The 53,789-nt window shown below is 73.8% G+C and carries 59 protein-coding genes (1 of these 59 running past the window's edge); 21 read left to right on the forward strand and 38 right to left on the reverse strand.

Going from position 1 to position 53,789, the window contains the following annotated elements:
- The 3 genes from AB0M46_RS29135 to AB0M46_RS29145 all read right to left on the reverse strand — a co-directional run.
- Positions 1-562: hypothetical protein (locus tag AB0M46_RS29135; RefSeq protein ID WP_363341024.1), on the reverse strand; the 562-nt coding region annotated here is incomplete at its 3' end.
- Positions 563-573: 11 nt separating this feature from the next.
- On the reverse strand, positions 574-1,080 hold the full coding sequence (locus tag AB0M46_RS29140; protein ID WP_363341025.1) for a MauE/DoxX family redox-associated membrane protein: 507 nt from the start codon (positions 1,078-1,080) through the stop codon (positions 574-576).
- Between the two features lie 42 nt (positions 1,081-1,122).
- Positions 1,123-2,925 carry an AfsR/SARP family transcriptional regulator gene (locus tag AB0M46_RS29145; RefSeq protein WP_363341026.1) on the reverse strand — a complete coding sequence of 601 codons (1,803 nt, stop codon included), beginning with the start codon at positions 2,923-2,925 and terminating at the stop codon, positions 1,123-1,125.
- A 335-nt stretch (positions 2,926-3,260) separates the two neighbouring features.
- On the opposite strand from AB0M46_RS29145, the gene AB0M46_RS29150 reads away from it, so the two are divergent.
- Complete coding sequence (locus AB0M46_RS29150; protein WP_363341027.1) at positions 3,261-4,034, forward strand: hypothetical protein; 774 nt, start codon at positions 3,261-3,263, stop codon at positions 4,032-4,034.
- A gap of 53 nt (positions 4,035-4,087) precedes the next feature.
- Here AB0M46_RS29150 and argG read toward each other — a convergent pair whose 3' ends face one another.
- Together argG and AB0M46_RS29160 are read right to left on the reverse strand one after the other, a co-directional pair.
- Positions 4,088-5,536, reverse strand: a complete 1,449-nt coding sequence (gene argG / locus AB0M46_RS29155; protein WP_363341031.1) for an argininosuccinate synthase — start codon at positions 5,534-5,536, stop codon at positions 4,088-4,090.
- 80 nt (positions 5,537-5,616) lie between these two features.
- On the reverse strand, positions 5,617-6,993 hold the full coding sequence (locus AB0M46_RS29160) for an FAD-dependent monooxygenase (protein ID WP_363341033.1): 1,377 nt from the start codon (positions 6,991-6,993) through the stop codon (positions 5,617-5,619).
- Positions 6,994-7,058: 65 nt separating this feature from the next.
- Between AB0M46_RS29160 and AB0M46_RS29165 the strand changes: the two genes are divergently transcribed.
- The 3 genes from AB0M46_RS29165 (at position 7,059) to AB0M46_RS29175 (ending at position 9,412) form a co-directional block, all read left to right on the forward strand.
- Positions 7,059-7,934 (forward strand): LLM class flavin-dependent oxidoreductase, encoded by an 876-nt coding sequence (locus AB0M46_RS29165; RefSeq protein WP_363341035.1) that lies wholly within the window; start codon positions 7,059-7,061, stop codon positions 7,932-7,934.
- Between the two features lies 1 nt (position 7,935).
- Positions 7,936-8,418 carry a YbaK/EbsC family protein gene (locus tag AB0M46_RS29170; RefSeq protein WP_363341037.1) on the forward strand — a complete coding sequence of 161 codons (483 nt, stop codon included), beginning with the start codon at positions 7,936-7,938 and terminating at the stop codon, positions 8,416-8,418.
- 205 nt (positions 8,419-8,623) lie between these two features.
- On the forward strand, positions 8,624-9,412 hold the full coding sequence (locus AB0M46_RS29175; RefSeq protein ID WP_363341039.1) for a C40 family peptidase: 789 nt from the start codon (positions 8,624-8,626) through the stop codon (positions 9,410-9,412).
- Between the two features lie 48 nt (positions 9,413-9,460).
- On the opposite strand, the gene AB0M46_RS29180 is transcribed toward AB0M46_RS29175, so the two are convergent.
- Positions 9,461-9,901, reverse strand: a complete 441-nt coding sequence (locus AB0M46_RS29180) for a cupin domain-containing protein (RefSeq protein WP_363341041.1) — start codon at positions 9,899-9,901, stop codon at positions 9,461-9,463.
- 119 nt (positions 9,902-10,020) lie between these two features.
- Between AB0M46_RS29180 and AB0M46_RS29185 the strand changes: the two genes are divergently transcribed.
- Positions 10,021-11,202 carry a hypothetical protein gene (locus tag AB0M46_RS29185; protein ID WP_363341042.1) on the forward strand — a complete coding sequence of 394 codons (1,182 nt, stop codon included), beginning with the start codon at positions 10,021-10,023 and terminating at the stop codon, positions 11,200-11,202.
- 72 nt (positions 11,203-11,274) lie between these two features.
- Here the strand turns inward: AB0M46_RS29185 and AB0M46_RS29190 are convergent, their stop codons facing one another.
- The 3 genes from AB0M46_RS29190 to AB0M46_RS29200 form a co-directional block, all read right to left on the reverse strand.
- Positions 11,275-11,640 carry a VOC family protein gene (locus tag AB0M46_RS29190; protein WP_363341044.1) on the reverse strand — a complete coding sequence of 122 codons (366 nt, stop codon included), beginning with the start codon at positions 11,638-11,640 and terminating at the stop codon, positions 11,275-11,277.
- A 57-nt stretch (positions 11,641-11,697) separates the two neighbouring features.
- Positions 11,698-12,306 carry a trimeric intracellular cation channel family protein gene (locus tag AB0M46_RS29195; protein WP_363341046.1) on the reverse strand — a complete coding sequence of 203 codons (609 nt, stop codon included), beginning with the start codon at positions 12,304-12,306 and terminating at the stop codon, positions 11,698-11,700.
- 65 nt (positions 12,307-12,371) lie between these two features.
- Positions 12,372-12,776, reverse strand: a complete 405-nt coding sequence (locus AB0M46_RS29200) for a hypothetical protein (protein ID WP_363341048.1) — start codon at positions 12,774-12,776, stop codon at positions 12,372-12,374.
- A 184-nt stretch (positions 12,777-12,960) separates the two neighbouring features.
- Here AB0M46_RS29200 and AB0M46_RS29205 point away from each other — a divergent pair, with 184 nt between their 5' ends.
- Together AB0M46_RS29205 and AB0M46_RS29210 are read left to right on the forward strand one after the other, a co-directional pair.
- Complete coding sequence (locus AB0M46_RS29205; RefSeq protein WP_363341050.1) at positions 12,961-13,335, forward strand: hypothetical protein; 375 nt, start codon at positions 12,961-12,963, stop codon at positions 13,333-13,335.
- Positions 13,336-13,445: 110 nt separating this feature from the next.
- A complete protein-coding gene (locus AB0M46_RS29210) occupies positions 13,446-13,778 on the forward strand; it encodes a hypothetical protein (protein WP_363341052.1) in 333 nt (110 codons plus the stop codon).
- 26 nt (positions 13,779-13,804) lie between these two features.
- Here AB0M46_RS29210 and AB0M46_RS29215 read toward each other — a convergent pair whose 3' ends face one another.
- From AB0M46_RS29215 to mug, 3 genes are read right to left on the reverse strand one after another with little or no spacing between them, the layout of a single operon-like run.
- Positions 13,805-14,149 (reverse strand): hypothetical protein, encoded by a 345-nt coding sequence (locus AB0M46_RS29215; RefSeq protein ID WP_363341054.1) that lies wholly within the window; start codon positions 14,147-14,149, stop codon positions 13,805-13,807.
- Entirely contained in the window at positions 14,146-14,427 is a 282-nt protein-coding gene (locus AB0M46_RS29220) for a hypothetical protein (RefSeq protein ID WP_363341056.1), read from the reverse strand. Before AB0M46_RS29220 ends, AB0M46_RS29215 begins: the two co-directional genes overlap by 4 nt.
- A 22-nt stretch (positions 14,428-14,449) precedes the next feature.
- Complete coding sequence (gene mug, locus AB0M46_RS29225; RefSeq protein ID WP_363341058.1) at positions 14,450-15,028, reverse strand: G/U mismatch-specific DNA glycosylase; 579 nt, start codon at positions 15,026-15,028, stop codon at positions 14,450-14,452.
- A 99-nt stretch (positions 15,029-15,127) separates the two neighbouring features.
- Between mug and AB0M46_RS29230 the strand changes: the two genes are divergently transcribed.
- Positions 15,128-15,547 (forward strand): RidA family protein, encoded by a 420-nt coding sequence (locus tag AB0M46_RS29230; protein ID WP_363341060.1) that lies wholly within the window; start codon positions 15,128-15,130, stop codon positions 15,545-15,547.
- Positions 15,548-15,560: 13 nt separating this feature from the next.
- Here the strand turns inward: AB0M46_RS29230 and AB0M46_RS29235 are convergent, their stop codons facing one another.
- Positions 15,561-16,229 (reverse strand): pentapeptide repeat-containing protein, encoded by a 669-nt coding sequence (locus AB0M46_RS29235; protein WP_363341062.1) that lies wholly within the window; start codon positions 16,227-16,229, stop codon positions 15,561-15,563.
- A 108-nt stretch (positions 16,230-16,337) separates the two neighbouring features.
- Here AB0M46_RS29235 and hrpA point away from each other — a divergent pair, with 108 nt between their 5' ends.
- Positions 16,338-20,207: an ATP-dependent RNA helicase HrpA gene (gene hrpA / locus AB0M46_RS29240; RefSeq protein WP_363341064.1), complete on the forward strand. Its 3,870-nt coding sequence runs from the start codon at positions 16,338-16,340 to the stop codon at positions 20,205-20,207.
- Between the two features lie 94 nt (positions 20,208-20,301).
- On the opposite strand, the gene AB0M46_RS29245 is transcribed toward hrpA, so the two are convergent.
- From AB0M46_RS29245 to AB0M46_RS29260, 4 genes are all read right to left on the reverse strand, one after another.
- A complete protein-coding gene (locus AB0M46_RS29245; protein ID WP_363341066.1) occupies positions 20,302-21,228 on the reverse strand; it encodes a hypothetical protein in 927 nt (308 codons plus the stop codon).
- Positions 21,229-21,272: 44 nt separating this feature from the next.
- Positions 21,273-22,304, reverse strand: coding sequence for a cytochrome d ubiquinol oxidase subunit II (locus AB0M46_RS29250; protein ID WP_363341068.1), 1,032 nt, complete (start codon positions 22,302-22,304; stop codon positions 21,273-21,275).
- Positions 22,304-23,677, reverse strand: coding sequence for a cytochrome ubiquinol oxidase subunit I (locus AB0M46_RS29255; RefSeq protein ID WP_363341070.1), 1,374 nt, complete (start codon positions 23,675-23,677; stop codon positions 22,304-22,306). The genes AB0M46_RS29250 and AB0M46_RS29255 overlap by 1 nt, the downstream gene beginning before the upstream one ends.
- A gap of 118 nt (positions 23,678-23,795) precedes the next feature.
- Positions 23,796-24,344, reverse strand: coding sequence for a hypothetical protein (locus AB0M46_RS29260; RefSeq protein WP_363341072.1), 549 nt, complete (start codon positions 24,342-24,344; stop codon positions 23,796-23,798).
- 93 nt (positions 24,345-24,437) lie between these two features.
- Here AB0M46_RS29260 and AB0M46_RS29265 point away from each other — a divergent pair, with 93 nt between their 5' ends.
- Complete coding sequence (locus tag AB0M46_RS29265) at positions 24,438-25,913, forward strand: hypothetical protein (RefSeq protein WP_363341074.1); 1,476 nt, start codon at positions 24,438-24,440, stop codon at positions 25,911-25,913.
- On the opposite strand, the gene AB0M46_RS29270 is transcribed toward AB0M46_RS29265, so the two are convergent.
- Genes AB0M46_RS29270 through AB0M46_RS29280 form a run of 3 tightly spaced genes read right to left on the reverse strand, consistent with a single transcriptional unit; the run spans position 25,897 to position 27,780 of the window.
- Positions 25,897-26,910, reverse strand: a complete 1,014-nt coding sequence (locus AB0M46_RS29270; protein WP_363341076.1) for an NADP-dependent oxidoreductase — start codon at positions 26,908-26,910, stop codon at positions 25,897-25,899. The two genes, AB0M46_RS29265 and AB0M46_RS29270, sit on opposite strands and share 17 nt — an antisense overlap.
- Positions 26,907-27,326: an organic hydroperoxide resistance protein gene (locus AB0M46_RS29275; protein WP_363341078.1), complete on the reverse strand. Its 420-nt coding sequence runs from the start codon at positions 27,324-27,326 to the stop codon at positions 26,907-26,909. The genes AB0M46_RS29270 and AB0M46_RS29275 overlap by 4 nt, the downstream gene beginning before the upstream one ends.
- Positions 27,304-27,780 (reverse strand): MarR family transcriptional regulator, encoded by a 477-nt coding sequence (locus AB0M46_RS29280; RefSeq protein WP_363341080.1) that lies wholly within the window; start codon positions 27,778-27,780, stop codon positions 27,304-27,306. Before AB0M46_RS29280 ends, AB0M46_RS29275 begins: the two co-directional genes overlap by 23 nt.
- Before the next feature lie 74 nt (positions 27,781-27,854).
- On the opposite strand from AB0M46_RS29280, the gene AB0M46_RS29285 reads away from it, so the two are divergent.
- A complete protein-coding gene (locus AB0M46_RS29285; protein WP_363341082.1) occupies positions 27,855-28,322 on the forward strand; it encodes a hypothetical protein in 468 nt (155 codons plus the stop codon).
- 160 nt (positions 28,323-28,482) lie between these two features.
- Here the strand turns inward: AB0M46_RS29285 and AB0M46_RS29290 are convergent, their stop codons facing one another.
- The gene (locus AB0M46_RS29290; RefSeq protein WP_363341084.1) at positions 28,483-29,484 is read right to left on the reverse strand and encodes an S-adenosylmethionine:tRNA ribosyltransferase-isomerase; all 1,002 of its coding nucleotides are present in this window, start codon (positions 29,482-29,484) and stop codon (positions 28,483-28,485) included.
- Complete coding sequence (locus AB0M46_RS29295) at positions 29,481-30,137, reverse strand: SDR family oxidoreductase (protein WP_363341086.1); 657 nt, start codon at positions 30,135-30,137, stop codon at positions 29,481-29,483. The genes AB0M46_RS29290 and AB0M46_RS29295 overlap by 4 nt, the downstream gene beginning before the upstream one ends.
- Before the next feature lie 117 nt (positions 30,138-30,254).
- Between AB0M46_RS29295 and AB0M46_RS29300 the strand changes: the two genes are divergently transcribed.
- Both AB0M46_RS29300 and AB0M46_RS29305 read left to right on the forward strand, forming a co-directional pair.
- Positions 30,255-31,385, forward strand: coding sequence for a GAF domain-containing sensor histidine kinase (locus tag AB0M46_RS29300; RefSeq protein WP_363341088.1), 1,131 nt, complete (start codon positions 30,255-30,257; stop codon positions 31,383-31,385).
- Positions 31,378-32,007: a response regulator transcription factor gene (locus AB0M46_RS29305; protein ID WP_363341090.1), complete on the forward strand. Its 630-nt coding sequence runs from the start codon at positions 31,378-31,380 to the stop codon at positions 32,005-32,007. The genes AB0M46_RS29300 and AB0M46_RS29305 overlap by 8 nt, the downstream gene beginning before the upstream one ends.
- On the opposite strand, the gene AB0M46_RS29310 is transcribed toward AB0M46_RS29305, so the two are convergent.
- On the reverse strand, positions 32,004-33,314 hold the full coding sequence (locus AB0M46_RS29310) for an aspartate aminotransferase family protein (protein ID WP_363341092.1): 1,311 nt from the start codon (positions 33,312-33,314) through the stop codon (positions 32,004-32,006). The genes AB0M46_RS29305 and AB0M46_RS29310 overlap by 4 nt on opposite strands.
- Before the next feature lie 83 nt (positions 33,315-33,397).
- On the opposite strand from AB0M46_RS29310, the gene AB0M46_RS29315 reads away from it, so the two are divergent.
- Positions 33,398-34,303, forward strand: coding sequence for a LysR substrate-binding domain-containing protein (locus tag AB0M46_RS29315; RefSeq protein WP_363341094.1), 906 nt, complete (start codon positions 33,398-33,400; stop codon positions 34,301-34,303).
- Between the two features lie 212 nt (positions 34,304-34,515).
- Here the strand turns inward: AB0M46_RS29315 and AB0M46_RS29320 are convergent, their stop codons facing one another.
- Genes AB0M46_RS29320 through AB0M46_RS29330 form a run of 3 tightly spaced genes read right to left on the reverse strand, consistent with a single transcriptional unit; the run spans position 34,516 to position 36,625 of the window.
- Positions 34,516-35,331, reverse strand: a complete 816-nt coding sequence (locus AB0M46_RS29320; RefSeq protein WP_363341096.1) for a DUF1028 domain-containing protein — start codon at positions 35,329-35,331, stop codon at positions 34,516-34,518.
- Entirely contained in the window at positions 35,328-35,882 is a 555-nt protein-coding gene (locus AB0M46_RS29325) for a hypothetical protein (RefSeq protein WP_363341098.1), read from the reverse strand. The genes AB0M46_RS29320 and AB0M46_RS29325 overlap by 4 nt, the downstream gene beginning before the upstream one ends.
- Positions 35,879-36,625, reverse strand: coding sequence for a TetR/AcrR family transcriptional regulator (locus tag AB0M46_RS29330; RefSeq protein ID WP_363341100.1), 747 nt, complete (start codon positions 36,623-36,625; stop codon positions 35,879-35,881). The genes AB0M46_RS29325 and AB0M46_RS29330 overlap by 4 nt, the downstream gene beginning before the upstream one ends.
- A 49-nt stretch (positions 36,626-36,674) precedes the next feature.
- Between AB0M46_RS29330 and AB0M46_RS29335 the strand changes: the two genes are divergently transcribed.
- Genes AB0M46_RS29335 through AB0M46_RS29350 form a run of 4 tightly spaced genes read left to right on the forward strand, consistent with a single transcriptional unit; the run spans position 36,675 to position 39,435 of the window.
- A complete protein-coding gene (locus tag AB0M46_RS29335) occupies positions 36,675-38,195 on the forward strand; it encodes an MFS transporter (RefSeq protein WP_363341102.1) in 1,521 nt (506 codons plus the stop codon).
- 47 nt (positions 38,196-38,242) lie between these two features.
- Positions 38,243-38,716: a phage holin family protein gene (locus tag AB0M46_RS29340; protein WP_363341104.1), complete on the forward strand. Its 474-nt coding sequence runs from the start codon at positions 38,243-38,245 to the stop codon at positions 38,714-38,716.
- A 44-nt stretch (positions 38,717-38,760) separates the two neighbouring features.
- Positions 38,761-39,150, forward strand: coding sequence for a DUF3618 domain-containing protein (locus AB0M46_RS29345; RefSeq protein WP_363341106.1), 390 nt, complete (start codon positions 38,761-38,763; stop codon positions 39,148-39,150).
- Between the two features lie 36 nt (positions 39,151-39,186).
- The gene (locus AB0M46_RS29350) at positions 39,187-39,435 is read left to right on the forward strand and encodes a DUF4235 domain-containing protein (protein WP_363341152.1); all 249 of its coding nucleotides are present in this window, start codon (positions 39,187-39,189) and stop codon (positions 39,433-39,435) included.
- Between the two features lie 200 nt (positions 39,436-39,635).
- Here AB0M46_RS29350 and xylB read toward each other — a convergent pair whose 3' ends face one another.
- From xylB to AB0M46_RS29365, 3 genes are all read right to left on the reverse strand, one after another.
- The gene (xylB, locus tag AB0M46_RS29355) at positions 39,636-41,030 is read right to left on the reverse strand and encodes a xylulokinase (protein ID WP_363341108.1); all 1,395 of its coding nucleotides are present in this window, start codon (positions 41,028-41,030) and stop codon (positions 39,636-39,638) included.
- Positions 41,027-42,187, reverse strand: coding sequence for a xylose isomerase (gene xylA, locus AB0M46_RS29360; protein ID WP_363341110.1), 1,161 nt, complete (start codon positions 42,185-42,187; stop codon positions 41,027-41,029). The genes xylB and xylA overlap by 4 nt, the downstream gene beginning before the upstream one ends.
- 128 nt (positions 42,188-42,315) lie before the next feature.
- Complete coding sequence (locus AB0M46_RS29365) at positions 42,316-43,545, reverse strand: ROK family transcriptional regulator (RefSeq protein ID WP_363341112.1); 1,230 nt, start codon at positions 43,543-43,545, stop codon at positions 42,316-42,318.
- Between the two features lie 99 nt (positions 43,546-43,644).
- On the opposite strand from AB0M46_RS29365, the gene AB0M46_RS29370 reads away from it, so the two are divergent.
- Both AB0M46_RS29370 and AB0M46_RS29375 read left to right on the forward strand, forming a co-directional pair.
- Positions 43,645-44,100, forward strand: a complete 456-nt coding sequence (locus AB0M46_RS29370; protein ID WP_344614331.1) for an Rrf2 family transcriptional regulator — start codon at positions 43,645-43,647, stop codon at positions 44,098-44,100.
- A 56-nt stretch (positions 44,101-44,156) separates the two neighbouring features.
- Positions 44,157-44,366 (forward strand): hypothetical protein, encoded by a 210-nt coding sequence (locus AB0M46_RS29375; RefSeq protein ID WP_363341114.1) that lies wholly within the window; start codon positions 44,157-44,159, stop codon positions 44,364-44,366.
- Positions 44,367-44,571: 205 nt separating this feature from the next.
- On the opposite strand, the gene AB0M46_RS29380 is transcribed toward AB0M46_RS29375, so the two are convergent.
- The 4 genes from AB0M46_RS29380 to pyk all read right to left on the reverse strand — a co-directional run bounded on the left by AB0M46_RS29380 (position 44,572) and on the right by pyk (position 48,058).
- The gene (locus tag AB0M46_RS29380; RefSeq protein WP_363341116.1) at positions 44,572-45,072 is read right to left on the reverse strand and encodes an NAD(P)H-dependent oxidoreductase; all 501 of its coding nucleotides are present in this window, start codon (positions 45,070-45,072) and stop codon (positions 44,572-44,574) included.
- Between the two features lie 186 nt (positions 45,073-45,258).
- Positions 45,259-45,714, reverse strand: coding sequence for an Rrf2 family transcriptional regulator (locus AB0M46_RS29385; protein WP_344614328.1), 456 nt, complete (start codon positions 45,712-45,714; stop codon positions 45,259-45,261).
- A 4-nt stretch (positions 45,715-45,718) separates the two neighbouring features.
- A complete protein-coding gene (locus AB0M46_RS29390; protein ID WP_363341154.1) occupies positions 45,719-46,588 on the reverse strand; it encodes an acyl-CoA thioesterase II in 870 nt (289 codons plus the stop codon).
- A 48-nt stretch (positions 46,589-46,636) separates the two neighbouring features.
- The gene (gene pyk, locus AB0M46_RS29395) at positions 46,637-48,058 is read right to left on the reverse strand and encodes a pyruvate kinase (RefSeq protein ID WP_363341118.1); all 1,422 of its coding nucleotides are present in this window, start codon (positions 48,056-48,058) and stop codon (positions 46,637-46,639) included.
- A 101-nt stretch (positions 48,059-48,159) separates the two neighbouring features.
- Here pyk and AB0M46_RS29400 point away from each other — a divergent pair, with 101 nt between their 5' ends.
- Positions 48,160-49,251, forward strand: coding sequence for a low temperature requirement protein A (locus tag AB0M46_RS29400; protein ID WP_363341119.1), 1,092 nt, complete (start codon positions 48,160-48,162; stop codon positions 49,249-49,251).
- Here the strand turns inward: AB0M46_RS29400 and AB0M46_RS29405 are convergent.
- The 5 genes from AB0M46_RS29405 to AB0M46_RS29425 form a co-directional block, all read right to left on the reverse strand.
- A complete protein-coding gene (locus tag AB0M46_RS29405; protein ID WP_363341121.1) occupies positions 49,232-50,386 on the reverse strand; it encodes a mechanosensitive ion channel domain-containing protein in 1,155 nt (384 codons plus the stop codon). The genes AB0M46_RS29400 and AB0M46_RS29405 overlap by 20 nt on opposite strands.
- 51 nt (positions 50,387-50,437) lie before the next feature.
- Positions 50,438-51,547, reverse strand: coding sequence for a S8 family serine peptidase (locus tag AB0M46_RS29410; protein ID WP_363341123.1), 1,110 nt, complete (start codon positions 51,545-51,547; stop codon positions 50,438-50,440).
- Positions 51,544-51,723, reverse strand: a complete 180-nt coding sequence (locus AB0M46_RS29415) for a hypothetical protein (RefSeq protein ID WP_363341125.1) — start codon at positions 51,721-51,723, stop codon at positions 51,544-51,546. The genes AB0M46_RS29410 and AB0M46_RS29415 overlap by 4 nt, the downstream gene beginning before the upstream one ends.
- A 304-nt stretch (positions 51,724-52,027) precedes the next feature.
- Positions 52,028-53,134 carry a S8 family serine peptidase gene (locus AB0M46_RS29420; RefSeq protein WP_363341127.1) on the reverse strand — a complete coding sequence of 369 codons (1,107 nt, stop codon included), beginning with the start codon at positions 53,132-53,134 and terminating at the stop codon, positions 52,028-52,030.
- Positions 53,131-53,789: the 3' portion of a hypothetical protein gene (locus AB0M46_RS29425; RefSeq protein WP_363341129.1), read on the reverse strand. Its footprint extends 442 nt past the window's final position; 659 of the gene's 1,101 nt are visible here — the last part of the coding sequence; its start codon lies beyond the right edge, outside the window; it ends in the stop codon at positions 53,131-53,133. The genes AB0M46_RS29420 and AB0M46_RS29425 overlap by 4 nt, the downstream gene beginning before the upstream one ends.

Consider the following 53,789-nt stretch of genomic DNA (forward strand, 5'->3'; position numbering starts at 1 on the left):
CTGCACGGCGGGGTCGGCGGCCTGGTGGTCGGCGGTACAGACGGCGGCGCGGACCGGGTTCGGTTCGACGGCCACGACCCGCACAGCGGGGTTGGGGGCCGACCAGCACCAGCGTCGGGAAGGCGGTCACCTCGAAGGCCTTGATCACGTCGGAGTCACGCCCGGTGAGCACGACCTGGGCCACCGGCGCCAGCCGGGCGATCTCCCCGGCCAGCTCCTGCGGGTCGCCGGCCAGCACGGCCAGGAACCGCTCCGGGTCGCCGGCCGCCTCCGCACGCGCGGCGAACTGCGGCATCCGCTCCTGGCACGGCGCGCAGCCGGTGCGGAAGAAGCCGACCTGCAGGCCGTCGGCCAGGTCCGCGGTGCGCAGGTCCCGCCCCGCGGTCGTGGTCGCCGCGAACGCGCCGATCTCCGTGCCGGGCGCCGGCCAGGGCGCCTCGGCCGCGCCGCCGGACAGCAGCTCGGTGTGCTCGCGCAGGCGGCGGATGACGCCGTACGTCAGGACGAGGTTGAGCAGGCCGACCACGCCGACCAGCACCACGACCGCGATCAGGTAGGACATTGTTGTTCCCCTCACTCGAACAGGTCGGCAACGTCGTCGAAGGTGATCAGCAGCAGCCCGCAGAGCAGGCCGGCCGCGAGCGCGATCCCCGCTCCGGCCGGGCGGATCGGGCCGCCGCCCGCGGTGACCAGGCCGGCCAGCCCGACCGCCGCGAGGATGCCGTTGCGCACCACGTGCCGGGGTCCGACCGGGCGGCCCGAGCCGAAGCAGGCGCACGGGACGCGGCGCTCGCGGCGGTACGCCCGGACGATCGCGGCCGTGAAGGCGGCCAGCAGCCCGATCGCCATCGCGAAGCCCACGGGCGCGACCGGCCCGGCGGCGAGGGCGAGCACGATCGCCCCCTCGGCGGCGACGACCGCCGCGGCGAGCGGCCGGGTGGCGGTCCGCGGCGCCGGGGCGAGGGCCGCAACCGATGCCGTGAACCGGCTCCAGGCCGCGCGGCCGCGCACCTTGCTCAGCGCCGAGACCGCGAAGACGATCCCCAGCACGCAGCGGCAGGCGGTCTCGACGTAGCTCACGGCAGGACCGTATCCAGCGCCGATACATCGACCCGGGTGATCTCATACATCGGCATCGATCACGTCCGCCGCGAACAGCCGCACGAGCGGCGCGGCGTGGTGGCCGCCGGCGCCGTCCCCGGTGACCAGCTGCGCGTCGAGCAGCTCGTCGAGCGCGTCGCGGGCCCGGGCGGCGCCGAGCGCGGAGGCGACGGCCAGCTGCGGCAGCGTCACCGGCCCCGGCAGCCGCACGAGGGTCCGCAGGGCCCCCATCGCGGTCGTACTGACCGTGGCGCAGCGCGTGGCGAGGCTTTCCCGGATCGACAGGTCGTGCACGTGCAGCTCGTCGAGGCGCCCGCAGGGCTCGCGCAGCCGCTCCGCGCAGGCGCCGATCGAGCGGTCCGGGCGCCCCTGCAGCCGGGCCACGACGATCCGCAACGCCATGGGGAGGCCTTCGCAGCGCTCGGCGAGCTCCCGCAGTACCGCCGGATCCTCGCACTCCGCCCGCTCGTGCCCCAGCGCACGGCGCAGCAGCTCGACCGCGTCGCGCGGCGGCAGGGGCGGCAGCGGCACCAGGACCGCCCCGTCGAGCGTCGGCAGCGGCCGGCTCGCCGCGATCACCGCGAGGCACCCCTGCCCGGCCGGCAGCAGCGGGCGCACCTGCGTCACGTCGTCGACCCCGTCGGCGAGCAGCAGCACCCGGCGGCTGGCGAACGCGGTGCGCAGCCGGGCGGTGCGGGCGGCCAGCCCCCGCGGCACCGCCTCGTCGGCCACCCCGAGCGAGTGCAGCAGGTGCGCCGCCGCGGCCCCCGTGTCCGTGGCCGGGCCGAGCTGCACGAACAGCTGCCCGTCCGGGTACCGCGGGGCGAGCAGGTGCGCGGCGTGCGCGGCGAACGCCGAGGTGCCCGCGCCCGGCGGCCCGTAGACGCAGACGATCCGGGCCCCGGCGTCCACCGCGGCCAGCACGCCGCCCGCCGCCTGGTCGCGCCCGACCAGCACGGCCGGCCCGGGCGGCAGCTGCCGCGGCGGCTCGGGCCGGGGCCGGTGCATGACCAGCGGAGGGGCCGGCGCGGCGTCGGCCGCCACGACCGGCGAGGTCTCGTTGAGGGCGGGGTCGCGGGCCAGCATCGCCGCGTGCAGGCGCAGCAGTTCCGGCCCCGGCTCGACGCCCATCTCCCGGCACAGCGCCGCCCGCGCCTCCAGGAAGCAGTGCAGGGCGCCGGCGACGTCGCCGGCGCGGTACAGGGCGAGCATGAGCTGCCCCCAGGAGCGCTCCCGCAGCGGGTGCTCGACGACCGTGCGGCGCAACTCCCCGATGAGCACGTCGTGGTGGTTCAGCGCCAGCCGGGCGTCGACGAGGTCCTCGGCGGTGCGCAGCCGCTCGCCGTCGAGCGCGGCGAGCCGCTGCCCGAGCGCCCCGGCCCGGACCAGCCCCGCCCCCGCGTGATCGTCCCGCCAGCAGGCCAGCGCGGCGATGAGCCGCTCCGTGGCCCGGGCCGCGTCCCCGGCCCGCAGCGCGGCCCGCCCCTGGGCCGCCAGCTCGGTGAACTCGGCCAGGTCGAGCTCGCCCGGCTGCACCGCGATCCGGTACGCCCGCTCCCGCCCGAGCAGCCGCGACCCGGCCGCGGTCTCGGGGTCCGCGAGCAGCCTGCGCACCCGCACCGCATACGTCCTGACATTGGCCACCGCCGAGCGCGGCGGCGCCTCGTCCCACAGCGCATCGACGAGGCTCTCGACCGGCACCAGCCGGTTGGCGTTGAGCAACAGGGCGGCGAGCAGCGACTGCGGCTTACCGACGGGCAGCTCGACGGCCACCGCGCCGTACCGCACGCCGATCTGCCCCAGCAACGTGAAGGCGAACGACATCGGCATCCCCAAGGCTCGCAACGCGGGCCGGCCTCGGCCGAGGCCGGCCCGCGTTCCCCCGAAACCCACCGCGACCAGTGGGCACCGCAGATGCTGCTGCCGGGGACCTGCCGGAACCCTGCGAAAACCTCAACGCCCGCGCGCGGGGATCTCAGCTCGCGGCCTCGCCGCGCGTCGGACTCGCGCCCGATCTGGCGGTCGGCCAGATAGGAGTTGCACCGGGACCCGCGCACCGCGCACCGCGGCGCCACCAGGATCGGGGCGCAGCAGGGTCGGCACCGCGAGCTGGTTGAGGGCGAGCAGCGGGGTGCGGGCGAGGGTGGCCTCGCAGTCCCGTGCTGCCGGTGCGCGCCCGGCGGCATCGGGGCCGCAGGAATCAGCGGCCGAAGATCCGGGCGAAGAGGCCGGCCGCGCTTGTGCGGGGCGCGCTGGCGGGGCACCTCCGCCTTGTCCACGGTGTGCCGGCGCTCGACGTGCTCCTCCACCGTGTGGTGGCCCGCGACGACCTTGACCTTGGTCTTCTCGTCGGAGATCTTGTCCACCTCGACCTCGCCGTCCTTGGCCGGGTGGGTCCTGACCCTGGTCTTGCGGGTGGTCTTGACGATCGTCTCGGTGTCCTCGACCTCGTCGGCCGGGACGAACTCGGCGGCCGGCTTCACGGCGGCGGCCCGGTAGCGCAGCGGTTCCCACAGCGGGCCGGGGATCACATGTACGCCGAAATGCGTCCGGTGGTGCACGGCGCACAACGGCTCGAGGTTGCCCGGCGACTCGATCCACTCCTGGAAGTCGTCGTCGCCGTCGAGGTGCAGGCCGAGCTGCTCGTTGATCTTCTTCAGGTCGACCCCGCCGGCCTGAGAGAACTCGATGTGCGAGTGGTGCAGCTCGACGCTGCCGCCGCAGTAGTTGTCGCCGATCGCGCAGCGCCACAGGCCCTGGCGCTTCATGCGGGCCTTGACCTGCTCGAACAGGTGGTAGTGCGGATCTTCCTCGCGCGGCTCGTGGGCCGGCACGTGGGTGATCAGGTGCAGGGTGAGCCCTTGGTCGTGCGCCTCCGTCATGGCGTTGCATTCCACCGTCGAGTGACGGCCAGGGCAAACGACACGCCGTGAGATTTTGACAATCTTGCAACAACCGGGGGCTCAACCCCGCTTCAGTACCCGTCTCAGTCGGTGCCCGCCTCCAGCGCGGCCAGGTCGAGCAGCTCGTCGTCGTCCTGCCCGTTGCCGCGGGCGGCGATGGCCGCGGCCCCGCCGGCCGGCATGGCGCCCAGCAGGTCGGCCGAGGGCGTCTGGTTCGCCCCGATGAGCATCGGGTGCGGGCTGCCGATGACGTTCAGGGAGACGTACTGCTCCAGCTTCGCCCGCGAGTCGGCGATGTCGAGGTTGCGCATGGTGAGCTGCCCGATGCGGTCGACCGGCCCGAAGGCGGCGTCCTCGGTGCGCTCCATCGACAGCTTGTCCGGGTGGTAGGACAGGGCCGGGCCAGCGGTGTCGAGGACCGAGTAGTCCTCGCCCCGGCGCAGCCGCAGCGTGACCTCGCCGGTGACCGCGCTGCCGACCCAGCGCTGCAGCGCCTCGCGCAGCATGAGGGCCTGCGGGTCGAGCCAGCGCCCCTCGTACAGCAGCCGGCCGAGCTTGCGCCCCTCGTTGTGGTACGCCGCGACGGTGTCCTCGTTGTGGATCGCGTTGATCAGCCGCTCGTAGGCGGCGTGCAGCAGCGCCATGCCCGGCGCCTCGTAGATGCCGCGGCTCTTGGCCTCGATGATCCGGTTCTCGATCTGGTCGGACATGCCCAGCCCGTGCCGGCCGCCGATCGCGTTGGCCTCCAGCACCAGGTCGACGGCGGACGCGAACTGCTTGCCGTTGATGCTCACCGGCCGCCCCTGGGCGAAGCCGATGGTCACGTCCTCGGGCTGGATGTCGACGTCCGCGTCCCAGAACCGCACGCCCATGATCGGGTCGACGATCTCGATGCCGGTGTCGAGGTGCTCCAGCAGCTTGGCCTCGTGCGTGGCCCCCCAGATGTTGGCGTCGGTCGAGTACGCCTTCTCGGTGCTGTCGCGGTAGGGCAGGTCGTGCGCCAGCAGCCACTCCGACATCTCCTTGCGCCCGCCGAGCTCGCCGACGAAGTCGGCGTCGAGCCACGGCTTGTAGATGCGCAGCGAGGGGTTGGCCAGCAGCCCGTACCGGTAGAACCGCTCGATGTCGTTGCCCTTGAACGTCGAGCCGTCGCCCCAGATCTGCACGTCGTCCTCGAGCATGGCCCGCACCAGCAGCGTGCCGGCCACCGCCCGCCCGAGCGGCGTGGTGTTGAAGTAGGCCCGCCCGCCGGAGCGGATGTGGAACGCGCCGCAGGCCAGGGCCGCGAGCCCCTCCTCGACGAGGCTGGCCCGGCAGTCGACCAGCCGCGCGATCTCGGCCCCGTAGGCGGTCGCCCGCCCGGGCACGGACGCGATGTCGGGCTCGTCGTACTGGCCGAGGTCGGCGGTGTAGGTGCACGGGGTGGCGCCCTTGGCGCGCATCCACGCGACGGCCACCGAGGTGTCGAGACCGCCGGAGAAGGCAATCCCGACGCGTTCACCGACAGGCAGGGAGTTCAGCACCTTGGACACGGTTGAAGCATATACGACGCATTGCATAACCATGCAAGCCGGTGGTGGAAGACACCTCCCACCGCGCCGGAGCGCGGATCTCAGGAGGCCGCCAAGCGTCGCCCGGCCAGTACCCGCGCCGCGATCCCGGGGCGCAGCAGGGCGGTGGGCGGGTCGAGCAGGTTCGTCACCCGGCTGAACGCGAGGGAGACGACCTCGTCGCGGGCGGCGATGGCGTAGAGGCGCTCGAGGTACCGGTTGACCATGCGCGTGGGCAGGTCGCGCGGCCCGTCGACGCCGGGCAGCGCCGCGTCGCCGCCGGTGGCGATCCGCCACGGGATGTCGATCACAGGGCGTACCGACCGGAAGAACCGCAGGGCGTCGAAGCCCGCGACGCCGTCCAGAGCGAGCTGGTCGCGCAGCCGCAGCGCCTCCACGCCGGCGACCGACATGCCCTGGCCGTACATCGGGTTGAAGGAGCACATCGCGTCGCCGAGCACCACGAAGCCCTTCGGGAACCGCCGCAGCCGGTCGTAGCGGTGCCGGGTGCTGCCCGGGTACCGGAACTTCACCGCGTCGTCGAGCGGCACCGAGGCCTCGATGACGTCGGCGACGTACGGCAGCGGCAGCCGCCGCGAGTAGGCCCGCCACCCGGCGTCGTCCAGCGGCGCGTGGTCGCCGAGGATGCCGAACAGCGTGATCACCGCCCGGCCGGCCTCCTGCAGCATGACCGCGCCCCCGCGCGGCGCGGCCGCCGACGGCCCGATGATGATCGCGATGTCCCCGTCCAGCAGCGCCGGGTCGACCTCGAAGTGCCGCGACACGTAGGCGAGGTCGACGTGCAGCCGCTCCTCCTCCGGCCGCTCGTAGCCGAGCTCCTCCAGCCAGCGCGGGGGCCGCGAGCCGCGGCCGGTGGCGTCGAGCACCAGGTCGGCGGGCAGCACCTCGGTCCGCCCCGCGCCGCGGCCCTGCACGAGCGCCCCGGTCACCCGCGCCCGGCCCGCGTCGGCCTCCACCCCGACGACGTCGGTGCCGCCGCGCACCCGCACCCCGGGCAGCGCGAACACCTTCGAGCGGAGGTAGTTCTCGAGGTACGGCCGGCTGCACGACAGCGCGGTCATGCCGATCGGCACCTGGCGCAGCCGGTGCCCGCCGGCGCAGAAGCGCACGTTGCGCAGCACGTCGCCGCTGGGCACGCCGGCCGCGGCCAGTTCCCCGGCCGCGCCCGGGAAGAGCTCCTCGACGACGTTGAGCCCGGCGGCCAGCAGGCCGTGGGCGTGACGGCCCTGGGGCACGCCGCGGCGGAACTCGCGCTCCCGCGGATCGGCCTGCGGATCGCCGGCCCACTCGCCGGTGAGCTCGTCGCGCTCGACGATCGTGACCTGCGCGAAGTGCCCCGTGAGGACCCGCGCGGCGAGCAGGCCGGCCATGCTGCCGCCGAGGACGACGGCGTGCCCGCCGTAGGTTTCATGTGTCATAGCCCTCGAGGCGTTCCAAGCCGTGCCACGGCCGGGAACCGACGGCTTGCTGACAGACTGCACGCATGACCACGCTGGGTACCGTGTTCCTGCCGCAGCTGCCGCCGGAGCGGCTGCGCGACGTCGTGCGGGCCGCCGACGCGGCCGGGCTCGAGGAGCTGTGGCTCTGGGAGGACTGCTTCCTGGAGGGCGGCCTGACCACCGCCGCGGCGGCCCTGGCCTACACCGAGCGGCTGCGGGTCGGGGTCGGGCTGCTGCCGGTCCCGCTGCGCAACGTGGCGCTGAGCGCGATGGAGATCGCGACGCTGGTCCGGCTCTTCCCGGGCCGGGCCGTGATCGCCGCCGGGCACGGGGTGCAGGACTGGATGGGGCAGGTCGGGGCGCGGGTCGCCTCGCCGCTGACGCTGCTGCGGGAGTACACCACAGCGCTGCGGGCGCTGCTGCGCGGCGAGCGGGTCTCCACCGAGGGCCGCTACGTGCGCCTCGACGGCGTCGCGCTGGACTGGCCGCCGCCCGCGCCGGTGCCGATCCTGCTGGGCGCGACCGGCGACCGGACGCTGCGGCTGTCCGGCGAGGTCGGCGACGGCACGGTGCTCACCGGGGGCACAGACCCGGCGGCGGTACGGCGGTCCGTCGCGCTCGCCGGCGAGGGCCGCGCGGCCGCGGGCCGCACCGGGCCGCACGAGGTCGTGGTGTACCTGCACGCGGCGACCGGCCCGGCGGCGGCCGAGCGGATCGCGGCGGAGCGCGCCCGGTGGGGCTCCGCGGACCCGTCGAAGGACGTGTCGGTGGCCGGCGACGAGCACGCCTTCGCCGACGCCGTGCACCGCTGGGCCGAGGCCGGCGCCACGAGCGTGATCCTGCAGCCCACCGCCGACGACCCCGACCCGGAGGGCTTCGTGCGGTTCGTGGCCGAGCGCGTACGCCCCCTGGTGGGCTGACATGTCCGACAATCCGGCGATCGCGGCGATCACGGCCAGTGGCGTGCCCTTCCGCGTGGTCGAGCACGGCCCGGTGCGCAGCCTGGCCGAGGCCGCGCAGGTCCGCGGCGTGGCCGTCCCCGACGTGGTCAAGACGCTGGTGGTCCGGCTGGCCGACGACGACTACCGCTTCGTGCTCGTCCCCGGCGGCCGGGTGATCTCCTGGCCGAAGCTGCGGGCCCTGCTCGGCGTGACCCGCATGTCGATGCCGGACGCGGCCACGGCCAAGGCGGCGACCGGCTTCGAGCGCGGCACGATCACCCCGTTCGGCTCGAGCACGGCCTGGCCGGTCATCGCCGACGAGCGCGTCCGCGGCCGCGAGATCACGCTGGGCGGCGGCCGCCACGGCGTCGCCCTGGCCGCACCCGCCGACGCCGTCCTGGCCGTCCTGGGCGCCACCGTCGCCGACGTTTCCGACCCCGAACCACCGGCGTCGAAGGGCTGATCGACGCGCGCTTTCCCGCACCGGTACGGCGGCAAAGGGTCCGGTCGATTCCTGGCAATTTGCGCAAATTTCCCGACTGCATCGGTGCGGCCGGTTTACCTTGGCTCTCGGCAACGATCATTTGCCCGGGTCCCCGGGGCCGGCCGCCGCACTTGGCCGGCTTCGCCCGCGCACCGCCGCCGGCGGGGCGCGGCGGGGAGCGCAGGTGTGCCCCGGGCCGAACGGGGAGCCCAGACTGTCGACCTACGCCTTACGCCGCACCCGGATACGCCAGCACCTGGCCGCGGCCACGACCGCCTGCACCATCCTCTGCACCGTCCTCGGCGGGGCCCTGATCAGCGGCCACCCGAGCGCTCCGGAACCGGCCCCGGCCCCTCGCGCCGCGGCCCCCGCTGACGCCCTGCCCGATCGCCTGGCCGAGTTGGCCGGCGTCGAACGGGCCATCCCGGCGCCGTCCGCCCCTCCGGCCGCTCCCGCACCGGCCGTCACAGAGTCCGCCGTCTCCCCAGGCCGGGGCGGTGGGGTCAACCGGGCATCGCGCTCGGCGACCCGCGGCCAGCGGGCCGACCGGCCGCCGAAGGCCCCGAGCACCAAGAGCCGCCCGCCGGTCACCGGCAAGCGGCGGTCCGCCGCCCCGGCCCCGCTCGTGCCGGCGTACGCCGACGGCGACGTCGTCGGCTTCGCGCTCGCCCAGGTCGGCAAGCACTACGCGTTCGGCTCGTCGGGGCCGGACGAGTACGACTGCTCGGGCCTGGTCTCCGCGGCCTACCGCCTGATGGGCATCTCGCTGCCCCACTCGACCGGCGGCCTGGCCCACCTGGGGCGCCCGGTCGGCCGGGACGAGCTGCGGCCCGGCGACCTGGTCTTCCCGACCTCGGGCCACGTGGGCATCTACATCGGCAACGGCCGGATGGTCCACGCCTCGACGCAGCGCGGCGGCGTGAAGATCTCGGGCGTCTATGCCTTCAGCTTCGCCCGGCGAATCGTCGGGTGATGCGCATGTCGGATATGCGAGCATTCCTCGGATTGTGCGCTGTTCGGATCAGTGGGCGGGGCCGGTCGCCAATCGGAAGTCCGCGAAGTCGAAGCCGGGCGCCACGACGCAGCTGACCAGCACCGGCTCGTCGCCGGCGGGGAACGCCGACTGCCACACGCCCCCGGGCACGAGGACCTGGGGGCGCTGGCCGGCGGCGACGTCGGCGCCGAGCACCACTTCCGGGCCCGGGCCGGGGCGGTCGCCGGAGCCGCCCAGGCGCAGGGCCAGCGGGCCGCCCGAGTGCCAGAACCACAGCTCGTCGGAGCGCACCACGTGCCAGGCGGAGGACTCACCGGGGCAGAGCAGGAAGTAGATCGCGGTGGCGGCGCTGCGCGGGCCGTCGTAGCCGTCCGGGATGCAGGCGACCGGCGAGCGCCAGGTCTCGCGGTACCAGCCCCCTTCGGGGTGCGGCCGCAGGTCGAGCTGCTCGGCGAGGCGGGGTCTCATGGTCGTACCGTATCGGCCCTGCCGCCCATGCCGGTGACGTTGCAGGCCGGGGCGGTGAACTGGGAGGGTGAGCTCAACCCCGGCCGCCGAACCCCCTGATCCGGGGCTACCATCGCCCGATGCGACGACGGTTCGGGATTGTGCTGATCACGGCGGCGCTCGCCCTCGCGGCCTGCGAGGCGGAGCCCGTGCCGGTCGATCCGAACTATCACGTCCCCGAGGCGAGCACCACGGTGAAGGCCTCCGACGCCGACTCGGACGGCCTCGGCGCGGCCCCGTCGGGCACGGGCGCGGCCGTGAAGCCCCAGCCGTTCACCAACGGCAACCCGGACGGGCACGCCACGGTGCCGGCCGACGCCGGGCCCGCCGACTCGTCGAAGCCGACCTGGGTGGTCGGGGACGGCACGCCGGCCAGTTGCACCTCGGAGAAGTTCGTGTCGGCGGTCGCGGCCGGCGGGATCGTGACGTTCAACTGCGGCCCGGACCCGGTGACCATCGTGGTCAAGGAGACGGCCAAGGTCCGCAACCGCTCGCCCCGGGTCGTCATCGACGGCGGCGGCAAGGTGACACTCAGCGGCGAGGGCAAGCGCCGCATCCTGTACCAGAACACCTGCGACAAGGCGCTGGAGTGGTCCACCGACCACTGCCAGGACCAGGAGACCCCGGCCCTGACGGTGCAGAACATCGTCTTCGCCGACGGCAACTCGACCGGCGACACGACCGAGGGCGGTGGCGGCGGCGCGATCTTCGTGCGCGGCGGCCGCTTCAAGGCGGTCAACTCCCGCTTCGTGCGCAACCGCTGCGACGAGTCCGGCGCGGACCTCGGCGGCGCCGCCGTGCGGGTCCTCAGCCAGTACCGCAACCAGCCCGTCTACATCGTGGCCAGCACCTTCGGCGGCGCGGCCGGGCAGGGCGGCGTCTGCTCCAACGGCGGCGCGCTGAGCAGCATCGGCGTGTCCTGGGTGGTGCTCAACAGCGTCTTGTCGTACAACTCGGCCGTCGGCCACGGCGCCAACCCGGCCAAGGCGGGCACCGCGGGCGGCGGCAGCGGCGGCGCCATCTACTGCGACGGCAACGCCTTCACCGTCCGCCTGGCCGGCACCCTGATCGAGCAGAACAAGGCCAACGAGGGCGGCGGCGCCGTCTTCTTCGTCAGCAACGACCGCAGCGGCACCATGTCGATCGAGGGCTCGACGCTGCGCCGGAACCCCAGCGCCGGCTTCGAGACCAGCGGCCTGCCCGGCATCTTCTTCCTGGGCGCCCGCCCGCCGGCCGTCTCGTCCTCCACCCTGACGAAGTAACGACCGCGGGACACCGACGCCGGGCCGGCGCGGCCCAAGGCACCGCCGCGCCGGCCCGTCAGCGCCCGGCCCTCAGGAACGCAGGCAGGCGCAGAAGGGGTGCCCCGCCGGGTCGAGCAGCACCGTGTACCGCTCCCCGCCCGGCTGGAACTCCGGCTTCGACGCCCCGAGCTTCAGCGCCCGCTCCTCGGCGTCGACCAGGTCCTCCACGTAGAAGTCGAGGTGGAACTGCTTCGGCGTCGGCCCCTCGGGCCAGGTCGGCGGCGCGTAGCCGGGCACCTGGCCGAAGCCGATGGACGTCGTGCCGTCGCCGATCATCGCGTACTCGGCCTGGCTGTGGGTCACGTCCCAGCCCAGGACCTCGGCGTAGAAGCTCGCCAGCACGGGCGGCTCGGCGCAGTCGATGTTCACCATGATGAGGCTCGCGAATCCGGTCATGCGCACCATCCTCCGCGGCATTCCTGCCATCTGGTGTCAGGAATTTCCAGGCGTACCTCAGGAAGCGGTCGGCGCGGACCAGTTCCTGCGGATCGCGATCATGCGCAGGACGAACGTGAGGGTCGCGGCCAGCCCGATGCTCACCGGCCGCTGCAGGTGCGCGGCGTCCAGCCCGACCACCGACACGCAGCCGAGCAGCCCGGCCACGGCGTAGATCTCGCGCCGCAGCACCGTGGGGATCTCGCCGGTGAGCAGGTCGCGGACCAGCCCGCCGCCGATCCCGGTGATCATGCCGATGATGCAGGACCCGATGGGTGGCACGCCGGCATCCAGCGCCTTCAGGGTGCCCGTGACCACGAAGAGCCCGAGGCCCGCGGCGTCGAGCACGAGCACCGTCCACCGCAGCCGGTTGACCGCCGGGTGCAGCCAGAACGTGGCGGCCGCGGTGACGACGGCGACGGTGGAGTACCGCCAGTCCACGAACGCGAAGGGCTGGACGTTGATGAAGACGTCGCGCATGATGCCGCCGCCCAGCGCGGCCGTGAAGCCGACGAAGATCAGGCCGAAGAGGTCCAGGCGCTTGGCCACCCCGGCGGTGGCCCCGGACGCGGCGAAGACCGCGATGCCGACCAGGTCGGCGACGAGCAGTGGGCTGAGCGATGTCATCGGGATCATGTATACCGGCCGCCCGGCGCCGCGAACGCGAGCGCCGGGCGGTACGTTCGCCCCGGTCAGATGTTGTTGATCACGGCCATCGAGGTCTCGTGCTGCATCGCCAGCATGTCGGAGACCGCGGCGGCGTCGTAGTACCCGCCGGTCGGCGCGGACTCGCTCGCCGACACGTCGCCGTCGAGGTTGCCGCCCGACCCGTCGTAGTCGGCGCCGTCGTTGCCGTAGTCGGGCTCGTAGCCGGTGCCGCCGCCGGTGAGGTCGGTGGTGATGCCGGTGGCCGGGTCGTACGCCTGCTCGTAGACGCCGTCGCCGTCGCTGTCCAGGGCGGCGATGTCGACCTGACCGTCGTGGTCGAGGTCGCCGACGAGGACGTTGCTGCCGTCGTCGAGCGTGTAGATCGCGGCGGGGTCGTCGGTCCCGTCGCCGTCGAGGTCGGCGCTGAAGGAGGTGTAGTCGTCGCTCATATCGGTGAAGCTCCAATTCGCTGCGTCATGAGGTGTTACAGAGCTGAACCGTATGGCCCCGGACGGTCCGTGCACTCCCCCTTTGCTGCCAAGCTGACAGCGGAAGCGACGCGCGTCACGCGCCCGGGTCTGCCGCCGACCCGGCATACAGCCTGCTCACAGCCGCGAGCGCTAACGTTTCGGGATGGACGAGTTCGAGGCGCGCAGGGTCGTCGACGCGCTGCGCGAGCGTGGCGTGCCGGCGCACCTGGAGATGGCCAAGGCCGGGCTGTCGCAGTTCGGCGTGCGGGTGGCCCTCTTCGACGGCCGGATGGCGGTCTGGGACACCGACGGCACCGCCGGCCTGGAGGCCCAGGTCATGCGCGACGGCATCCTGGTCGGCTTCGTCCCGATGATCGAGGGCTCGGAGCACTTCACCGAGGCCCAGGTCGTCGATGCGATCGCGCGGACCGACTACGACCGCCCGATCGCCCGGCAGCGCCCGACCGCCCCACCACCGGCCCCGCCCCTGCCCCAGGAGGGCGGCTTCTTCCGCCGCTTCCGCAACGGCTTCCGCTGACCTTCGCGGCCTCGCGACCCCGACAACGATCAGGGCGCGCGACACCCGACTTATCCGGACAAAAGCCGCAGCCGGGTGCGTCGGCGACGGTGGCCGGTAGGGTCCGGGCCATGGCTTCGTCACCGTCCGAGCAGGTTGCCGCCGCGCTACGGGAGTTCGCCGGGCGCATCGACATCTTCGATCCCCTCCCCGGCGCGCACGTGGCCGAGGTGCGGGTCGGCGACCAGACGGTGCCGCTGCGGGCGCCGGTGGTGCGGGCGCTGGCGGAGGCGCTGCGGGCGTACCAGGACCCGCGCGACCGCGGCACCTGCGACCACTGCGGCGGCCCCCGGCTCGACGACAACTTCGTCTGCGCCGACTGCGGACGGTCCAGCGGCGTGTTCGGCCGGCTGCTGCAGGAGCGTGCGTCCCGGTTCGAGGCGCCCGCCGAACTGCCCGACTGACGCAGCCGAGCGCCCTCGCGCGCAGGTCAGGCGGCGGCTTTCCGAGCAAGTGAGGCCGCGGCCCGACGAGCCGCGTCGAGATGACGGACCAGTTCACCGAGCTGGTCCGGGGCCGGCGCCTCCCGCTGGGCGGCCACCCACTCCTCGATGATCTGCATCAGGGTTGACGAGCCGATCCCCCGCGCGCTGGCCGCGGCCTCGATCTCGGCCTGAATGTCCAGATCGAGGCGCAGCGCCGTCACCGTCTTGGCCGGGCGTCGTTCCCGAACGACCTCCGCCTTGTCGAACAGGTCGCCGAGGTCGTTGCCGAGGGCGAATTCGGCCGCCTCGGCGGCCGGCACACCTGCCAGATCGTCACGCTTCCTGGTCATGATGTGTGCTTCCTCCACATCTGGCGCTCGTTCAGGCCGGCCTCGCGCGCGCCGACGATGGTCCACACGTCGTCCCCGTCTCGCGTGCACACGACGACGAGTCGCCGTTCGGCGGTGGTCGGTGCGCAGACCGCGAGGAACGTCGGCCTTCCTGGCGGCACGCGGTTGTCCATCCGCAGCGCGGCCGGCGCGTGCAGCGCGTCGATGACATCCCTCGGCGTCAAGCCGTCGCGAAGGTCGCTAGGACCTTGTGCAGGCCAGCGATAGGAGTCCGTCACGCCGAAAATATAACGGCACGGATTACGCCGCCGCCCCGATCGCCGCGCGCAGGCGGGCGAACTCCTCGGCCAGGTCGGCCAGCTGGTAGTGGGCGTTCAGGCCCGACGGGTTGGGCAGGATCCACAGCCGCGTGGCGCCCAGCGAGGCCTCCTCCCGCGGTCCGACCTTGGCGTGCTGGGTGCCGAAGGCGGTACGGAAGGCCGTCACCCCCAGCACGGCCAGCCACCGCGGGGCGAGGCCGGTCACCTTGGCCCGCAGGATCGCCCCGCCCTCGGCCAGCTCGTCCCGGGTGAGCTCGTCGGCCCGCGCCGTCGCCCGGGCGGCGAGGTTGGTGATGCCCAGGCCGTACCCCGGCAGCAACCCCTGCTCGTCGGGGCGCAACTGGCGCGGGGTGAAACCGCTCAGGTGCAGGGCGGGCCAGAAGCGGTTGCCGGGGCGGGCGAAGTGGTGGCCGGTCGCCGCGGACCACAGGCCCGGGTTGATGCCGCACAGCAGCACGTCCAGGCCGGGCGCGACGACGTCGGGCAGCACGCGGCCGGCGGCGGCGAGGAGGTCCTCCCGGGTCGGTCGCACCTCGGGCCGGTTCACCGTCGACGCCATGCGGACAAGCATGCCAGCGCGCGGGGGCGGGCCGCGCATCCGCGGGACGGGCGGTCGGCGCCATGACACAGACGTTGATACGCCCCTAGCATCTGAGCCATGGGTGACCGGCGGCTGATTTCGAGTGGGTCGACGTTCGAGCGGGAGATCGGGTACTCCCGCGCGGTCCTCGACGGCGACTGGGTGCACGTGTCGGGCACGACGGGGTTCGACTACGCCGCGATGACGATCTCCGGCGACGTGGTCGAGCAGGCGGAGCAGTGCTGGCGCAACATCGACGCGGCGCTGCGGGAGGCGGGCGCCTCGGTCGCGGACGTCGTCCGGGTGCGCTACCTGCTGCCCGACGGCGACGACTTCGAGCCCTGCTGGCCGGTGCTGCGCCGGTGGCTCGAGGACGTGCGCCCCGCGGCGACGATGCAGGTGTGCGGCCTGTCCGACCCGCGGATGAAGATCGAGATCGAGGTGACGGCCCGCCGCTCGGTCAGCCGGGTGGCCCCGGGCCTGGGCTGGCCCCGCTGAGCCGGCAGCGGCCTCAGACCTCGAGGACGATCCCCAGCGCCGCCGTCAGGACCTGCGCGAAGGCGGCCGGGTCCGCGGCGCCCACGACCGCCCCCGCCAGGCCGGAGACGCCGGCGATGCCGTCCAGCGTGCAGCCCGAGAACCGGGCGCCGGCGGCCGAGGCCCCGTCGAAGCGGGCGCCGGTCAGGTCGCAGCCGGTGAAGGTGGCCCCCGCCAGGTCGGCGTCCGTGAAGTCGGCGCCCGTCAGAGACGTGCCGATGAAGGCCACGTTCTGCAGCTGCGCGGCCCGGAAGACACTGTCCGCCGCGTCAGAGTTGCGCACGGTGACGTCGTACAGGGTGCCGTCCAGCCACAGCAGGCCGGTCAGGCGGGAGTCGCGGATGGTGACGCGGTGCAGCACGGACCGGTCGGCGCGCACGTCGGCCAGGGTGGAGTGCTCGATCAGGCAGTCGGTGAGGATCACGCCGGCCAGGGCGGTGCCGGTCAGGTCGGCCCGCTTGAAGCGGCACTGGGCGAACTCGGCGGCCCTGGCGGTGCGCCCGGTGAGGGCGAGGTCGTAGAAGCCCAGCGCCCGGTACACGCCGTCGTCGCGCAGGTCGTCCACGTCGGGGTCGGCGAACTGGAGACTGCGGGGCGGCCGGGGACGCGCGGGCGCGGTCGCAACGGGAGGGGCCGTGGCCATGGGGTGTGACGTTAGTGGCAGCAGTGACGGTCCGATCAACCGCCCACCACCGCGCCGGGGAAAATCATCGGGCAATCGCGGCGACGCGTGCCTATCCTTGCGAGCGTTATGTCTGAGGTCTCCCCGCCGACCAGCCTGAGTGAGCTGCGCGCCCGCCTCGCCGGGCTGATGCCCCAGGATCAGCACCGGCTGCGCCGGCGGATCGACGGGGCGAAACGGTCCCGCCACGTCGAGGCGATCGCCGAGGCGATCAAGGCGGACGTGGAGCGGGCCGAGCGGCGGGTGGCCGCCCGCCGCGCCGCCCTGCCCGCGATCACCTATCCCGAGCAGCTGCCGGTCAGCCAGCGCAAGGACGAGATCCTCGAGACGATCCGCGACCACCAGGTGGTGATCGTCGCGGGCGAGACCGGGTCGGGCAAGACGACCCAGCTGCCGAAGATCTGCCTGGAGCTCGGCCGGGGCGTGACCGGCCAGATCGGGCACACGCAGCCGCGGCGCATCGCGGCCCGCACGGTCGCCGAGCGGGTCGCCGAGGAGCTCGGCGGCGAGCTGGGCGGGACGGTCGGGTTCAAGGTCCGCTTCACCGACCAGTCCAGCGAATCCACGATGGTCAAGGTGATGACGGACGGCATCCTGCTGGCCGAGATCCAGCAGGACCGGCTCCTGCGGCGCTACGACACCCTGATCATCGACGAGGCGCACGAGCGCAGCCTCAACATCGACTTCATCCTGGGGTACCTCAAACAGCTCCTCCCCCGCCGCCCCGACCTCAAGCTCATCATCACATCGGCCACCATCGACCCCGATCGGTTCTCCCGGCACTTCGGGGACGCGCCCATCGTGGAGGTGTCGGGGCGCACCTACCCGGTGGAGGTGCGCTACCGGCCCATCGAGGCGGCGGACGAGGGCGCCGAGGAGGTCGACCAGTTCGACGCCATCTGCAGCGCGGTCATCGAGCTGCAGGCCGAGGGGCCGGGCGACGTGCTGGTGTTCCTCTCCGGCGAGCGGGAGATCCGCGACGCGGCCGACGCGCTGACCCGCCTCGACCTCAAGAACACCGAGATCCTGCCGCTGTTCGCCCGGCTGTCCTTCGCCGAGCAGCACCGCGTGTTCCAGCCGCACTCCGGGCGCCGGGTGGTGCTCGCCACCAACGTCGCCGAGACCTCGCTGACCGTGCCCGGCATCAAGTACGTGGTGGACCCCGGCACGGCCCGGATCTCGCGGTACAGCCACCGCCTGAAGGTCCAGCGCCTGCCGATCGAGCCCGTCTCGCAGGCGTCGGCCAACCAGCGCAAGGGCCGCTGCGGGCGCACCTCCGACGGCGTGTGCATCCGGCTGTACAGCGAGGACGACTTCAACGCCCGGCCGGAGTTCACCGACCCGGAGATCCTGCGCACCAACCTCGCGTCCGTGATCCTGCAGATGATCTCGCTCGGCCTCGGCGACCTGGGCGCGTTCCCGTTCATCGACCCGCCGGACCGGCGCAACGTGACGGCCGGCGTGCAGCTGCTCGAGGAGCTCGGCGCGCTCGAGGCCGGGCCGCGCCTGACCGACCTCGGCCGCCGCCTGGCCCAGCTGCCGGTCGACCCGCGCCTGGCCCGGATGGTGCTCGAGGCCGAGCGCAACGGCTGCGTGCGCGAGGTGATGGTGATCACCGCGGCGCTGTCCATCCAGGACCCCCGGGAGCGCCCGGCGGACAAGCAGGCCCAGGCGCAGCAGCTGCACGCCCGCTTCGCCGACAAGGACTCCGACTTCACCGGCCTGCTCAACCTGTGGAACTACCTGCAGGAGCGGCAGAAGGAGCTCTCCAGCAACCAGTTCCGCAAGCTGTGCCGGGCCGAGTACCTCAACTACCTGCGCGTGCGCGAGTGGCAGGACATCTACAGCCAGCTGCGCCAGGTGCTCAAGTCGATGGACGTGACGCCGAACGAGGAGCCGGCCGCGCCCTACCCGATCCACGTCTCCCTGCTGGCCGGCCTGCTGTCGCACATCGGACTCAAGGACGCGGAGAAGCACGAGTACATCGGCGCCCGCAGCGCCCGCTTCGCCGTCTTCCCGGGCTCGGCGCTGTTCCGCAAGACGCCGCGCTGGGTGATGGCGGCCGAGCTGGTCGAGACGTCGCGGCTGTGGGCCCGGGTGGCGGCGAAGATCGAGCCCGAGTGGATCGAGCCGCTGGCCCAGCACCTGGTGAAGCGGCAGTACAGCGAGCCACACTGGGAGCGCAAGCAGGCCGCGGTCATGGCGTCGGAGAAGGTGACGCTGTACGGCGTCCCGATCGTCACCAACCGCAAGGTCAACTATGGCCGGATCGACCCGGCGCTCTCCCGCGAGCTGTTCATCCGCCACGCGCTGGTGGAGGGCGACTGGGAGACGACGCACGCGTTCTTCGCCGAGAACCGCCGCCTGCTCGACGAGGTCGAGGAGCTGGAGGCCCGGGCCCGCCGGCGCGACCTGCTCGTCGACGACGAGACGCTGTTCGCCTTCTACGACGGCCGGCTGCCCGACGAGGTGGTGTCCGGCCGGCACTTCGACAGCTGGTGGAAGAAGACCCGCCGGGAGCAGCCCGACCTGCTCACCTTCGACCCGGCGATGCTCGTCAACGCCTCGGCCGACGCGGTACGGCAGGAGCAGTACCCCGACGCCTGGGAGCAGGACGGCCAGCGCTTCGCGCTGACGTACCAGTTCGAGCCCGGGACCGACGCCGACGGCGTGACCGTGCACGTCGGCCTGCCGCTGCTGGGCCGGCTCCGCGACGCCGACTTCGGGTGGCAGGTGCCCGGCCTGCGCGAGGACCTCGTCACCGCGCTGATCAAGTCGCTGCCCAAGGCGACGCGGCGCAACTTCGTGCCGGCCCCGGACACCGCCCGCGACGCCCTGGCCGAGATGGCTCCGCGCGACGGCGACCTGCTCGACGCGCTGGAGCTGCAGCTGCGCCGGATGACGGGCGTGTCGGTGCCCCGCGAGGAGTGGGACTGGTCGCGGGTCCCGGAGCACCTGAAGATGACGTTCCGGATCGTCGACGACGCCGGGGCGGTGCTCGGCGAGGGCAAGAGCCTGCACCGGCTGCGCGAGAAGCTGGCCCCGAAGGTCCGCGCGACGGTCGCCGAGGCGGCCGTGGACGTGACCCGCAAGGGGGCGACCCGCTGGGAGTTCGGCACCCTGCCGCGCACGCTCTCGCGGACCGTCGCCGGGCACACGCTGACGGTCTACCCGGCGCTGGTCGACGAGGGCGCCTCGGTGGCGGTGCAGGCCTTCGACCTGCCGGCCCGCCAGCAGCTGGAGATGTGGGCCGGCACCCGCCGCCTGCTGCTGCTCACGCTGCCGCCGGCGGCCCGGTTCGTGCAGGGCCGGCTGTCCAACGCCGACAAGCTGGCGCTGAGCCGCAACCCGCACCGCAACGCCGTCGACCTGCTCGACGACTGCGCGGCCTGCGCGGTCGACCAGCTCATGACCGACGCCGGCGGGCCGGCCTGGGACGAGGCCGGCTTCGCCGCGCTGCGCGACAAGGTACGCGCCGACGTGGTCGACCTGACGCTGGACGTGGTGACGAGCGTGCGCAAGATCCTGGCCGCCGCCTACGACGTGGAGCAGCGCCTGGCCCGGACCAAGAACCCGCTCCTGCTGCCCGCGCTGACCGACATGCGGGGACAGCTGGGCCGCCTGGTGTACCGCGGCTTCGTCACCGACACCGGATGGCAGCGCCTGCCCGATCTGGAGCGCTACCTGCGCGGCATCGAACGGCGCCTGGAGAAGGTGCCGACCGACACGGGCCGCGACCGCGAGCGGATGCTCACGGTGCAGGAGGTGCAGCGGGAGTACGACCACCTGCTCTCGACCATGACGATGTCCCCGCAGCTGCGCGAGATCCGCTGGATGATCGAGGAGCTGCGGGTGGGCCTCTTCGCGCAGGCCCTCGGCACCGCCTACCCCGTGTCGGACGTGCGCATCTACCGGGCGATGGACGCGCTGCCCGCCTGATCGCGGCCGCGCGCCTGATCGCGGCCGCGCGCCTGATCGCGGTCGCGCGCCTGATCGCGGTCGCGCGCCTGATCGCGGTCGCGCGACCGGGTCGTCAGAGGTCCTCGGGCCGCCGGAACATCACGGTCTGGTCACCGCCGGCCGGCGGCACGCCACCGGCGTTGGGGTTGATGATCTGCGTCGGCCCGCCGGCGGGGGGCGCCCCGTAGGTGGCCGGGGTCCCGTAGGTGGTCGGCGCCGGGGGCGGCGGCCGGTAGCCGGGGAAGCCGTCCGCGGCGGGCACCGCGGGATGCATGCCGGTGTCGGGCTCGAGCTTGTCGCGGCGCCGGAAGTAGAAGAGGCTGCCGACCAGCCCGAGCGCGGCCACCACCGCGCCGATGCCGATCCAGAAGCCGGCCGAGCGCCCGCCGGAGTCGCCGCCGCCGCCCTTGGCGGCCGCCGGCTGGTCGCTCTGCACGACCACCCCGTTGCCGGCCTGCGGCGGCGCGAGGGTCTCGTCGGTCAGCGAGGGCTGCTGGCTGGGGTCGGCGCTGGCCTGCTTGGTCGGCTTCTTGCCGCTGGCGCTCGGGGACGGACCGCCCGCGGCGCGGATCTGGAAGTCGGCGGCGTCCTGGTGGGTGGCGTCGCGGGCGCCCACCCGGCCGGACCCGTTGCCGGGCGACCGGATGGTGATCGTCACCTGACCCTTGGCCGTCTTGTGCGGCCCGAGGTCCCCTTTGTCGGTGCACACGACGGCGCGCCCGCCGCGCAGCTCGCAGGAGTCCGGGGCCTGCTCGATGACCGCGTTGTTCGGCACCTGGACGGTGATCACCATGGCCTGCACCGTGGTCTTGTCGGACACGTTGGTCACCCCGAACTCGAGGTTGACCTTGTCGCCGACCTTGCCCTGCAGGACCGGGTTGCCGATCGTGACCTTCAGGCCCTCGGCGGCCCACGCGGGCGGGGCGAGGAGCGCGGCCCCGGCGACCGCGCCGACGCCGACGGCCGCGGCGGTCGCCACCGCCGCGCTCAGGCGTCTCATACTCCGGACGTCTCCCATGCTGCGGCGGACACTAGCAGCATTCGTCAACGATCGCCGCCTGCCGCCGGACCGGACGAATCGCGCATCGGCGCCTGAAACAGCCGGAAAAGCCACCACAGCGACGGTGCCAGAATCGCCACACCGGCCAGGACGGCCCACAGGGTGGCGCGCATCACGGCCGGGGTGGCCGCCGTCGCGTCGACCGTCGTGGCCGGCGGGAGCAGGTAGGGGTACTGCGCGGCGGCCCACCCCCACAGCACCGCGGCGGCCGCGAGCCCGCCGGTGACCCGCACGGCCACGTACCGCCCGGCGGCCAGCAGCCCGATCGAGGCGAGCCCGGCCAGGGCGGAGACGGCGATGAGCGCGGCCGGCACCGGCCGCGAGAGCCGGTCGGCGAGCCATCCGGCGTCCAGCCGCACGACGAACAGCCCGGCCACGGCCAGCACCCCCGTGGCGGCCCCGGCCCACAGGGCGAGGCGGCGCAGCTGCGGTACCAGTGCCGGGTCTTCCCGTTTCGCGTCGAACGTCAGGAACACCGCGGCCAGGTAGGCGCACACCGCCACGGCCAGCGCCCCGGTCGCCACCGAGGTCGGGTTCCACCACGAGGTGAGCAGGTCCCCGCGGCCCGCCGTCCACGGTGGCACCCGCCCGGAGGCGATGCCGCCGGCCACCGCGCCGAAGAAGAACGGGGTGAGCACCGAGGAGAACGCGAACAGGGCGCCGAAGATCCGCTGCCGGGCCAGCGTGTCGCTGGTCTTGCGGAAGGCGAACCCGGCGCCGCGGCCGATGATGCCGAGCGCCGCGAGGGTGAGCGGGATGTACATGGTGGCCGCCACCCCGGCGAACACGGCCGGGAAGCCGGTCCACAGCAGCACGACGGCGAAGATGAGCCAGACGTGGTTGGCCTCCCACACGGGGCCGATCGCGTGCTCGATGAGCTTGCGGCGGCGCAGGCCGGTGCGGGCGCCGCCGGCGAAGAGGTCCCAGAACCCGGCGCCGAAGTCGGCGCCGCCGAAGAGGGCGTAGGCGGTGACGGCGGCGAAGAGCACGCCCAGCAGGGCGTCGGCGGCACGCATCACGGCACCGGGAAGGTCTCGACGTCGCTCTCCTGCGGCGCGACCGGCACCGGCTTGTCGCGGGCCAGCCGGCGCAGGACGAAGACGGTGGCCACGGTGAGCAGGGCGTAGACGACGGTGAGCACGGCCAGGCCGGTCCGCAGCCCGGGCGCGGTGTTCACCGCGTCGTGGGTGCGCAGGATGCCGTAGACGACCCACGGCTGGCGGCCGGTCTCGGTGGTGGTCCAGCCGGCCTCCAGGGCGAGCACGGCGGCCGGGCCGCACAGCGCGGCGGCGCGCAGGAACCACTTGTTCGTCAGCCACGCCCGCCGCCGCCACCACAGCGCGCCGAACACGGCGGCCATGCCGAGCATCGCGAGGCCGGACCCGACCATGATCTGGAACGACCAGTGCGCGATGTTGACCGGCGGCCGCTGGTCCTCCGGCACCGCGTCCAGGCCCTGGATCTCGGCATTCGGGTCCCAGTGGGCCAGCAGCGACAGGCCGTTGGGGATCTCGATGGCGTAGCGCAGCTCGCCGTCGATCGCGACCCCGCCGAGGTGCAGCGGCGCCCCGCGCTGGGTCGGATACAGCCCCTCCATCGCGGCCAGCTTGACCGGCTGGTAGTTGGCGACGTGGTGGGCGGCCCAGTCGCCGACGCCGGCCTGCACCGGGGTCATGACGGCGGCGACGGTGAACGGCACCAGGAAACCGATGCGGTGGTAGCGGTCGGTGCGCCCGCGCAGCATGCCGACGGCGTAGACCGAGGCCATGCAGAAGCCGGTGACCATGAACGCGGCGACCAGCATGTGCACCGACTCGGGGCCGGTGGCCGGGTTGAACATGGCGCCGAGCGGGTCGACCCCGGTGATCTTCCCGTCGACGAGGTCGAAGCCCTTCGGCTGGTTCATCCAGGCGTTGGCGCTGACCACGCAGAAGGTGCCGACGAGCCCGGCGAGCAGGATCGGCACCGCCGACCACATGTGAGCCTTGGCCGGCAGCCGGTCCCAGCCGTAGAGGTAGATGCCGAGAAAGATCGCCTCGATGAAGAAGGCGAACCCCTCGAGGGTGAACGGCAGGCCGATCACCTGGCCGTAGGTGCCCATGAGGCCGGGCCACAGCAGGCCCATCTCGAAGCTGAGGATGGTGCCGGAGACGGCGCCGACGGCGAAGAGGACGCCCATGGCGCGGGCCCAGCGGCGGGCCAGCAGCCGGTACTCGACGTCGCCGGTGCGATGGCCGCGCCACTCCATGTAGAGGGTGATGGCGGGCATGGCGACGCCGAAGCTGGCGATGATGATGTGCCAGCCGAGGGACAGCGCCATCTGGGTGCGGGCGGCGGCGAAATCGCCCGGTGTGGCCGCCTCCGCAAGGTACGACAGTGTCGTTTCCACACCTCGTTTCTAGCCCTGGCGGACCCGGGCACGGCCGCCACCGGGCGCAAAAGCGGTGTTGACCACGTTCGGGAACTTTTCCGGCAATCCACGAGTAGCATCGCTACACGTGGCGTGCCTACATCTCGGGCGAGGGTGAGACGTACACCAGCGCGAGCAGCAGCGCGAGGGCCACGAGGCCGGCGTAGACGAACCGGCGGCGGCGGATGCTCTCGTAGGCGTGCCACCACGCGATCGCGGCCTCCGCCATCGGGTCGGCCACGAACCGGGAGCGGGGCCGGCGCGGCACCACCATCGGGGCCAGGCGCACCGCGGTGCTCACGAAGACGCGCCGGGCCGGGAGCGCCTCCTCCCGCTCGGGCGTCACGGTGATCTGCAGGTCGTCGTCGGCGCGCTCGTCCTGCCGGTCCTCGGTCCAGAAGCGCTCCGAGCGCCGCCGGAACACCCGGCCGAGGAAGTCCTCGGCCGCGCTCGCCTGGCCGAGCCGGGTCCGCTGCAGTTCCAGCCAGGGCCAGCGGGTGGCGACGTCGGTGAGCACGTCGGCATAGATCTGGTCGGCGTCGTCCTCGCCGCCGACCACCCGCGTCGCGTCCCGGCGCAGCGGCTCGAGGTGACGGGTGACGAAAGCGACGTAATCGGGCGGCGGTACCGACGTCATACGCATCACACCAACGCGCATCCTCATATCGTCGCTGCCCGCGCCGCTCGGCGCCAGTTTCTGCCGGCGGGAAGATTGCGCGCGGATGGCATGATCGGCCCCGTGGGCTCCGCGTTACCCGTCAGCCGGGAGATCCTCATCCCCGGCGAGCTGTCGGTCGCCATCGACGAGGGTGGCATCCGCACGGCCGGCGGGATGCTGCCCGCGCTGCTGTACACCACCGACGGCCTCGAGCGGCACGGCCAGCGCGAGATGGTCTTCGCCGTGGCCCGCACCGGCGCGCCCGCGCCCGGCTACCCGCTCACCATGGCCCGCACGGTGCACCGCTTCGCCGCCGAGGGCCGCCTGGTCGACGCCGGCGACGTGAGCGTCTTCGGCCGCCCCGGCGTCGACGTCGACGCGCGGGTCACCGGCTTCGTCTACGCCGACCCGCCGGCCGCCCTGCCATCCACAGTGGACCTCCCCCGCCCGCCGCTCATCGCACTGCCGCTGCTGGGCGGCGAGACGGCGGTGGTGCAGCGCTTCGGCCACGCGCGGGTGCTCGCGCTGCTCGGCGCGCAGGAGCGCTATTACCCGCACCCGTGGTGGTTCCGGCCCGGCCGCGCCGCGGTGCTCGACGACGCCGAGTTCCGCGCCGCCACCATGCTGTCCCGGGCGCCCGCCTACAGCCTGCCGTTCCTGCACGTGGTGCACGACGGCGACCGGCTGGAGCTGTCGTGCGCGGCCGAGGACCTGCCCGCGCTGGCCGACGCCATGCGGGAGGCGCCCGAGGCGTGCGCGTACCTCCCGGGCCTCGCCGGCACCCCGAAGACCTACGTGTGGGCGCCCGGCCAGTCCGGCCCGGCCGCGATCGTGGCGCCCGGCGGCGAGCGGGCCACCCGGCTCGCCTGCAACTTCCTGCTCATCGTCCGCGGCGCGGCCGGCGCGCCCGGCTCCGGCAACGGCCAGGCGCCGACCTCGCGTCAGGTCGAGGACGGCTTCGCGGTCCTGCTCACCGGGGCCATGCACGCGCGGCTGCTGCAGGCGGTGGAGGCCGGCCGCCCGGTGGAGATCGGCCTGCCCGACGGCGCCGTGCGCGCGGTCGCGTTCCGGACCGCCTCGACCGACCCGCCCGCCGCCGAGCTGCGGGCGGGCCCGGACGCGGTCAACGCGCTGCCGCCGGACCTGCTCAACGGCGTCCCGGCGGCCACCACCATGGCCGGCGGCGACCTGCGGGGCTCGGCCCGCCCGGCCGCCGACGCCCCGCGCGACCCGGGCCGGATCGTGCTGCTCACCAGCGAGGAGCGGCTGCGCCAGGCGACCACCCCGGCGGAGCTGGCCGACTTCCTGGACCGGGCCAGGCGGGTGGTCGACCGGCTCTTCGCCGGCGTGCGCCACCACACCGAGGAGCTCATGGTGGAGTTCCGGCTGGCCCCCAGCCGCCCCGTGGAGGTGCGCATCATGGCCCGCCCCGAGGCGCCGCCCCGCGAGCTGCAGGTCGTGCTGGAGCGCCAGCTGCAGGCGCTGACGCCCCCCACGATCCGCTACAGCGAGGTGGCCTTCCAGCTCCACCTGCCGATCGCTACGCCACGCCGGTGAGCCGGACCACCATCTTGCCGAGGTTGGCCCCCCGCAGCATGCCCACGAACGCGTCCACCGCGTGGTCGATGCCGTCGACGAACGTCTCCGCCACCTTCACCCGGTCCTCGCGCAGCCAGCCGGTCATCTCCTCGGTGAACGCCTCCCGCCGCGACCAGTGGTCGAGCACCAGGAAGCCGTACAGGTTCACCCGCTTGCTGATGAGCAGGCCCAGGTTGCGCACGCCCGTGGCGTCCGGGGTGTTGTATTGCGAGATCGCCCCGCACACCGTGACCCGCCCGTGCACGTTCATCCGGAACAGCGCCGCCTCCAGCTGCTCGCCGCCGACGTTGTCGAAGTACACGTCGATGCCGTCCGGGGCGAGGCGCTTGAGCTGGCCGCGGATGTCGCCGTCGCGATAGTTGAAGGCGGCGTCGAAGCCGAGCTCCTCGGTGAGGTAGCGGACCTTCTCCGCCGAGCCGGCCGAGCCGATCACCAGCCGCGCGCCGCGCAGCCGGGCGATCTGGCCGACCAGGGAGCCGACCGCACCGGCCGCCCCGGAGACGAACACCGTCTCGTCGGGGCGCATCCGGGCCACGTCGAGCAGCCCGGCGTAGGCGGTGAGGCCCGGCATGCCGAGCACGCCGAGGTAGGCCGACGACGGGGCGGCCGCGGTGTCCACCACGCGGGCGTGCTCGGCGTCGAGCACCGCATACTCCCGCCAGCCGAGGCCGTGCAGCACGCTGTCGCCGACCTTGAGCGTGTCGCTGCGCGACGCCACCACGGTGCCGACCGCGCCGCCGTCCAGCGGGGCGCCGAGCTGGAACGGGGCCACGTAGGAGGGCACGTCGTTCATCCGGCCGCGCATCGCCGGGTCGACGGACATGACGTCGTTGCGGACCACGACCTGGCCGGGGCCCGGCTGCGGTACCGCCTCCTCGCGCAGCTCGAAGTCCGACGCAGACGGGAAGCCGGTCGGGCGGGCGGCGAGATACCAGACCCGGTTCACCTCGCTCACTTCGCGACCTCGATGTGCACGTCGATGTTGCCGCGGGTGGCGTTGGAATACGGGCACACCTGGTGCGCGGCATCGGCGAGCTGCTGGGCCGCGCCGGGCTCCAGCTCCGGCAGGCTCACCGTGAGCCAGACCTCCAGGCCGTAGCCGCCCGCGCCGTTCGGCCCGATGCCGACCCGGGCGTCGACCCGGGAGCCCTCGACCGAGGCGCCGGCCCGGCGGGCCACGACGCGCAGGGCGCTGTGGTAGCAGGCGGCGAAGCCGGCCGCGAAGAGCTGCTCCGGGTTGGTGGCGCCGCCCGCGCCGCCCATCTCCTTGGGCGTCGCCACGTCGAAGTCAACGAGTCCGTCGGAGCTGGCGACGTGGCCGTTGCGCCCGTCGCCGGTCGCGGTGACCTCAGCCGTATACAGGACCTGCATCGATTTCTCCCTGTCGCTGGAGTGCGGCCGTGAGCCGCACGAGGGTGTCGCGGAGCTCCGCCATCTCGCCGGCGTCGAGCCCGCCGTCGCAGATCAGGCGGGCCGGGACCTCGGCCGCCCGCCCGCGCAGCGCCTCGCCCCGGGCCGTGAGCCGGATCGTCACGCAGCGCTCGTCGTCGGCCCGCCGCTCCCGCGCCACGAGGCCGGCCGCCTCGAGGCGCTTGAGCAGCGGCGACAGCGTGCTGGAGTCCAGCCGCAGCGCCGCGCCGAGGTCCTTGACGGTCCGCTCGTCGCGCTCCCACAGCGCGAGTAGCACGAGGTACTGCGGGTAGGTGAGGCCGAGCGCGTCGAGCAGCGGCCGGTAGCGCCCGGTGACCGCCCGGGTGGCGGTGTAGAGCGCGAAGCAGACCTGCCGGTCGAGCGGGGTGACGTCCACCCGCCAACCGTAGCGCACGATTAAATCGTGCGCGACTCAATCCGCCCGCCGCGCGCCGCAACCGGTCCCGGCCAATGCCCTATGTTCGGTGGATGACCACCGCCTGGCGCCACCTGCCGCCCGCCGCCCGCGCGATCGCCGTCGCCGCCACCGACGCCGTGACCGCCGCGACGGCCCAGGACGCGGAGGCGTTCCCGCCCGCGGCCGAGCGCCTGGCCGCCCTCGACCCGGAGCAGACCGGCCGGGTGCTGGGCGCCGTGGTGCGCACCCTGCTGGAGGAGGACCACCCGGACGGCCTGGACGGCGACGACGTGCGGGCCGCGCTGGAGCACGCCGTGCGCGCGGCCGCGGCCTGGCAGGACGTCGACCCGCAGGTGATGGTGACCCTGCTGGTCGGGGCGCTGGGCATCCAGACGGACGAGGAGTCGCCGCTGACACCGGTCGCGCTGGCCCGCAACGCCCCGCTGCTCATCGCGGACCTGTTGCGGCAGCGGCCCTTCGCCCGCTACCTGGAGCTGGCCTTCACCGAGATCGCCCGCGCGGAGACGCACGACGTTTAGGGGCTGTTTCATGACTGCGGCGGGGCTGCGGCGGGCCCAGATTCCGTCTGGCGGCGTCCCGCGGAAGCCCGGTTACAACACCGGTAGCCTGGCTCCCGCGGGCCACCACCAGACGAAATCTGGACTCCGCCTCGCTCCCACCCCAGTCATGAAACAGCCCCTAGCGCAGCAGGAGATTGACGTCGCCGAACTCGTGCCACAGGTAGCCGTGGCGCAGCGCCTCGGCGTAGCACTCGCGCAGCGTCGAGGGGTCGGCGACCGCGGCCAGCAGGTCGAGGTGCGACGCCCACGGCTCGTGGAAGCCGGTCAGCAGGCCGTCGACGACGCGTACGCCCCGGGATGGGGTGATCACCAGGTCGGTGAAGCCCTCGCGGGCCGTGACGGTCCCGTCCGTGACGGCGCTCTCCAGCGCCCGCACCGCCGTCGTGCCCACCGCGACGACCCGCCCGCCGGCCGCCCGGGCGTCGTTGACCACGCGCGCGGTCGCGGCCGGGACCGAGAACCACTCCGGGTACGGCCGCTCGTGCGCCTCCGGCGAGGCCACCCCGGTGTGCAGCAGCAGCGGGGCGAACTGCACGCCGGCCGCGACGAGCCGGGTGACCACCCGCTCGCTGAACGGGCGGGCCGCGCTGGGCATCTCGGCGCTGCCGGGCACGGTCGCGAACACCGTCTGGTACGCCGACAGCGGCCACTCGCGGCGCACGTACGGGTAGCGGATCGGGTGGCCGTACCGCCGCAGATAGTCGGGAACGGGCAGCGGCGCGCGCACGGTGGCCGACCACAGGCGCCCCCGCGTGTAGGGCTCCTCCAGCGTCACGCTCGCCCCGCCGGGCAGCCGCAGCTCCCCGGCCCGCCCCGGCAGCGGCCGCAGGTCCCGGCCGCGCACCTCGACCGCCCACCGCCCGTCGGCCAGCCGCGTCGAGAAGTGCAGCCGCATCGGTACGCCCACGACGCCGACCGCCGCCGCCAGCGTCCCGGAGGTGTTGACCACCAGCACGTCCCCGGCCCGCAGCAGCGCGGGCAGCTCGGCGAAGCGGTGGTGCGACACCCCCGACGGGCGGCCGGCGAGCAGCCGCACCTCGTCCCGGGCCAGCCCGCGCGCCTCCGGCGGCTCGTGGGCCTCGAGCCGGGCCGGCAGCTCGAAGTCGACCGCGGCCGTCACAGCCGCACCCGGCCCGACTCCGGTCGCCGCCGCAGCAGGTCGAGCAGCGCCGGGGTGACCGTCTCGGGCAGCGGCCGGTCGCTGATGTCCTCGCCGGGGAACGCCTCCTCGTGCATCCGGGTGCGCAGGTCGCCGGGGTCGACCCACCAGACCCGCACCTTCGGCTCCTCGGCCGCGAGCACGTTGCTGCACTGCTCCACGGCCGCCTTCGCCGCGCCGTAGCCGCCCCAGCCCGGGTAGGCGGCGACGGCGGCGTCGGAGCTGACGTTGACGACCGCGCCGCCGTGCTCGCGCAGGGCCGGCAGCGCCAGCTGGGTCAGGGCGAGCGGGGCGAGGAGGTTGACCTCGAGCACGTCGCGCAGCGCGCCGGGCGGGTAGTCGGCCAGCGCCGGCCGCGGGCTCGGCCCGAGGATGCCGGCGTTGTTGACGAGCAGGTCGAGCCGCCCGGTCTCCAGCGCGGTCTCGACAAGCAGCACGCGGTGCCACGAGTCGGTGACGTCCCCGGGCACGGGGATCAGCCCGTCGTGCGGTTCGCCGGTGAGCGTGCGCCCGTCGCCGACCACGGTCCAGCCCTCGGCCGCGAGCGCCTCGGCGACGGCCCGCCCGAGCCCGCGCGAGACGCCGGTGACGATGGCGGTGCTGTTGCGTTCCATACTCCCGACGCTATGGAGCCGCCGGGCGCATGCCATCGGGCCGCGGACGGGGCGGCGCCTAGGTCCTTGGTCCTAAGTCCTTCAAAACCGAAAGCCGGCATCGGTACCGTGGAAAGCGTGGCCGGCTGCGATCGCGAGGAGCTGCGCGAGGTGAGCGCGGCGGTGCTGGCCGTCACCGCCCACCTCTCGGTGCGCGAGGTCCTGCAGACCATCGTCTCGGCGGCGCGGCGGCTGCTCGGCGCCCAGTACGCGGCGCTGGGCATCCCCGACAGCAGCGGCTCGTTCCGCGAGTTCCTGGCCGACGGCCTCACCGCCGAGCAGTGGCGCACGATCGGCCCGATCCCGCGCCAGCACGGCCTGCTGGGCGCGATGCTGCGCGACCCGGCCCCGGTGCGCTCGGCCGACATCCGCACCCACCCGCGGTTCGAGGGCTGGCCGGCCACCCACCCGGAGATGGTGGACTTCCTCGGCATGCCGATCATCGACGGCACCGAGATCCTGGGCGAGATCTTCCTGGCCAACAAGATCGCCGGCGGCGGGTTCGACGCCGACGACCAGGAGCTGCTCAAGCTGCTGGCCACGCACGCCGCGATCGCCATCGTCAACGCCCGCCTCTACGAGCGCGGCCGGGAACTGTCCATCGTGGAGGAACGCCAGCGCATCGCCCGCGAGCTGCACGACGCGGTGACGCAGAAGCTCTTCAGCCTGCGCCTGACCGCGGAGGCGGCCGCCGCCCTGGTGACCCGCGACCCGGCCCGCGCCGCCGCCGAGCTGGACATCGTGCGCCGCCTGGCCGCGGAGGCCACGGCCGAGCTCAGGTCCATCGTGGACGGCCTGCGCCCGGTCGACCTGGCCGGCGACGGGCTGCCGGCCGCGCTGCAGCGCCAGGCCGACCTGCTGGACCGGGTGCACGACGCGAAGGTCTCGTTCGCCGCCGACGCCGTGCCGCGGCTGCCCGCCGCGCGCGAGGAGGCGGCGTACCGGATCGCCCAGGAGGCCCTGCACAACGCGCTGCGGCACGCGGGCGCCGCGCGGGTCGCGGTGGAGCTGCGCCGCGCCGGCCCGGGCGTGGTCCTGACGGTGGCCGACGACGGGCGGGGCTTCGACGTGCGGGGCGCCGCGCCCGCGCAGCCCCGGCTCGGCCTGGCCTCGATGCGCGAGCGCGCCCGCGCGGTCGGCGGCCGCCTGCTGGTCCGCTCGGCGCCGGGCGAGGGCACCGTCGTCACGCTGGAGGTGCCGGGTGCCTGACCCGATCCGGGTCCTCGTCGTCGATGACCATCCCGTGGTACGGCAAGGCCTGCGCACCTTCCTGGACCTGCAGGACGACATCGAGGTGGTCGGCGAGGCCCAGGACAGCGCGTCGTGCGTGGCCGAGGCCCGCCGCACCGACCCGGACGTCATCCTGCTGGACCTGCGCATGCCGGGCGGCGACGGCGTCGCGGCCCTGCACGACCTGCGCGACCTCCCGGGCTTCTCGGGGCGGGTCCTCGTCATCACGAGCTTCACCGAGCCGGCCGCCGTCCTGCCGGCCGTGCGCGCGGGCGCGCCCGGCTACGTGTACAAGGACATCGACCCACCCGCGCTGGCCGCCGCCATCCGCGCCGTGCACGCCGGCCACGTCCTGCTGCACCCGGACGTGGCCCGCCTGCTGGCCGAGGCCGGCCCGCCGCCCGAGGCCACCCACCTGACCGCGCGGGAGCGCGAGGTGCTGGCCGAGGTCGCCCGGGGCCGCTCCAACCGCGAGATCGCCCGCGCCCTGGGCCTGGCCGAGAAGACCGTGAAGACCCACGTGAGCGCGATCCTGACCAAGCTGGGCGTGCAGGACCGCACCCAGGCCGCCCTGTACGCGGTCCGCACGGGCCTCGATTAGCTCGCCTCGGTGATCGCCCGGTCCAGGATCTCCACCCCGCGCGCGATCTCCTCCTCGCTGCTGGTCAGCGGCGGCGCGATGCGGAACGTCCCGCCCATGCCCGGCAGCTGCACCACGTTCATGTGCAGCCCGAGCTCCAGGCAGCGGCGGGTCACCTCGGCGCCGAGCCGGTCCGTGTCGGTTCCCCCGGCGACGAGCTCGAGGCCCTGCAGCAGCCCGCGCCCGCGCACGTCGCCGACCGTGTCGTGCCGGTCGCGCAGCTCGAGCAGCCCGCGCCGCAGCTGGTCGCCGAGCTTGGCGGCGCGCTGGTCGAGACCGTCCCGCTCGAGGATGTCGAGCACGGTGTTGCCGACCGCGGCGGGCAGCGGGTCGCTCACGTGCGTGGTGTAGAACAGGAACCCGCGCTCGTGCGCGGCCTGCTCGATCGCCGCGGTGGTGACCACGGCGGCGAGCGGCAGCCCGGCGCCCAGCGTCTTGGACAGCGTGATGATGTCGGGCACCACGCCGTCGCGCTGGAAGGCGTACCACGTGCCGGTGCGGCACAGCCCGGTCTGCGCCTCGTCGAGGATGAGCAGCATGCCGCGCTCCCGGCACTTGCGCCGCAGCGCGGCGAGGTACCCCATCGGCGGCTCGATCACCCCGCCGGAGCTGAGGATCGGCTCCACCAGGCAGGCGGCCGGCGCGCCGACGGACTGGGCGTCGAAGAGCTCGAACGCGTGGTCGAGCTGGCGCTGCCAGTCCAGCCGCCCGTCGGGGGTGGTGAAGTCGGGCCGGTAGGCATTGGGCACCGGGATGGCGAAGTTGCCGGGGGCGGCCGGGCCGTAGCCGCGGCGCCCGGCGCTGTACGTGGCCCCGGCCGCGGCCTGCGTCATTCCGTGCCAGGACCGCGCGAACGACACGATCTCGTGGCCGCCGGTGACGAGCTTGGCCATGCGCAGCGCGGCCTCGTTGGACTCGGCGCCGGTGGTGAGCAGCAGCACCTTCTCCAGCTGGTCGGCCGCCGGGTCGATCGCGGCCTGGGCCGCCCCCAGCGACTCGGCCAGCCGCCGGGACAGGTCCACCACGGGCCGCGACAGCATGCCGCTGAACACGTGGTCGAGCTCGGCCACCTGGCGCCGCACGGTGGCCACGATCTCCGGGTGGGCGTGGCCGAGGATGGCGCTCATCTGCCCCGAGGTGAAGTCGAGGATGCGCCGCCCGTCCTCGGTGATCACGTGGCTGCCCTCGGCCCGGGCGATGATCTCCGGCGTGAACGCCCCGCCGTAGCGCACCACGTGCCGCTCGACGTCGCTCCAGAAGTCCGTCATGCCCCGACGGTAGGGCGCGCGGAGTGTCCATCTCCAGCACACGTTCCCGCACAGCTTGTCCGGTTCTGCCGTACAGTGCTCGAGTGCTCGACCCCTGGCGCCTCAAGCTGCTCGGCGACCTGGCCACGCTCGGCACGGTCCGCGCGGTCGCCCGGGCCGCCCACCTGAGCCCGTCCACGGTCTCGCAGCAGCTCGCGGTGCTGGAGCGGGAAGCCGGCGCCCGCCTGTTCGAGCGCGCTGGGCGGCGCCTGCGCCTGACCGGGGCGGGCGAGGCCCTGGCCCGGCACGCCCGCGCGATCCTCGACCAGATGGACGCCGCGCGAGCCGAGCTGGCCGCGCTCGACGACGCCGGCGCCCCGGCCGGACGGATCACGGTGGGCGCCTTCACCAGCGCCGCCAACACCTTCGTCCTGGCCGCCGCGCTGCTCCTGCGCCGCCGCCACCCCGGCCTGCGGGTCGACGTGCGGGAGCTGGACCCGTCGGAGAGCCTGCCGGCCCTGCGCCGCGGCGATTGCGACGTGGTGGTGACCGCGGACCTCTTCGACGGCTCGTCCCCGGTCGACGAGGACGTGCGGCACACCTCGCTGGCCACGGACCGGGTCGTGCTGGTGACCGCCGCCTCCGCCCCGCCGTCCGGCGCCCCGGTGGACCTGGCGTCCCACGCCGGGGCAGTGTGGTCGGCGGAGCGCCCCGGGACGTGGACGCACACGCTCATCACGCGGGCGTGCCGGCGGGCGGGGTTCGAGCCGGACATCGGGGCGCTCTTCGCCTCGTACGGTCCGCTCCTCGCCCACGTGGAGGCGGGCCTGTCGGTGACGCTGCTGCCGGAGCTGGCCGTGGATCCGCGCTACGAGGTGGCCGCGCACCCGCTGCGCGAGCCTTTGCAGCGGCGCATCACGGCAGCGGTGCGCTCGACGACCGCGAGCCGCCCGCCGCTGACCGCCCTGCTGGCAGCGCTCACGGAGACGGCTCCCCACCGGGGGCGATAAGCCCGAATCCCGATAAGTCGGGCGCTGGCGCGCCACGACTTATCGGATTTATACCCTGACAGGCGATATAGCCGTACTGCTGACGTTCTGCCCGAAATATCGGGCACTGCGCGCCGCGACATTTCGGACTTATGACCTGCCGGGGTATAAGTCGGATAAGTCGTGGCACGGAGTGCCCGACTTATCCGTAAACCGGACTTTACGGGCGCGGGCTACCTTGGCTCGGCCGCGCGCAGCCGGGCCAGCACCAGCGGGTCGATGGCGCCGTCGACGAGCCGCTCCTCGAGGTTCTCGATGCCGGCCCAGGCGGCCAGGTCGGCGTGGCCGAGCGCGGCCAGCCGGTCGCGCACCTCGTCGGCCAGCTCCCCCTCCAGGGGCAGCAGCGTGGCGGGGTCGGGCTTGCCGAAGTACAGCTCCCAGAGGCTTATCAAGGCCCCGATCCGGGTCACCGGGTCCGGGTCGTCGTCGACGCGCAGGTCGACCTCGACGTCGCTCAGGCCGCCGTATCCGGCGCCCGGGCGCACGACCAGGATCGCGGCGCTCTGCCGGCCGCGGCTGTCCCCGCCCGCGGCGTCCCCGGCGGCCAGGGCGGCGTGCAGGCGGCGGGCCAGCGGCAGCCCGGGCCCGGCCAGCCAGGCCCGCTCCATCTCGGCGACGACGGCCGGGCCGGCCAGGATGTTGCCCTGGATCGCGTAGCCGTCGCCGGACACGCCGCCGGCCCAGTCGAAGCACTCGTCGCCCGTGTAGGTGGCGCCGTCGCCGGTCGGGCCGACCACGCCGAGCTGGCGGCCGGCGCGGCCCGCGTCGGCGGCGAGGAGGCCGGCCACCACGTCGGCGGCGGCGGTGCCGGTGCGCAGCAGGGCGAGGCCCTGGGGACGGTACGCCAGGTTGGCCAACGCCTGCGTGGCGATCGCCCCGACGGCGGCCTCGGCGGCCGGGACGGCGGCCCCGACGGCGAGGAACTTGCTGGCCACGGCGACGCCGAGGGACTGCCCGTCGGCGCAGCGCCCGACGATCGAGAAGGTCATTCCGCGCTCACTCCCGGCGGCTGGGACAGGCAGACGAAGGGGCCGCGGACGCCGGCGCTGAACCGTTCGGCGGCGCGCAGGGCGGTCTCGACGCGCCGCTGCGGCGCCATGCGGGACTGGGCGGTGGCGAAGAGGGCGCCGAGGGCGATCTCGTCGCCGACGCCGACCGCGGCATACCCGTCGGCGGCCTCGGCCACCTGGTAGTCGTCGTGGACCGTGAAGAGCCGGCCCTTGACCCCGACCAGGAAGGTGCCGCCCTCCTCGCGCTCGCTGTCGCGGCGGGCCCAGCCGCCGGCCTTGAGGCACTCGCGCACGGCGTCGATGAACTTGGTGGCCATGAACCGGTCCAGGTCGCCGACCGGCTTCGGGGGCTTCAGGGAGTACCGGATCAGCTGGCCCATCCGGAAGGAGGTGGTGAAGCCGAAGAGGTATCCGTTGTTGTGGAAGACCTTGCTGTCGGCGCGGACGGTGAGGCTCCAGCCGGACGCCCCGGCGCTGTCGCCGCCGACGTAGACGGTGCCCCGGTGCACGAGGCCGACGATGGCGGTCACTCGGCACCCCCGTCGTGCGCGTAGTCGCGCAGGTCGGTGCGGGCGTGGCGGGCCAGCCCGTCGACCATGAGGTCGATGGCGAACGAGAACCGCTCGTCGCCGCTGCCCTCGACCATCGCCGGGGCCATGGCCACGAGGTTGGGGAACTCGTCGATGGGCAGGGCGGCGAGGTAGTCGCGGATCTGGTTGAGGTACGGCGCGCTGTCGGCCTCGGCGCCGTGGCCCCGCTCGGCGTGCGCGGCCGACTCGGCGGCGTCGGCGACGATGACCATCGACAGCTGGTCCATGCCCCAGGCGGCGATGCGGTCGGGGATGCCGGCCCCGCGCAGCACGGCCAGCATCGCCTCGGTGTAGCGCAGCGAGTTGGGGCCGATCGGGATGCTGCCGCGGGCGACCTTGACGAGGTCGCGGTGGGCGCAGAAGACGTCGCGGCTGGCGTAGCAGCTGCGCTTGACCTCGGCGATCCAGTCGGGCGCGGCGTCCGACGGCAGCGGGATGTCGCCGATGACCCGGTCGAGGAGCTGCTCGAGCAGCTCGTCCTTGTTGGCGAAGTACGCATACAGCGAAGCGGCGCCGGTGCCGAGCTCCTGGGCCACGCGCCGCATGCTCAGCGCGTCGAGGCCGTCGCGGTCGACGAGGCGCAGGGCCGTGCTCAGCACCGCCCCGGCACTCAGGGGCTGGCGGGCGGCCGGGGGCTTCTTCGGCGCCCGCCACGGTGGGGCGGGGATGGCGGCTGACGGCACCCGGCAATCCTACTTGACACGAACGCCGTTCGCACGTAGAACGGTGTTCGTGCCTTACGAACAGCGTTCGAAACAGATGCCCTGGGCCGTCCTCGCCGTCGTCCTCGCCGCCGAGGTCATGGACCTCCTCGACGCCACGATCATCGCCATCGCCGGCCCGTCCATCCGCGCCGATCTCGGCGGCGGCACCGCGTTCCTGCAGTGGCTCGCCGCCGGCTACACGCTCGCGTTCGCCGTCGGCCTCGTCACCGGCGGCCGCCTCGGCGACGTCTTCGGCCGCCGCCGGATGTTCCTGGTCGGCGCGGCCGGCTTCACCCTCATGTCGCTGCTGTGCGCCGTGAGTCCCGGCCCGGCCTGGCTGGTCGCCGCCCGGGTCCTGCAGGGCCTCTTCGGCGCGGTGCTGATCCCGCAGGGGCTGGGCCTGATCAAGGCCGCCTTCCCGCCCGAGAAGCTCGGCGCCGCGTTCGGCGCGTTCGGCCCGGTGATGGGGCTGTCGGCGGTCTGCGGCCCGATCCTCGCCGGCGTGCTCGTCGACGCCGACCTCTTCGGCACCGGCTGGCGGATGATCTTCCTGGTCAACCTGCCGGTCGGCCTGGCCGCGCTGGCCGGCGCCGCCCTCGTGCTGCCGCGGGAGCCCGCCGAGCGCGACGCCCCGCGCCTCGACCTGCCGGGCACCGCGCTGCTCGGCGCCGCGCTGCTGCTGCTCGTCTTCCCGCTGGTGCAGGGGCACGAGCTGGGCTGGCCGTGGTGGTGCTGGGCGGCCATGGCGGCCTCGCTGCCGGCGTTCGCGGCGTTCCAGCGCTACGAGCGGGGCCGGGTGCGGGCCGGGCGCAGCCCCCTGGTCGAGCCGTCCCTGCTGGCCAAGCGGCGCTTCAACGCGGGCCTGCTGGTCGGGCTGATCCTGTTCGCCGGGATGATGGGCCTGACCCTCGTGCTCAGCGTGTACCTCCAGGCCGGCCTCGGCTACACCCCGCTGCGCGCCGGTCTCGCCCAGTCGCCGTGGGCGTTCGGCACCGCGGTGGGCGCGGTCGCGGCCCAGGCGCTGGGCCGGCGCCTCGGCGGGCGGCGGCTGCTCGTCGCCGGCACCGGGGTCGTGGCCCTCTCCGTCGGCACCCTGCTGGCGACCCTGGCCGTGGCCGGCGGCCCGGCGACGCCGTGGCCCCTGGTGCCGGCCCTGCTGCTGCTCGGCATCGGCATGGGCGCCTCCATGGCCCCGTATTTCGACCTCGTCCTCGCGGCCGTCGACGAGCACGAGGTCGGCTCGGCCTCGGGCACCCTGACCGCGGCCCAGCAGATCGGCGGGGCGATCGGGGTGGCCGTGCTCGGCACCGCGTTCTTCTCCTGGGTGGGCCCGTCGTCGTTCACCGGCTCCTTCGAGCGGGTGCTGTGGCTGGAGCTCGGGTTGCTCGCGCTCGCCGGCGGCCTGTGCTTCCTGCTGCCCGCCAGGGCCCGGGAGGACAGCGCGCCAGCCGAGGGCGGACCCGCCAGCGCCCGGCAGGACAGCGCGCCGGCTGAGGGCGCTGTGATCGATGCGCCGGAGGAGGTGCGTGGGGCGAGAGTTACGGGTTAGCCCAGGCCACGGCGGGGAATCAGGGAAAAGCGGCGAGAGGAGAAGCCATGCCGTACACGCTGAACAACCGCCCGGCCACCACGCCGCGCGTGCAGGACCCGATCACCAGTCCGGTGACGCCCGTGCATGACCGGTCCACGGCAGAGCTCGTGCGGCTCGCCTCCGAGCAGATCTCCACGCTGGTGCGCGACGAGCTGAAGCTCGCCCAGCTCGAGCTGACCCAGAAGGGCAAGCGGGCCGGCGTCGGGGTCGGCATGTTCGGCGGCGCCGGCATGGTCGCGCTGTACGGCGTGGGTGCCCTGCTCGCCGCGGCCATCGCCGGCCTGGCCACCGTGATGCCGGTGTGGCTGTCCGCGCTCATCATCGGCGTCGTGCTCTTCGCCGTGGCCGGACTGCTCGCCGTGCTCGGCCGGGGCCAGGTCCGCAAGGCGGGGTCGCCGGTGCCGGAGGAGACGGTGGCCCGGGTCAAGGCCGACATCGACACCATCACCACCTCCGCGAAGCATGGGGGACACCGATGACCGCCACGGAATCCGCGCACGGTCGCGCCGGTTCAGGGGATCAGATGCCGAATCTCAATGGCCACAGTGGACACGACGGTCACCGGCCGGTGGACCCGGAGATGCTGCGGGCGGAGATCGCCCGCACCCGCGCCGACCTGGGCCAGACCATGGAGGCGCTCGCCGCCAGGGCCGACGTGAAGGGCCGCGCCCAGGAGGCCGTGCACTCCTCGATCACCGCCGCCAGGATGCGCATGCGCGAGGGGGTCGAGCAAGTGGCCGTGAACGCCGCCTACGCGGGACGCGAGCTGCGCACCCACCCGCGGCAGAGTCTGGAGGAGGGCATGCGCCGCCTGGTCCGCTCGGCCCGCGAGCGCCCGGCGCCGTGGGTGGTCGGCTCGGCGCTGCTGATCCTGGCCGCCCTGGTCGGCTACCGCAACCACCGCAACGACTGACCGGCCGCCGCTGGAGGACTGCACGTGAGCAACCTGATGTACAAGCCGTTCCGCATCGCCTTCGGCATTGCGGGCGGTATCGCGGCGGGGTTCATCTTCAAGCAGGTCTGGCGGCACCTGGCCGGCGAGGACGAGGCTCCGGAGGCGACGTCGACCGAGTACGGCTGGGCCGAGGTCCTGGCCGCGGCCGCGCTCCAGGGCGCCATCTTCGCCGTGGTGAAGGCCGCGATCGACCGCGGCGGCGCGGCCGGCGTGCGCCGCCTCACGGGCGACTGGCCCAACTGACACGCACGAGCGCGCGGGTGCGCGGCTCGCAACGGACGCGCTCCGCAGCGGTACCGCGGCGGGCAACCCGGGCGGCGCAGATTCGGTGGTGCGAAGACGTGATCCTGCATCGGGCCGTACGAGGGAACGGGCCGGTGCGCGGGAATCCGGCGCCGGGTGCGTTGACGGACGCCCCGGCGCCGGAGCCCCGGGACGTCACCTCACCGCAGGAGGGCCTGGGCGCGGTCGCGCACCTCGGAGTACACCTTGCGGATGCCCTCGGTCGGCGCGGCGGTGACCTCGGCCGCGGCGAGTGACCAGGCCGGGGCCTCCGGCGTGCCTCGCAGCGCCCACGCCGCCTGGCGGGCCGCGCCGAGCGCCACGTATTCCCCCGGCTCCGGCACCGTGACCGGCATCCCGAGCAGCGCCGGCGCGATGGCCCGCACCGCCGCCGAGGCCGCGGCGCCGCCGATGAGCAGGACCCGCTGCACCGGGACGCCGGCCCCGCGGATCGCGTCGAGCCCGTCGGCCAGGCCGCAGAGCATGCCCTCGTAGGCGGCGCGGGCCAGGTTGGCCGGGCCGGCGTTGGCGCGGGTCAGGCCGTTGAGCAGGCCGCGGGCGGCCGGGAGGTTGGGGGTCCGCTCCCCGTCGAGGTAGGGCAGCAGCGTCAGCCCGCCCGCGCCCGGCTCGGCGGCCAGGGCCAGCTCGTCCAGCCGGGACAGCGGGACGCCGAGCAGGTCGGCGGCCGCGGTGAGCACCCGGGCGGCGTTGAGCGTGCACACGAGCGGCAGGTGGCGGCCGGTGGCGTCGGCGAAGCCGGCCACGGTGCCGCCGGGGTCGGCCACGGGAGCCGCGCTGACCCCGAACACCGTGCCGGACGTGCCCAGCGACACCACCACGTCCCCGGGGCGCAGGCCGAGGCCGAGCGCCGCCGCCATGTTGTCGCCCGTGCCGGGGGCGAGCAGCGCGCCGCCCGCGGTCTCCCCGACGACCTCGGCCGGCCCGGCGACCCGGGGCAGCGCGAGGTCCCGGCCGAACGCCAGGCGCACGAGGTCGGGCCGGTACTGCCCCGTCGCGGGCGACCAGTACCCGGTGCCGGAGGCGTCGCCGCGGTCCGTGGTCGGGCCGTCGCCAGCGTCCGCGCGGAGGCGGTGGGTGATCCAGTCGTGCGGCAGGACGACGCTCGCGGCCCGGGCGGCGACGTCGGGCTCGTGCCGGGCCACCCAGCGCAGCTTGGTCACGGTGAAGCTGGCCACCGGCACGAGGCCGACCGCCTCGGCCCAGCCGCCCGCGCCGCCGGGCAGCTCGCCGACGAGGTCGTCGGCCGCGCCGGCGGAGCGGGTGTCGTTCCACAGCAGCGCGTCGCGGACCACGTCGCCGGCCTCGTCCAGCAGGACCATGCCGTGCTGCTGGCCGCCGACGCCGATCGCGGCCACGCCGTCGAGCAGCCCGCCGGAGATCGCCTCCTGCAGGGCGCGCCACCAGTGCTCGGGGGCGACCTCGGTGCCGTCGGGGTGGGCGGCGCGGCCCTCCCGCAGGACCGCGCCCGTGTCCGCGTCGCACACGATGACCTTCGTCGACTGGGTGGAGGTGTCCACGCCGGCGACAAGCGTCACGAGCGCACCCCGAGCAGGTGCTCCATGGCCAGCTGGTCGAGGACCTCGAACGCGCCGCCGCGGGCGGCGAGCTTGTCCACGTCGAACTCCTCGGCGCGCAGCGACTCGATGGTCTCGCCCTCGGCGAGGGTGGGCTCGTAGAGCTCCTCGACCCGGGCCGCCACCAGCGCCTCGGCCACCTGCGGGTCGGCCCGGAAGGAGCGGACCCGGTCGCGCAGGATGAGGTAGTTGCGCATGCAGGCGCGGGCGGTCTCCCACACCCCGTCGTAGTCCTCGGTGCGCGGCGGCTTGTAGTCGAAGTGGCGGTAGCCGGTGTACCCGCCGTTCTCGAGCACGTCGACGGTCCAGAACGCGCCGCGGAGGTTGCCGGCGCCGAAGCGCAGGTCCTGGTCGAAGCGCGGGCCGTGCTGCCCGTTGAGGTCGATGTGGAACAGCTTGCCGTGCCACAGCGCCTGGGCGATGCCGTGCGCGAAGTTCAGCCCGGCCATCTCCTCGTGCCCGACCTCGGGGTTCAGCCCGACGCGGTCGGGCTCGTCGAGCGTTGCGATGAGCGCGAGGGCGTGGCCGATGGTGGGGAGCAGGATGTCGCCGCGGGGCTCGTTGGGCTTCGGCTCGAGCGCGAAGCGGATGTCGTACCCCTGGTCGCGCACGTAGGCGCAGAGCAGGTTGAGCCCCTCGCGGTAGCGGTCGAGCGCGGCGGCCACGTCCTTGGCCCCGCCGGACTCGGCCCCCTCGCGCCCGCCCCACAGCACGTAGGTCTCCGCCCCGAGCTCGGCGGCGAGGTCGATGTTGCGCAGCACCTTCTTGATCGCGAACCGCCGGACCGCGCGGTCGTTCGAGGTGAGCCCGCCGTCCTTGAAGATCGGGTGGCTGAACAGGTTGGTGGTGACCATCTCCACCCGCAGGCCCGTCTCGACCAGCGCGTCCTTGAAGCGCCCGATGAGCTTGTCGCGGGTCGCGTCGTCGCTGCCGAACGGGAACAGGTCGTCGTCGTGGAACGTCACCGCGGCGGCGCCGAGGTCGGAGAGCCGGTGCACGGCCTCGACCGAGTCCAGCGGCGCGCGCGTCGGCCCGCCGAACACGTCCTGGGCCTGCCAGCCGACGGTCCACAGCCCGAAGGAGAACTTGTCCTCGCGGGTGGGCTGGTAATCGTTCATGAAGCTACCTCTTCGCGGGCGGGGGTTGGCGAATGTGGGCCCTAGGCTACGCCCGGAGACCAGGTTTGTTCAAGATAAGAACTAACCTCGGTACGCAGGGATCTTGGGCCGGCATCGCGGGGTTCACCTCAGGCGCGGAAGACCACGCGGTAGTACGTCTCGGAGTGCTGCAACGCCAGCAGCACCGCGCCGCGCACCTCGGCGTCGGGGCCGAGCACCGAGGCGCGGATCTCCACCCCGCGCAGCGCCGGCGCGAGGGAGTGCCGGGCGGCGGCCGCCCGCAGCGGGTCGAGCAGGAGGTCCCCGATCGCGGCGAGGCCCCCTCCGACGACGACGAGCGCCGGGTTGTACGCGTTGATGAGCCACGACGCCGCCAGCCCGAGGTGCTCGCCGACGTCCGCGATCACGCGGCCGGCCACCCGGTCCCCCGCCTGCGCGGCCGCCGCCACGTCCCGGGCGTCGAAGCCGTCGAGCTCGGCCAGCGCCGAGGGCTCGCCGTCGGCCAGGGCGCGCTGGGCCGCCCGCACGATCGCCGGGCCGGACGCCACCGTCTCCAGGCAGCCGACGTTGCCGCAGTTGCAGGGCTCCTCGATGCCGGGCACGGCGTTGTGGCCGATCTCCCCGGCCGTGCCGCCGACACCGTGGAAGACCCGGCCGTCGGAGAGCACGCCGGCGGACAGGCCCGTGCCGGCGTACAGCAGCGCCAGGTCCCCGGCCCGCTCCCCCGCCCCCTCGAGGTTCTCGGCGACGGCGGCGGCCTGGCCGGCGTTGTGGACGTACACCGGCGCGCCCAGCTCGGCCGCGAGGACGTCCCGGACCGGCACGTCGCGCCAGCCCAGGTTGGGCGCGAGCAGGCAGACCCCCGCGTGGAAGTCGGTGAGCCCGGGCAGCACGGCGCCGACCGCCGCGATCTTCGCGCCCGGCAGGCCGGCGCCGTCGATCGCGGCCCGCACCTCGTCGGCGACGAGGCGCAGGACCGCTTCCGGCCCGGCCGGCCGCGGCGTGGGGAACTCGCGGCGGGCCACCTCCTCGCCCGCGGCGTCGCCGATGGCGATCGTGGTGCGCCGCGCGCCGATGTGCACGCCGACGACGAGCTGGGAGCGGGCGTTGAACTCCAGCAGGATCGGGGGGCGGCCGCCGCTCACCGCGGTGGAGCCGGGGCCGATCTCGCGGACCAGCCCGTCGGCGATGAGTTCGTCCACGATCGCCGAGACTGTCGGCTTGGCCAGCGTGGTGGAGCGTGCGATGCTCGCCCGGGACACCGGGCCACCCTCCTTGACCAGCGCCAGCACCAGTGAACGGTTGACTTCCCGCATCACGTTGTGGTCGGCGCCGCGCCGCGGCTCATCTGATCGCATAATCCGACAACGCTACCCCGGCGATCACCCGCGGGCGGGCACCCTACATTGGTACGGGACAACTTATGCCATAACCCCGGCCGGAAAGGCAGTCTTTCGATGCACATCTCGGCGCGTGGGGATTATGCGGTTCGGGCCTCCCTGGGGCTGGCGGCCGCGTATCCGGCGGTGGTCTCGGCCGCCGGCCTCGCCGATGAACAGGAGATGCCGCGCAAGTTCCTCGAGGCGGTGCTCGGCGACCTGCGCCGGGCCGGCCTGGTGCGGGGCCAGCGCGGCGTGGACGGCGGGTACGTGCTGACCCGCCAGCCCTCGGAGATCATGGTCGGCGACGTGTTACGCGCCGTCGACGGCCCGCTGGCGGAGGTGCGCGGGGTGCGGCCGGAGGAGGCCATGTACTCCGGGACCGCCGAGCACCTGCAGCAGCTCTGGGTCGCCGTGCGGGCCGCGGTGCGCAACGTGCTCGACGAGGTGAGCCTCGCCGACGTGGTGCGCGGACGCATGCCGGCCCACGTCCGCCGGCTCACCAGTCCGCCCGCCGCCTGGCAGCCCCGCTGACCCCCGATCCGGGGGAACGGGGCCGCCGGCGGCCGGCGGCCGCCTACCCTCGGGGTATGTCGAAAGCGCACGACCCCTACCTGCAGGCGGCCGAGGGCTTCCTGCACAGCATCCGCGCCGAGCTGGACATGGCCGACGACCTCGAGATGGACCGCACGCTGCGGGTGACCCAGACGTACGCGCTGGTGAGCATCGCGCGGTCCCTCAACGAGCTCTGCGAGCGCGACGGCGCGTCCGCGCTGGTCGCCGCCGCGATCGGCGACTGACCGGGGCGTACTGACCCGGGGCGTTTGGCCCGAAAAATCCCGATGCCTGGCGGCATCAGGATTTTTCGGATGTTCCGCCTGTCGGGTTATAAGTCCGATAAGTCGCGGCGCGGAGCGCCCGACTTATCGAGTTCGTCAGCATTTCGCGCGGCCGATGGCCTACGCGACGCTGGCGGATTTGTCCGCACCTTGCGCGGCCGCTGGCCTACACGACGCCGGCAGCGGCGAAGGAGTCGCCGATGGTGCGGACATACTCGGCGGCGACCGCGCCGGCGTTGGCCAGCTCCGACTCGACCACGGCGAGGCCCGGATGGACCGGCACGGCGCCGAGCTCGACCAGCAGCTCCCGCAGGTGCCGCTCGGTGGCCTCGGCCTGGGGGCGCACGCCGGCGGTGACGACGGTGACGGCGGCGACGTCCTTCAGGCCACCGGCTGGGAGCTGGTCCAGCAGGACCTTCAGGACGCCGGTGTAGGTCCCCTTGTACGTCGGGGTCGCCACCACCAGCAGGCTGGCCCGCTGCAGGCGGCCGATCGCGTCGAGCACGACGCCGTCGCCGGGCTGCAGGAGGCGGGTGCCAAGGGCGGCGACGTCGATGGAGTGCGGCACCGGCTGGGCCAGGCGCTCGGCCAGCGCGGCGCCGACCTCCTCGGCCAGATGGAGGGTACGCGAGTGCGGGCGCGGGTTCCCGGAGAGCACGACGAGCATGTGCCGATCTTATCTCCTATTAACCCGATGGAGAATAGCGAGATTTCCGATCGGTCGTGGCGCGCCGACGCCCGACGTTGTCGGGCGTTCTTGGCACGGCGGCGCTGGCAGGGAGGCCCCCAGGGCCGACCGGTCACTGACGGGAGCAACGGAGCCCTGGTTGCGCGGACCGGAGCAAAAAAGCTCTTAAACCCAGGCTCGAGGGTCCGCCACGAGGTCGCGGACCCGCTCCGGCAGCTCCCCCGTCACCACGTCCTCGATCGTGACGGTCTCCAGGATGAGCCGCTCGCTGGCGCGCAGGGCGATCCACACGTCCTGCAGCGACGAGGCGGCGCCGTGGTAGCCGAGCTCCTCCGGGCGCTGGCCGCGGACGTTGGCGAGCGGGCCGTCGATGACCCGGATGATCTCGGCCAGGGAGATGTCCCCGGCCGGGCGGGCCAGGCGGTAGCCGCCCTCCGGGCCGCGCTGGGCGACCACCACGCCGCCGCGGCGCAGCTGCAGCAGGATGCTCTCCAGGAACTTGGGCGGGATCTGCTGGGCCGAAGCGAGGCGGTCCGCGGTCACGAGCTTGCCGTCGGCAGAGATCGCCGCCAGCTCCGCAACGGCGCGCAGCGCGTAGTCAACCCGGGCCGAAAGGCGCATGCCGCTATCTTCCCACGCGCCGCAACAGGCCTTCCTGCACGGCCGTGGCGATGTGACGGCCGTCGACCGTGAACATGCGACCGGTGGCCAGGCCGCGGGCACCCGAGGCGGACGGGCTCACGCAGTCGTAGAGGAACCACTCGTCGGCGCGGAAGGGGCGGTGGAACCACATCGCGTGGTCGAGGCTGGCGCCGACGAAGCCGCCCGGGCCCCACACGGCGCCGTGGGCCGAGAGCACCGAGTCGAGCAGGGTCAGGTCGGAGGCGAAGGTGAGCACGCAGGTGTGCAGCACCGGGTCGTCGGGGAGCTTGCCGTCCAGGCGCATCCACACCCGCTGCCGGGCCTCGGCCGGGCGGTCGCCGGGGCGGACCCAGCCGGGCTCGCCGACGTAGCGCACGTCGATCGGGCGGGGGACGACCGCCCAGATGCCGGCCCGCTCCGGGTACTGCGCCAGCCGCTCGCTCGCCGTCGGCACCTCGTCGGGCGGGGGCACGTCCAGCGGGGCCGGCTCGTGGTGGTCCAGGCCCTCCTCGGCGCTGTGGAACGAGGCCGACATGAAGAAGATCACCTCGCCGTGCTGCTCGGCGACCGAGCGGCGCACCGAGAAGGAACGGCCGTCGCGGATGTTCTCCACGGCGTAGGTGATCGGCACGGTGGGGTCGCCCGGGCGCACGAAGTAGCCGTGCAGCGAGTGCACCCGGCGGTCCGGATCGACCGTGCGGGCGGCGGCGACGAGGGCCTGGCCGGCGACCTGCCCGCCGAAGACGCGCTGGGGGCCGACCGGCGGGCTGATGCCCAGGAACCGGTCGTCCCCCAGCGCCTCGAGATCCAGGAGCCGGACGAGCTCGTCCACCGCGGCCTGCCCGCTCACCAGTTCGGTCACACGGACAAATCTACGCAGGAACGCACTCTCCGGAAGCCGTCACTCCTGTGACAGTGCTCCCAGCTGGTGGACGCGCAGGGTGTTGGTCGAGCCCGGGGTGCCGGGCGGGGAGCCGGCCACGATCACCACGTCGTCGCCGGGCGACAGCCACGGCAGGCCGACGAGAGCGAGATCGACCTGCTTGAACATCTCGTCCGTGTGCTCCACGAACGGCACGTCGAAGGTCTGCACGCCCCAGCTGAGGGTGAGCTGGTTGCGGACCGTGGGCTCGGGGGTGAACGCCAGCAGCGGCAGCTCGCAGTGCAGGCGGGCGAGCCGGCGCACGGTGTCGCCGGTCTGGGTGAAGGCGACCAGGGCCTTCGCGCCGATGTTGCGCGCGATGTTGGACGCCGCCGAGGTGAGCGCGCCGCCCTTGGTGCGGGGGTCGTGCTGCAGCCGCGGCACGGTGAGGGCGCCGCCCTCGGTGGTGGCGACGATCCGGGCCATCGTCGAGACGGTCAGGATGGGGTACTTCCCGACACTCGTCTCACCCGACAGCATCACGGCGTCGGCGCCGTCGAGGACCGCGTTGGCCACGTCGGACGCCTCGGCGCGGGTCGGCCGCGCGTTCTCGATCATCGAGTCGAGCATCTGGGTGGCGACGATGACCGGCTTGGCCTGCTCGCGGCACAGCTGCACCGCGCGCTTCTGGACCAGCGGCACCTGCTCCAGCGGCATCTCCACGCCCAGGTCGCCGCGGGCGACCATGACGCCGTCGAACGCGTTGACGATGGCCTCGAGCGCGGCGACCGCCTCGGGCTTCTCGACCTTCGCGATGACGGGGCGGCGGATGCCCTCTTCCGCCATGATCTCGTGGACCAGCTTGATGTCGTCGGGCGAGCGCACGAACGACAGCGCGATCCAGTCGGCGCCCAGGCGCAGCGCGAAGCGCAGGTCCTCGGCGTCCTTCTCGGACAGGGCGGGCACGCTCACAGCGACGTTGGGGAGCGAGACGCCCTTGTTGTTGGAGACCGTGCCGCCCTCGGTCACCAGGACCGTGATGTCGTTGCCAGTGACGTTGGTCACCTCGACGGCAACCCTGCCGTCGTCGATGAGCAGCCGGTCGCCGGGCTTGACCTCCTGCGGCAGCTTCTTGTAGGTGCACGACACCCGGTCGGCGGTGCCGATGATGTCGTCACTGGTGATGACCGCGGTGTATCCGGTCGGCCATTCGTGCGGGCCGTCGGCGAAGCGGCCGAGGCGGATCTTGGGGCCCTGAAGATCGGCCAGGATGCCCACGGGGCGGCCCGCGGCGGTGGAGGCCTCCCGAACGAGGTTGTACACCGAGGCGTGATCCTCGTGGCTGCCGTGGCTGAAGTTGAGCCGCGCGACGTCCATACCGGCGTCGACAAGGCCACGGAGCCGCTCGGCCGAAGATGTGGCTGGGCCGAGCGTACAGACGATTTTGGCGCGTCGAGTCACACCCTGAGGCTAGCCCCTCGGCCACGGCGCGTATTCGCTGCCCCGGCCGCACGCCATCAGTTGAGACGCCGGTCACCCGGGCGTTGCCCGATACTGGTCCGATGTCCACGATCCCCCAGTGGCGGCGGCCCATGCGGGCCCGCGACAGCCGCGAGGCGCACCGCGTCGCAACCCCGCTCGAGCTGCTGTTCGACCTCTGCTTCGTGGTCGCGATCGCCCAGCTGGGCCAGCGCCTGCACCACGCGGTGGCCGAGGACCACGTGCTGCACGGCGTCGCCGGGTTCGTCATGGTGTTCTTCGCCATCTGGTGGGCATGGATGAACTTCACCTGGTTCGCCTCCGCGTACGACACCGACGACGTGCCGTACCGGTTGACCGCCCTGCTGCAGATCGCCGGTGTGCTGGTCCTCGCCGCCGGGGTGCCGGCCGCGTTCGACGGCCGGCTCGGCGTGGTCACGCTCGGTTACGTCATCATGCGCATCGGGCTGGCGACGCAGTGGCTGCGGGCCGCGCGCGCCAACGCCGAGGGCCGCGGCACGGCGGTGCGGATGGCGGCCGGGGTCACCGCCTGCATGGTCGGCTGGGGGCTGCTGCTCCTCGCCCACGGCGACCTGCACACCGCGCTGTTCCCGGTGATGGCCGCCGCCGAGCTCGCGGTGCCGGTGTGGGCCGAGCGGCACCGCCGGACGCCGTGGCACCCGCACCACATCGCCGAGCGCTACGGCCTGCTGTTCATCATCGTGCTCGGCGAGATCATCCTGTCCACCACCCTGGCGGTGCAGGGCGGCTTCGGCACGGCCCGCCTGTGGTGGGTGGCCGGCAGCGGACTGCTCATCGTGTTCGCGTTCTGGTGGTTGTACTTCGAACAGCCCGTCCACCACCGCCTGACCAGCAACCGGCGGGGATTCGTGTGGGGCTACGGGCACTTCTTCGTCTTCGGCTCGGTGGCCGCCCTCGGCGCCGGCCTGGCCGTGGCGCTCGAATCGTCCGCGCACTCCCTGGCCGTATCCATCCCGGTCGCCCTGCTGCTCGTATCCCTGCAACTGCTGCATCTTCCCCGCGAGCGCGGCTGGCTGGTCTACCTGGTCGCTGCGCTCGTGATCGGCGCGGGCTTCATGCCGGCCACGCTGCCGATCGTGGCCGGGCTGCTCGTCGCGCTGGTGGCGGCCCGGATCATTGCTCGGGCCCGGTGAACGCCTCGGCCCGGGCCCGGCCGTCCACGCTGTGACTGAAGACCCGGGAGTCCCCGTCGGTGGTGGTCGTCTGCCCGGTGAGCGTCGCGTGCAGCGGCATCGCCGAGGTCGTCTCGCCCCGCACGCGCGGCAGCGCCGCCGGGTGCGCATCGCGCAGCCACATCACCAGGTGCTCGCGCACGAAGCAGCGCAGGTCCCACAGCTTCGGCGCGTCGTCGGCGCTGACCAGGGCCCGCAGCTGCATCGCGTGGCCGGTCGCCTCCACCACCTGCAGCACCGAGACCCGCCCGTCCCACAGGTCCGTCGACTCGAGCGCCCGCCGCAGTTCCTCCCGCATCTCCGGCACCGGCAGCCACCAGTCCACGTCGAACAGGACCGCCCCGAGCAGCGCCGAATCGGTACGCGTCCAGTTCTGGAACGGCTTCTCGGTGAAGTACGAGGTCGGCAGGATCAGCCGGCGGTCGTCCCAGACGTGCACGACGACGTACGACAGGGTGATCTCCTGCACCCTCCCCCACTCGTTCTCCACGATCACCACGTCCCCGAGCCGCACCGCGTCGGAGAACGCCAGCTGCAGCCCCGCGAACAGGTTCCGCAGCACGCTCTGCGCCGCCAGACCGGCGATGATCCCCAGGAACCCCGCGCTGGCCAGCACGCTGGTCCCGAACAGCCGCGCCCCCGGGAACGTCATGAGCATGACGGCCAGGGCCACCACGGCCGCCACGGCCACCGTGACCCGCCGGATCATCACCACCTGCGTGTGCACCCGCCGCGCCGTACGGTTGTCCGGCACATCGGTGCGAAACCGCGACAGCGCCCACTCCTCCGCCACCACGAGCAACGCCGCCGCGAGCCATGCCCCGACCCCGATGATGACCAGCTGATCGGCGTGCAGAAATGTGTGCCGCCACGACACCCCGTTCGCGCTGGCCCGCACGGTGAAGTACACGGCACAGAGCACGACGAACCACTGCATCGGCCGATGCGCCCTGGTCGCGAGGTCCCGGATGAGCCGAGACCCCCGCCCGGCCCCCATGAGCGCCTTGTGCACCAGGTGTACCGCGAACAGCGCCACCAACGCCGCCGCGAGCGCAATCCCGAGCGGCACCAACGTGTCCAAGACCGAATCCCGCATTCTCGCGGCGTTACCCGCCCCGGGTGAACCCCACACACCAGCCGGAGGTGATCACTCTCGCGCCCTCCGCCGGATCGCCCACACCCCGACCGCCACCAGGACGAGCACCACCCCAACCCCTCCGGCCACCACCACGGCAGCGCTGCTACCCCCCGCCGCGCTCACCCCGGCCGCGCTGGGCGACGCCGCCACCTCGGCTACCCCGGCGGACGACGAGGCGGGCGCCACGTCGGCGGTGAGCGCCGCCACGGGGTTGACGATCCCGAACCCGAACTCGTCGTCCCGCCCCGGCTTCCCCTTGTCGGTAGCCGTGGCCGTAATCCGATGCACCACCTCGGCCGCCGAAAGACCGGGGTACTTCGCCCGAACCAGCGCCACCACCCCGGACACAATCGCCGTGGCATCACTCGTGCCGGACGCCGCCGCGTACCGCCCGTTCGGCCGCGTCGACACGATGTCCACCGCCGGCGCCGCCACCATCATCTCCGGCCCGGTCGCGGAGATCGGCGCATGACCGCCGTCACGATCGCTGCCGCCCACCGCCAGCACGCCCGGCAGCCGTGCGGGGAACCCGACCGTGGTGTTGTCCGGCGTGTTCCCGACGCCGGCGACCACGACGACGTCCGCCCGAAGCGCCCGCTCGACGGCGGACCGCACCGCCGCGTCCTCGCCGGTCACCGCGGCGATGCAGATCACCTTGGCGGAGTGTTCGACCGCCCAGTCGATGCCGGCCGCGAGCAGCGCCGGCACGCCGAGCCCGTCGTCGCTCTTCAGCGTCTTCATGGGCAGGATCATGGCCTTCGGGGCGATGCCGAGCGCCCCGCCCCCGTTCGGCAGGCCCCTCCCGGCGATCAGCCCGGCCATCGACGTGCCGTGCCCGACATAGTCGGCCCGACCGTCGTTGTCGTTGCCCTCGCCGAACCCCTTGCCGGGCAGCACCGCGCCCGACAGCTCGGCGTGCTTGATGTCCACGCCCGTGTCGGGCAGGCCGACCACCACGCCCTCGCCCTGGCTGATGTGCTGCGCCTGGGCGATACCGAGCGCCGCGAGGTGCCACTGCCGATCCCGAACGGCGTCCGCGCTCGCCGGCCGGGCCGTCCCCAGCAGCACGAGCACGATCGCGAGCAGGCCGACGCACCAGCGCCGCACCGCGGCGGTCAACGGTCGATCCCCAACACACCCGGCCCGGGATCGTGGCGCCGCTCCGCGGTGGCGTCGAGCACCGGGGCGACGCCCTCCTCGACCGGCCACACCTCATCGCCGTCGCCGTCCCCGCGCTTCGACCGGCGGCGCGCCGCGTAGTCCTCGAACGACCGGTCCCGGTATCCCCCGGGCACGCCGCCGGCACCCCGCGGCCCGGCCGCCTCGGCAGGCCCCGCTGGCATCGAGCCCGGCCGGCCCCGCCCGGCGGCCGCCGGCGTCATCGGCGTTGTCGCAAACGGCCCGGCGGTAGAGGTCGACGGCCTGGGCGCGCCGCGGCCGAACCGAGAGACGCCCATCGGAGCCGCTCACCCACCGCGCCCCCTCGTCACAATTCGCACCGAATACGGCGACCGTACCGGCCCGGGTTCCGCCGCAGCGACCCCGACCGCCCCAGCCTGCAGAACACACAAAACGGTCAACCGCTGGGCGGTGCCGGCCTCACCTGCGTCGCCGCAGCCGCCAAAGCACCAGCCCGGCGAACACCACCACAGCAATGCCCCCGGCGACCGCGACGGCCGTCATCCTGCTCCCCACGTCGATCGCGCCGTCGTGCGCCGGCCCCGGCAACGCACCCAACGCGGCGGGCGACGGCGAGGCGGAGACCGGCAGTACATCGGCCGTGAGCGCCGCCACGGGGTTGACGATCCCGAACCCGAACTCGTCATCCCGCCCCGGCTTCCCCTTGTCGGTAGCCGTGGCCGTAATCCGATGCACCACCTCGGCCGCCGAAAGACCCGGGTACTTCGCCCGGACCAGCGCCACCACTCCGGACACAATCGCCGTGGCATCACTCGTGCCGGTCCCGGAGTCGTACCGGCCCGCGCGGGTCGTCGACACGATCTCCACCGCCGGCGCCGAGACCATCACCTCGGGCCCCGTGGCCGAGACCGACGCGTGGTCGCCGTTGCGATCCGTCCCGCCGACCGCCAGGACGCCGGGCAGCCGGGCCGGGAACCCCACGGCGGTCGTATCCGGTGCGTTCCCGACCCCCGCGACCACCACGACGTCCGCTCGGAGCGCGCGCTCGACGGCCTCCTGCACCCGCTGGTCCTCGTCGGTCACCGCGGCGATGCAGATGACCTTCGCCCCGTGCTCGACCGCCCAGTCGATCCCCTCCCCCAGCAACGCCGGCACCCCGAGCCCGTCATCCGACCTCAGCGTCTGCAGCGGCAGGATCATCGCCCTGGGCGCAATGCCGAGCACACCGCCGCCATTGGGCAGGCCCCGTCCCGCGATGAGCCCGGCCATGGCGGTGCCGTGCCCCTGGACGTCGACCGTGCCGTCAGTGGTGTTGCCTTCCCCGAACCCCTTGCCGGGCAGCACCGCCTTGGCGAGCTCAGCATGCTTGACGTCCACCCCGGTATCCGGCAGGGCGACCACCACCCCGTCACCCTGGCTGACTTTCTGGGCATCGGCGATGTCCAGCGCCGCGAGGTACCACTGCCGGTCGCGGATGTCGTCCGCGAACGCCGGCCTGCCGGCCGCCACGACCGACACGACCGCGACCAGCGCAACCGAGCCCGCCCGGCGCAGCAGCCCGTTCAACGGTCGATTCCCAGGACGCCCGACCCTGGGTCGTGGCTCACCTCGGTCGCCGCTTCGAGCACTGGGGCCACACCCTCCTCGACTGACCACAGCTCATCATTGTCGGTGCGCTTCGACCGGTGTCGCTGCGAGTAGGCCTCGTAGGAGTGGTCGCGATATCCCCCGGGCATGCCTCCAAGGGTGCGGCCCTGCGTTGGCTCGGCGGATGTAGAGGCCCGCCCCGACGCTGGACGCTGACCCGGACCGGTCATCGGCGTTCCGGTGACATCGCCGCGTGCCGTGGGAGACGGGCGCGGCAAACCGATCACGCCGCCCTGGCCAACGGCGTCGAAACGGTACGGGCCGTTGGCGACCGGTGCCGTCGTGTGGCTCGGCCCGGAGCCTCCGATGACACCACTCGGCACCGGCGCGGGAGCAACAGGTCGGTCGCCGGCAAGCACCGGTCCGCTGTCGCCGACGAGTGGACCAGCATCGACACCGCTGCCCGCCACCGATCCGGAGGACGACGGCGGATCGAACGTGGGCGCCGGCAGGAGCGCCGACTGCATGCTCGTCCCCGACGTGCGGGCGCTGGAGGATCCGGTCGAGCCTCCGGAGCCATCCGTCTCGGCGGTGTTCTGGCTGATTGGCTGCCGGACGTCGATCCGCTTGTAGG

The organism is Dactylosporangium sp. NPDC051485 (genome assembly GCF_040682015.1).
In the GTDB taxonomy this organism is placed as follows: Bacteria; Actinomycetota; Actinomycetes; order Mycobacteriales; family Micromonosporaceae; genus Dactylosporangium.

Excerpts from the sequence above, each read along its gene's own strand:
- AB0M46_RS29145 (WP_363341026.1), bottom strand. The coding sequence starts at position 2,925 with ATGTCGTTCGCCTTCACGTTGCTGGGGCAGATCGGCGTGCGGTACGGC.
- AB0M46_RS29160 (WP_363341033.1), bottom strand. The coding sequence starts at position 6,993 with ATGACACATGAAACCTACGGCGGGCACGCCGTCGTCCTCGGCGGCAGC.
- AB0M46_RS29165 (WP_363341035.1), top strand. The coding sequence starts at position 7,059 with ATGACCACGCTGGGTACCGTGTTCCTGCCGCAGCTGCCGCCGGAGCGG.
- AB0M46_RS29170 (WP_363341037.1), top strand. The coding sequence starts at position 7,936 with ATGTCCGACAATCCGGCGATCGCGGCGATCACGGCCAGTGGCGTGCCC.
- AB0M46_RS29180 (WP_363341041.1), bottom strand. The coding sequence starts at position 9,901 with ATGAGACCCCGCCTCGCCGAGCAGCTCGACCTGCGGCCGCACCCCGAA.
- AB0M46_RS29185 (WP_363341042.1), top strand. The coding sequence starts at position 10,021 with ATGCGACGACGGTTCGGGATTGTGCTGATCACGGCGGCGCTCGCCCTC.
- AB0M46_RS29190 (WP_363341044.1), bottom strand. The coding sequence starts at position 11,640 with ATGACCGGATTCGCGAGCCTCATCATGGTGAACATCGACTGCGCCGAG.
- AB0M46_RS29195 (WP_363341046.1), bottom strand. The coding sequence starts at position 12,306 with ATGACATCGCTCAGCCCACTGCTCGTCGCCGACCTGGTCGGCATCGCG.
- AB0M46_RS29200 (WP_363341048.1), bottom strand. The coding sequence starts at position 12,776 with ATGAGCGACGACTACACCTCCTTCAGCGCCGACCTCGACGGCGACGGG.
- AB0M46_RS29205 (WP_363341050.1), top strand. The coding sequence starts at position 12,961 with ATGGACGAGTTCGAGGCGCGCAGGGTCGTCGACGCGCTGCGCGAGCGT.
- AB0M46_RS29210 (WP_363341052.1), top strand. The coding sequence starts at position 13,446 with ATGGCTTCGTCACCGTCCGAGCAGGTTGCCGCCGCGCTACGGGAGTTC.
- AB0M46_RS29215 (WP_363341054.1), bottom strand. The coding sequence starts at position 14,149 with ATGACCAGGAAGCGTGACGATCTGGCAGGTGTGCCGGCCGCCGAGGCG.
- mug (WP_363341058.1), bottom strand. The coding sequence starts at position 15,028 with ATGGCGTCGACGGTGAACCGGCCCGAGGTGCGACCGACCCGGGAGGAC.
- AB0M46_RS29230 (WP_363341060.1), top strand. The coding sequence starts at position 15,128 with ATGGGTGACCGGCGGCTGATTTCGAGTGGGTCGACGTTCGAGCGGGAG.
- AB0M46_RS29235 (WP_363341062.1), bottom strand. The coding sequence starts at position 16,229 with ATGGCCACGGCCCCTCCCGTTGCGACCGCGCCCGCGCGTCCCCGGCCG.
- hrpA (WP_363341064.1), top strand. The coding sequence starts at position 16,338 with ATGTCTGAGGTCTCCCCGCCGACCAGCCTGAGTGAGCTGCGCGCCCGC.
- AB0M46_RS29245 (WP_363341066.1), bottom strand. The coding sequence starts at position 21,228 with ATGAGACGCCTGAGCGCGGCGGTGGCGACCGCCGCGGCCGTCGGCGTC.
- AB0M46_RS29250 (WP_363341068.1), bottom strand. The coding sequence starts at position 22,304 with ATGCGTGCCGCCGACGCCCTGCTGGGCGTGCTCTTCGCCGCCGTCACC.
- AB0M46_RS29275 (WP_363341078.1), bottom strand. The coding sequence starts at position 27,326 with ATGCAGGTCCTGTATACGGCTGAGGTCACCGCGACCGGCGACGGGCGC.
- AB0M46_RS29285 (WP_363341082.1), top strand. The coding sequence starts at position 27,855 with ATGACCACCGCCTGGCGCCACCTGCCGCCCGCCGCCCGCGCGATCGCC.
- AB0M46_RS29295 (WP_363341086.1), bottom strand. The coding sequence starts at position 30,137 with ATGGAACGCAACAGCACCGCCATCGTCACCGGCGTCTCGCGCGGGCTC.
- AB0M46_RS29310 (WP_363341092.1), bottom strand. The coding sequence starts at position 33,314 with ATGACGGACTTCTGGAGCGACGTCGAGCGGCACGTGGTGCGCTACGGC.
- AB0M46_RS29320 (WP_363341096.1), bottom strand. The coding sequence starts at position 35,331 with ATGACCTTCTCGATCGTCGGGCGCTGCGCCGACGGGCAGTCCCTCGGC.
- AB0M46_RS29340 (WP_363341104.1), top strand. The coding sequence starts at position 38,243 with ATGCCGTACACGCTGAACAACCGCCCGGCCACCACGCCGCGCGTGCAG.
- AB0M46_RS29345 (WP_363341106.1), top strand. The coding sequence starts at position 38,761 with ATGCCGAATCTCAATGGCCACAGTGGACACGACGGTCACCGGCCGGTG.
- AB0M46_RS29350 (WP_363341152.1), top strand. The coding sequence starts at position 39,187 with ATGTACAAGCCGTTCCGCATCGCCTTCGGCATTGCGGGCGGTATCGCG.
- xylA (WP_363341110.1), bottom strand. The coding sequence starts at position 42,187 with ATGAACGATTACCAGCCCACCCGCGAGGACAAGTTCTCCTTCGGGCTG.
- AB0M46_RS29365 (WP_363341112.1), bottom strand. The coding sequence starts at position 43,545 with ATGCGATCAGATGAGCCGCGGCGCGGCGCCGACCACAACGTGATGCGG.
- AB0M46_RS29370 (WP_344614331.1), top strand. The coding sequence starts at position 43,645 with ATGCACATCTCGGCGCGTGGGGATTATGCGGTTCGGGCCTCCCTGGGG.
- AB0M46_RS29375 (WP_363341114.1), top strand. The coding sequence starts at position 44,157 with ATGTCGAAAGCGCACGACCCCTACCTGCAGGCGGCCGAGGGCTTCCTG.
- AB0M46_RS29380 (WP_363341116.1), bottom strand. The coding sequence starts at position 45,072 with ATGCTCGTCGTGCTCTCCGGGAACCCGCGCCCGCACTCGCGTACCCTC.
- AB0M46_RS29385 (WP_344614328.1), bottom strand. The coding sequence starts at position 45,714 with ATGCGCCTTTCGGCCCGGGTTGACTACGCGCTGCGCGCCGTTGCGGAG.
- AB0M46_RS29400 (WP_363341119.1), top strand. The coding sequence starts at position 48,160 with ATGTCCACGATCCCCCAGTGGCGGCGGCCCATGCGGGCCCGCGACAGC.
- AB0M46_RS29405 (WP_363341121.1), bottom strand. The coding sequence starts at position 50,386 with ATGCGGGATTCGGTCTTGGACACGTTGGTGCCGCTCGGGATTGCGCTC.